At 41.2% G+C, this 50,179-nt stretch carries 40 protein-coding genes, 1 tRNA gene, 1 pseudogene and 1 riboswitch (1 of these 43 only partly in view); of the genes and pseudogenes, 30 read left to right on the top strand and 12 right to left on the bottom strand.

Annotation, left to right across the window (positions count from 1 at the left end):
* The 4 genes and pseudogenes from aceE to J2Y37_RS05800 all read left to right on the top strand — a co-directional run.
* Positions 1-722: pseudogene (gene aceE / locus J2Y37_RS05815) on the top strand (pyruvate dehydrogenase (acetyl-transferring), homodimeric type); the annotation flags it as partial.
* Between the two features lie 2 nt (positions 723-724).
* Positions 725-2,671: a 2-oxo acid dehydrogenase subunit E2 gene (locus J2Y37_RS05810; RefSeq protein WP_349032190.1), complete on the top strand. Its 1,947-nt coding sequence runs from the start codon at positions 725-727 to the stop codon at positions 2,669-2,671.
* Positions 2,672-2,804: 133 nt separating this feature from the next.
* Entirely contained in the window at positions 2,805-3,086 is a 282-nt protein-coding gene (locus J2Y37_RS05805) for a hypothetical protein (RefSeq protein WP_349032189.1), read from the top strand.
* 40 nt (positions 3,087-3,126) lie between these two features.
* A riboswitch (yybP-ykoY riboswitch) is annotated at positions 3,127-3,267 on the top strand.
* Between the two features lie 85 nt (positions 3,268-3,352).
* Positions 3,353-3,928 carry a TMEM165/GDT1 family protein gene (locus J2Y37_RS05800; protein WP_005194050.1) on the top strand — a complete coding sequence of 192 codons (576 nt, stop codon included), beginning with the start codon at positions 3,353-3,355 and terminating at the stop codon, positions 3,926-3,928.
* 57 nt (positions 3,929-3,985) lie between these two features.
* Here the strand turns inward: J2Y37_RS05800 and J2Y37_RS05795 are convergent, their stop codons facing one another.
* Positions 3,986-6,145: a TonB-dependent siderophore receptor gene (locus J2Y37_RS05795; RefSeq protein WP_349032188.1), complete on the bottom strand. Its 2,160-nt coding sequence runs from the start codon at positions 6,143-6,145 to the stop codon at positions 3,986-3,988.
* 287 nt (positions 6,146-6,432) lie between these two features.
* Between J2Y37_RS05795 and guaB the strand changes: the two genes are divergently transcribed.
* The 4 genes from guaB (at position 6,433) to recJ (ending at position 11,730) form a co-directional block, all read left to right on the top strand.
* Positions 6,433-7,896 carry an IMP dehydrogenase gene (gene guaB / locus J2Y37_RS05790; RefSeq protein WP_349032193.1) on the top strand — a complete coding sequence of 488 codons (1,464 nt, stop codon included), beginning with the start codon at positions 6,433-6,435 and terminating at the stop codon, positions 7,894-7,896.
* Positions 7,897-8,022: 126 nt separating this feature from the next.
* Positions 8,023-9,360 (top strand): phosphoglucosamine mutase, encoded by a 1,338-nt coding sequence (gene glmM / locus J2Y37_RS05785; RefSeq protein WP_349032187.1) that lies wholly within the window; start codon positions 8,023-8,025, stop codon positions 9,358-9,360.
* Positions 9,361-9,372: 12 nt separating this feature from the next.
* Entirely contained in the window at positions 9,373-10,029 is a 657-nt protein-coding gene (pdxH, locus tag J2Y37_RS05780; RefSeq protein WP_130160768.1) for a pyridoxamine 5'-phosphate oxidase, read from the top strand.
* Positions 10,030-11,730 carry a single-stranded-DNA-specific exonuclease RecJ gene (gene recJ / locus J2Y37_RS05775; protein WP_349032186.1) on the top strand — a complete coding sequence of 567 codons (1,701 nt, stop codon included), beginning with the start codon at positions 10,030-10,032 and terminating at the stop codon, positions 11,728-11,730.
* Between the two features lie 40 nt (positions 11,731-11,770).
* Here recJ and J2Y37_RS05770 read toward each other — a convergent pair whose 3' ends face one another.
* The gene (locus J2Y37_RS05770; protein WP_005194042.1) at positions 11,771-12,553 is read right to left on the bottom strand and encodes a putative porin; all 783 of its coding nucleotides are present in this window, start codon (positions 12,551-12,553) and stop codon (positions 11,771-11,773) included.
* A gap of 411 nt (positions 12,554-12,964) precedes the next feature.
* Between J2Y37_RS05770 and prfB the strand changes: the two genes are divergently transcribed.
* The 3 genes from prfB (at position 12,965) to J2Y37_RS05755 (ending at position 15,669) form a co-directional block, all read left to right on the top strand.
* Positions 12,965-14,060, top strand: a protein-coding gene (prfB, locus tag J2Y37_RS05765; protein WP_349032185.1) for a peptide chain release factor 2 whose coding sequence is annotated in 2 segments (ribosomal slippage) — positions 12,965-13,036 and positions 13,038-14,060 — 1,095 coding nt in all. Because the reading frame shifts where the segments join, the coding sequence is not laid out codon by codon here.
* Positions 14,061-14,244: 184 nt separating this feature from the next.
* Positions 14,245-14,547: a helix-turn-helix transcriptional regulator gene (locus J2Y37_RS05760; protein WP_034595781.1), complete on the top strand. Its 303-nt coding sequence runs from the start codon at positions 14,245-14,247 to the stop codon at positions 14,545-14,547.
* A gap of 57 nt (positions 14,548-14,604) precedes the next feature.
* Positions 14,605-15,669: an alkene reductase gene (locus J2Y37_RS05755; protein WP_349032184.1), complete on the top strand. Its 1,065-nt coding sequence runs from the start codon at positions 14,605-14,607 to the stop codon at positions 15,667-15,669.
* Between the two features lie 151 nt (positions 15,670-15,820).
* On the opposite strand, the gene J2Y37_RS05750 is transcribed toward J2Y37_RS05755, so the two are convergent.
* Positions 15,821-16,360 carry a GNAT family N-acetyltransferase gene (locus tag J2Y37_RS05750; protein ID WP_349032183.1) on the bottom strand — a complete coding sequence of 180 codons (540 nt, stop codon included), beginning with the start codon at positions 16,358-16,360 and terminating at the stop codon, positions 15,821-15,823.
* A gap of 279 nt (positions 16,361-16,639) precedes the next feature.
* On the opposite strand from J2Y37_RS05750, the gene J2Y37_RS05745 reads away from it, so the two are divergent.
* Positions 16,640-17,959, top strand: coding sequence for a 3-deoxy-D-manno-octulosonic acid transferase (locus tag J2Y37_RS05745; RefSeq protein ID WP_349032182.1), 1,320 nt, complete (start codon positions 16,640-16,642; stop codon positions 17,957-17,959).
* Positions 17,956-18,666 (top strand): 16S rRNA (uracil(1498)-N(3))-methyltransferase, encoded by a 711-nt coding sequence (locus tag J2Y37_RS05740; protein WP_005194035.1) that lies wholly within the window; start codon positions 17,956-17,958, stop codon positions 18,664-18,666. Before J2Y37_RS05745 ends, J2Y37_RS05740 begins: the two co-directional genes overlap by 4 nt.
* Here the strand turns inward: J2Y37_RS05740 and J2Y37_RS05735 are convergent.
* Positions 18,646-19,635 (bottom strand): mechanosensitive ion channel family protein, encoded by a 990-nt coding sequence (locus J2Y37_RS05735; RefSeq protein ID WP_004673405.1) that lies wholly within the window; start codon positions 19,633-19,635, stop codon positions 18,646-18,648. The two genes, J2Y37_RS05740 and J2Y37_RS05735, sit on opposite strands and share 21 nt — an antisense overlap.
* A gap of 450 nt (positions 19,636-20,085) precedes the next feature.
* Between J2Y37_RS05735 and acs the strand changes: the two genes are divergently transcribed.
* Positions 20,086-22,044, top strand: a complete 1,959-nt coding sequence (acs, locus tag J2Y37_RS05730; RefSeq protein WP_349032181.1) for an acetate--CoA ligase — start codon at positions 20,086-20,088, stop codon at positions 22,042-22,044.
* Between the two features lie 88 nt (positions 22,045-22,132).
* On the opposite strand, the gene sfnG is transcribed toward acs, so the two are convergent.
* Entirely contained in the window at positions 22,133-23,236 is a 1,104-nt protein-coding gene (sfnG, locus tag J2Y37_RS05725) for a dimethylsulfone monooxygenase SfnG (protein WP_349032180.1), read from the bottom strand.
* Between the two features lie 27 nt (positions 23,237-23,263).
* Complete coding sequence (msuE, locus tag J2Y37_RS05720) at positions 23,264-24,004, bottom strand: FMN reductase (RefSeq protein ID WP_349032179.1); 741 nt, start codon at positions 24,002-24,004, stop codon at positions 23,264-23,266.
* Between the two features lie 349 nt (positions 24,005-24,353).
* On the opposite strand from msuE, the gene J2Y37_RS05715 reads away from it, so the two are divergent.
* On the top strand, positions 24,354-25,004 hold the full coding sequence (locus J2Y37_RS05715; protein ID WP_005194029.1) for a response regulator transcription factor: 651 nt from the start codon (positions 24,354-24,356) through the stop codon (positions 25,002-25,004).
* Positions 25,005-25,127: 123 nt separating this feature from the next.
* Here J2Y37_RS05715 and omp33-36 read toward each other — a convergent pair whose 3' ends face one another.
* A complete protein-coding gene (gene omp33-36 / locus J2Y37_RS05710) occupies positions 25,128-26,054 on the bottom strand; it encodes a porin Omp33-36 (protein ID WP_349032178.1) in 927 nt (308 codons plus the stop codon).
* Between the two features lie 658 nt (positions 26,055-26,712).
* Between omp33-36 and blaOXA the strand changes: the two genes are divergently transcribed.
* From blaOXA to J2Y37_RS05695, 3 genes are all read left to right on the top strand, one after another.
* Entirely contained in the window at positions 26,713-27,552 is an 840-nt protein-coding gene (blaOXA, locus tag J2Y37_RS05705; protein WP_349032177.1) for a class D beta-lactamase, read from the top strand.
* Between the two features lie 328 nt (positions 27,553-27,880).
* Positions 27,881-29,602: a GGDEF domain-containing protein gene (locus J2Y37_RS05700; RefSeq protein WP_349032176.1), complete on the top strand. Its 1,722-nt coding sequence runs from the start codon at positions 27,881-27,883 to the stop codon at positions 29,600-29,602.
* 54 nt (positions 29,603-29,656) lie between these two features.
* Complete coding sequence (locus J2Y37_RS05695) at positions 29,657-31,408, top strand: P-loop NTPase fold protein (protein ID WP_349032175.1); 1,752 nt, start codon at positions 29,657-29,659, stop codon at positions 31,406-31,408.
* 28 nt (positions 31,409-31,436) lie between these two features.
* Here the strand turns inward: J2Y37_RS05695 and uvrA are convergent, their stop codons facing one another.
* A complete protein-coding gene (gene uvrA, locus J2Y37_RS05690; protein WP_349032174.1) occupies positions 31,437-34,268 on the bottom strand; it encodes an excinuclease ABC subunit UvrA in 2,832 nt (943 codons plus the stop codon).
* A 379-nt stretch (positions 34,269-34,647) separates the two neighbouring features.
* On the opposite strand from uvrA, the gene J2Y37_RS05685 reads away from it, so the two are divergent.
* From J2Y37_RS05685 to J2Y37_RS05675, 3 genes are all read left to right on the top strand, one after another.
* On the top strand, positions 34,648-35,238 hold the full coding sequence (locus J2Y37_RS05685; RefSeq protein WP_005194010.1) for a TetR/AcrR family transcriptional regulator: 591 nt from the start codon (positions 34,648-34,650) through the stop codon (positions 35,236-35,238).
* Between the two features lie 3 nt (positions 35,239-35,241).
* Positions 35,242-36,219, top strand: coding sequence for a zinc-binding dehydrogenase (locus tag J2Y37_RS05680; RefSeq protein ID WP_349032173.1), 978 nt, complete (start codon positions 35,242-35,244; stop codon positions 36,217-36,219).
* A 70-nt stretch (positions 36,220-36,289) separates the two neighbouring features.
* Entirely contained in the window at positions 36,290-36,643 is a 354-nt protein-coding gene (locus J2Y37_RS05675) for a DUF1304 domain-containing protein (protein WP_005194008.1), read from the top strand.
* A 144-nt stretch (positions 36,644-36,787) separates the two neighbouring features.
* Here J2Y37_RS05675 and tenA read toward each other — a convergent pair whose 3' ends face one another.
* Positions 36,788-37,462: a thiaminase II gene (gene tenA, locus J2Y37_RS05670; RefSeq protein WP_349032172.1), complete on the bottom strand. Its 675-nt coding sequence runs from the start codon at positions 37,460-37,462 to the stop codon at positions 36,788-36,790.
* Positions 37,463-37,637: 175 nt separating this feature from the next.
* Here tenA and J2Y37_RS05665 point away from each other — a divergent pair, with 175 nt between their 5' ends.
* The 3 genes from J2Y37_RS05665 (at position 37,638) to ssb (ending at position 40,839) form a co-directional block, all read left to right on the top strand.
* Positions 37,638-38,720, top strand: a complete 1,083-nt coding sequence (locus J2Y37_RS05665; RefSeq protein WP_349032171.1) for a DUF475 domain-containing protein — start codon at positions 37,638-37,640, stop codon at positions 38,718-38,720.
* A 136-nt stretch (positions 38,721-38,856) separates the two neighbouring features.
* Positions 38,857-40,221, top strand: coding sequence for an MFS transporter (locus J2Y37_RS05660; RefSeq protein WP_349032170.1), 1,365 nt, complete (start codon positions 38,857-38,859; stop codon positions 40,219-40,221).
* A 51-nt stretch (positions 40,222-40,272) separates the two neighbouring features.
* The gene (gene ssb / locus J2Y37_RS05655; protein WP_004673380.1) at positions 40,273-40,839 is read left to right on the top strand and encodes a single-stranded DNA-binding protein; all 567 of its coding nucleotides are present in this window, start codon (positions 40,273-40,275) and stop codon (positions 40,837-40,839) included.
* A gap of 97 nt (positions 40,840-40,936) precedes the next feature.
* On the opposite strand, the gene J2Y37_RS05650 is transcribed toward ssb, so the two are convergent.
* Together J2Y37_RS05650 and ycaC are read right to left on the bottom strand one after the other, a co-directional pair.
* Positions 40,937-41,860: a LysR substrate-binding domain-containing protein gene (locus J2Y37_RS05650; protein ID WP_005194004.1), complete on the bottom strand. Its 924-nt coding sequence runs from the start codon at positions 41,858-41,860 to the stop codon at positions 40,937-40,939.
* A 71-nt stretch (positions 41,861-41,931) separates the two neighbouring features.
* Complete coding sequence (ycaC, locus tag J2Y37_RS05645; RefSeq protein ID WP_004673372.1) at positions 41,932-42,558, bottom strand: isochorismate family cysteine hydrolase YcaC; 627 nt, start codon at positions 42,556-42,558, stop codon at positions 41,932-41,934.
* Between the two features lie 289 nt (positions 42,559-42,847).
* Between ycaC and J2Y37_RS05640 the strand changes: the two genes are divergently transcribed.
* The 3 genes from J2Y37_RS05640 to J2Y37_RS05630 all read left to right on the top strand — a co-directional run bounded on the left by J2Y37_RS05640 (position 42,848) and on the right by J2Y37_RS05630 (position 46,287).
* Positions 42,848-43,714 carry a pirin family protein gene (locus J2Y37_RS05640; RefSeq protein ID WP_349032169.1) on the top strand — a complete coding sequence of 289 codons (867 nt, stop codon included), beginning with the start codon at positions 42,848-42,850 and terminating at the stop codon, positions 43,712-43,714.
* Positions 43,715-44,144: 430 nt separating this feature from the next.
* Positions 44,145-45,443 carry an FAD-dependent oxidoreductase gene (locus J2Y37_RS05635; protein ID WP_349032168.1) on the top strand — a complete coding sequence of 433 codons (1,299 nt, stop codon included), beginning with the start codon at positions 44,145-44,147 and terminating at the stop codon, positions 45,441-45,443.
* A 1-nt stretch (position 45,444) separates the two neighbouring features.
* Positions 45,445-46,287, top strand: a complete 843-nt coding sequence (locus tag J2Y37_RS05630; RefSeq protein WP_349032167.1) for a class I SAM-dependent methyltransferase — start codon at positions 45,445-45,447, stop codon at positions 46,285-46,287.
* Between the two features lie 54 nt (positions 46,288-46,341).
* Here the strand turns inward: J2Y37_RS05630 and J2Y37_RS05625 are convergent.
* Positions 46,342-46,417: transfer RNA gene (locus J2Y37_RS05625), tRNA-Thr, on the bottom strand.
* A 298-nt stretch (positions 46,418-46,715) separates the two neighbouring features.
* Here J2Y37_RS05625 and J2Y37_RS05620 point away from each other — a divergent pair.
* From J2Y37_RS05620 to J2Y37_RS05610, 3 genes are all read left to right on the top strand, one after another.
* On the top strand, positions 46,716-47,447 hold the full coding sequence (locus J2Y37_RS05620) for a Fic family protein (protein ID WP_349032166.1): 732 nt from the start codon (positions 46,716-46,718) through the stop codon (positions 47,445-47,447).
* 84 nt (positions 47,448-47,531) lie between these two features.
* Positions 47,532-48,473, top strand: a complete 942-nt coding sequence (locus J2Y37_RS05615) for a hypothetical protein (protein ID WP_349032165.1) — start codon at positions 47,532-47,534, stop codon at positions 48,471-48,473.
* A gap of 90 nt (positions 48,474-48,563) precedes the next feature.
* Positions 48,564-50,179: the 5' portion of a type VI secretion system Vgr family protein gene (locus J2Y37_RS05610; RefSeq protein ID WP_349032164.1), read on the top strand. The gene runs 994 nt beyond the window's last position; the window shows 1,616 of its 2,610 coding nt (coding positions 1-1,616); its start codon is at positions 48,564-48,566; its stop codon lies off the right edge, out of view.

The following is a 50,179-nucleotide window of genomic DNA, read 5'->3' as shown; positions in this document are numbered from 1 at the left end:
TCGTTCATGACGGTATACAACGTATGTATGAAAACCTAGAGCCTGTGTTCTATTACCACACGGTAATGAACGAAAACTACGAGCATCCTGCAATGCCAGAAGGCGCTGAGGAAGGCATTAAACGTGGTATGTACTTGTTCGAAAATGATGAAAAAGCAACTGTCCAATTACTTGGTTCAGGTGTCATTCTTCGTGAAGTGATTAAAGCTGCTAAAATCTTACGTGATGAATACCAAATCCATTCAAACGTTTGGAGTGTAACAAGCTTCAATGAGTTGTCACGTGATGGTATGGCATGTGAAGAATACAACCGCTTACACCCGCTTGCTGAAGAAGTGAAAGAATCTTGGGTGTCTAAACAATTACGTGGTACAGAAGGTATCGTCGTTTCTGCTACAGACCATATGCGTGCGTACAGCGAACAAATTCGTGCATATCTTCCTGATGGTCGTCCATTTGTTGCATTAGGTACAGATGGTTATGGCCGTTCAGATACACGTGCGAACTTACGTAGTTTCTTTGGTGTTGATGCTGCGCATATCGTTGTTGCGACGTTGAAAAAATTAGCTGACGAAGGTGAAGTAGATGCCCGTTTAGTTAAAGATGCAATTTCTAACTTTGAGTTAGATACCGATCGTCCAGTGGCTTGGGCTCCACAAGCGCATCCAGAAGTTCAGGCAGTTGCTGAATACCATGAAGCGCAAACAGGTGAGGGGAAATAATCATGCAAATCCAAGCACCTGATATTGGCGTAGATAAGGCTCTTGTTGCAGAAATCTTGGTAAAAGTGGGTGATCACGTTGCAGTTGAGGATAGCCTTTTGGTTCTAGAATCAGACAAAGCAACGGTTGAAGTACCAAGTACCGCCGCAGGGGTCGTCAAAAGCATTTTGGTAAAACAAGGTGACGAAGTCACAGAAGGCGTTGCACTGATTGAGCTTGAGGAAGAATCTCAAGCTGCACAAGAGACGGCTACTGAAGCACCAAAGTCTGAAAGTCCGAAAGCGGAAGCGCAACCTGAGAAAACTGAAACTCAACCAGCACCTGTGGCGGCTCAAACAGCGACTGCGACGCAAGTGGTTGATGTGAAAGTGCCTGACATTGGTGTTGAAAAAGCATTGGTTGCAGAAATTTTGGTCAAAGTTGGTGATCAGATTGAAACTGAGCAAAGCATCGTAGTGGTTGAGTCAGACAAAGCCACAGTAGAAGTGCCAAGCTCGGTCGCAGGTGTGGTTGAATCGATTCAGATTAAAGAAGGTGACAGTGTTAAAGAAGGGGTTGTATTGATTCAAGTCAAAACAACAACCACTGAAACTGCGTCAGCGCCGCAAGCTGAACCTGCTGAAGCCGAAGTGCCTGCATCAACCAGTACCATAACAGGTGACGTTGAAATCACAGTGCCTGATCTTGGTGTAGATAAGGCAGTTGTTTCTGAAATTTTGGTCAATGTCGGTGATCATGTAGAAGCACAACAAAGTTTATGCGTGGTCGAGTCGGACAAAGCTTCGGTTGAAGTACCAAGTTCATCTGCTGGCATCGTGAAAGCCATTCATGTGACATTGAATCAAGATGTGCGCCAAGGGATGCCGTTGGCAACGGTTGAAGTCAGTGGTCAGACAATTGCGCCAGCCGCAGCAAAGATCCAGACCACTCCTTCGGCAGAGCCTAAAGCCGCGGAAAAACCGCAGCCTGCAGTGGCGGCATCAGCGCCTACTGCTGCAACACAAACAGATAAGTTAACTAAAGCACAAGAAGCAGACAATGCCAAGGTTTATGCTGGCCCAGCGGTGCGTAAGTTGGCACGTGAATTGGGTGTGGTACTTGGGCAAGTCAAAGCTTCGGGTGAGCATGGCCGTGTGATGAAAGACGATGTTTTTGCATATGTAAAAACTCGATTAACTACAGCGCCAACAAGTCCAACAACTCAAGCTGCACCAGCGGCTTTTGGTTTGCCAGCTTTACCTGATTTTAATGCCTTCGGTGGCGGTGAAGTTAAAGCGATGACGCGCTTGCAGCAAGTTTCTGTTCCGCAGTTGTCATTGAATAACTTTATTCCTCAAGTCACGCAGTTTGATTTAGCGGATATTACTGAGTTAGAAGCGTGGCGTGGTGAACTCAAAGATGGTTTCAAAAAGCAGGGTCTTAGCTTAACCATCTTGGCATTCATTGCCAAAGCGGTTGCACACTTGCTGAAAGAAGAGCCTTATTTTGCTGGACACTTGGCGGATGATCAAAAATCAGTACTATTACGTAATGAAATTCATATGGGCATTGCAGTTGCAACGCCAGATGGATTAACCGTTCCTGTATTGCGCAATCCTGACCAGAAGTCGATTAAGCAAATTGCCACTGAATTGGCTGAGCTGAGCCAAAAAGCGCGTGATCGTAAGTTGTCACCGAAAGATTTACAAGGTGCGAACTTTACTATTACCAGCTTAGGTTCAATTGGCGGTACGGCATTTACACCACTGGTCAACTGGCCTCAAGTTGCAATTTTGGGTATTTCACCTGCAACCATGCAGCCAGTCTGGAATGGCAAAGAATTTGATCCGCGCCTAATGTTGCCACTATCGTTATCTTATGATCATCGTGTGATCAATGGTGCGGATGCGGCACGTTTTAGTAATAAGCTCACCAAGTTGTTAAAAGATATTCGCAGTTTATTGCTGTAAATATTTTGAATGTAGAGAGCCTCGCTTATGCGGGGTTTTCTTTTTGGGAAATTTAAAATATCAGACTTTATTTGAGCGCTGTTTTATTTAGAATAAATCATCAGGATTCAATACGTTTAAACAGGAAGTAGAGATGCTCGCGATTTATAAAGTGATGTTACCGCTCGTGTTGATTGCTTTTGTGCTGATGGGGTTGTGGGTGAGTTACTTACACTTTCCATGGGAATGGATTCTTTATGCGGTAATGGGTTTGGAGGTGTTACTTGCGACCGTGGCGATGACAATGGAATATCAAGCGCAGCATGCTGGTAGCACCAGCGGTTGGGGAAGTATGGGTATTATTGGCGGCAATGTCGTTTTTGCATGCCTATTGGGGCTTTTCAGATGTGTACTGTGGTGGTATCAAAAAATCTAAATTTAGCGATTCTAAATCGACAATGGATTTGTTAGAATAAAATCACTTCATTGGGGAGTAGCCGCTCTTTACGCAAAGTAAAGAGGTGATGATCAACATAATTGTTCAACAGAACATGGTCATCATAGCAAAGAACCAAAAACAGCTTTTTAGCTGTGCTTTTGTTGGCAAGACCTTTGATTTATCACTCTGCAATCAATCTATTTGATTTTGGCTAGCAGGAGGGATAGGTCATCGGTATATTTTGCTAGCCAGAGCATTCAACAATGTATGAATTTCTCATCTCGACTTCTATCGTTGCCCTTGCAGAAATGGGCGATAAAACTCAACTTCTGGCTTTATTGCTTGCCGCACGTTTTCGGAAACCGATTCCGATTCTCATTGCTATATTATTGGCAACATTGATTAATCATGGTTTATCGGCTGTACTTGGGCAATGGATTACCACCGTCCTGAGTCCTGAGATCTTATTGTGGATCCTTGCACTGGGTTTCATTGGGATGGCAATTTGGATGTTGATTCCAGATGAGTTGGGTGATGAAACTGAAAATATCAATAAATGGCAAAAATTTGGTGTGTTTGGTGCAACATTTATCTTATTTTTCTTGGCAGAAATCGGCGATAAAACCCAAATTGCAACGGTCGCATTGGCAGCCCGTTTTGACAGTATTTTTTGGGTCACGCTCGGCACAACCTTAGGCATGATGATTGCCAATGCACCTGCGGTATTTATTGGTAATAAATTGGCTGAACGTTTGCCGATTGCTTTGATCCATAAGATTGGCGCAGCAATTTTCTTAATTATCGGTTTATCGGCTTTGGTGCAGCATTATTTCTTTTAAAGTTGTGATCCTGATAACGCACGCTGCTCTAGCGTGCGTTTTTTTATAATCAAAAGATCAATATTTAAACTTCACCGTAAAGTTAATCTGACGTGGATTGCCTAAAGTAATTAGATTCTCATTCAGCGCACCAGCATAATAATCTTTGTCAAACATATTGCGGATCGCCAATTGTGCACCCCAATGTTCGGCATCATAACCCGCTTCAGTATCAAATAATGTGTAGCTTGGGATATCCACAGATAAACCATTGACGCTTTTGTTCGTTTCACCTCGCAAGCCAGCACCCACATACCAGCCTATATCAGAATTCGGTTCAAAACGATAACGGGTAGAAAGACTGTAGCTGTGTTTGGGAATATTATCGATCCGCAATCCGATATTATTGGCTACGGTATCTTTGCTGGTTTCAGCGTCAGGTGTATACGTATAAGCGGCTGTGATTTTGAGCTGATCAAAGAGCTGAGCGGCGATTTCAGTTTCGACCCCACGTGTCATTTGTTCGCCACGTTGTACTTTAAAACCACTATTTATTGGGTCGGTAACAGAAACATTTTGGCGGCGTAAATCAAACCATGCAATGCTGCCTTGAATATGTTGGTCGGGACTTTGCAGTTTTAAACCGACTTCGATTTGTTTTCCTTTCTCTGGCTTAAAGGCATTGTCATAAAAATCCGTTCCTGTTGCGGGCAAGAAGGACGTTGCATAACTGACATAAGGTGCAACCAGATCGTTAATGCTGTACAGCAGAGAAGCATTACCTGTAAAGGCATTATCAGATTGTGTTGTCTCAGTGTTTTTGATCAAATTGGTATTGCTGGTTTCTGCCCAATCATGACGTCCAGCAAGATTTAAAACCAACTGATCATTGAGTTGGATTCGATCACGTAGGTATAAGCCAGTATATCTGAGACGATTGATATCATGATTGGTTGGCGTTTCAGGGCAAACCACGGTGGTATCATATTGCGGTTTATATAGATTCAAATTGCCGACTGTACAGCGATTATTAATGTAATCACTTTTTTCTTGCATGGCATCGACACCAACAGTCAATTCATGCGCCATATTGGCTAGTTTAAAGGTTTTCTGTAGCTGATTGTTGATCGCAAAGTTTAGATTATCCACGTCTTGGTAGCGCCCTTGGCGCTGAATCGTGGTGTAATCAATTTTTCCATCTTTATCTTTCGCCCAAAAGTTTTTACCTGTTGCTGCAAACACTGCTGGACCTAGCATTTCGGTTTTTTGTACGGCAAAATTTTGCTTGAATTGCCAATCATTTTCAAACTGATGAGCAAAATTATAACCGACACGGTAAACATCCGCATCGTAACCACCATGTGCAGGTTCACTGATAAATAATTTACTGTTCAATGAGCCATTCGGGTTCGGCAATAAAGTACCCATAACAGGCAAGCCTTGTTGGCGCATATATTCACGATGTTGATAACTGGCAATCACCGATAAATCCGTATTTTCACCTAAATCAAAATTATAAGAAGGTGAAATATAATAATTTTTAAAATAGACAAAATCAGTTGGATCGTTTTGATCCGCAACTCGGGCATTGATACGAAAAGCACCTTTATCGCTATTATTCGGGCTGTAGTTGAGATCAGATGTACCTTGTTTGAGTTGATTTGAGCCATAGGTCAATGTTCCGCGATAGAAACTTTCTGCTTGGGGGCGCTTGGTCACCATATTGACCATGCCACCCGGTTGTACCAAACCAAAATTGACCGATGCAGGACCTTTTAAAACTTGGACTTGATCCATACCTGAAATTTCGGTGGCAACGAAAGTGCTTTGTCCTTGGCGTAATCCATCAATAAACACCTGATCTGATGAGTTTTGCCCGCGAATAATAAAATCATCCCAGCCACGTCGTCCAAGTTGCCCTGATACCACACCCGCAACCCCATTGATGGCTTCGGCTAGCGTAGAGGCTTGTTTCTGTTCTAATTGTTCTTGGGTAATCACACTAACGGACTGAGCTGTTTTAAATAACGGGTCATTTGACTTTAACGCTGAGCTGGCTTTGGTGGCCACGTAACTTGATGTAGGCTCTTGTTCTGCCTGAATTTCGATTGTGGGCAGGATATTGGTTGATTCGCTACTTTGGGGAGTCGCAGTTGCTGCATGCGTTGTGGTCATCGCTGTAAAAACAGCAAGCGCTAAGAGGGTGGGTGAAGATGGGAGTCGTTGCGATGGTCGCATAAGTGAGTCAGCCTAGACAAGCAGAAGTTGGATTTGATAATGAGAATTATTGTATTTAAAAAAGAGCTTTTTTAAAATGTCCAAAACATTTATTTTTAAATTGAGTGAGCAGGCAATTTGTCTCTAAAAATGATCGGAAATGTGTGGTGGTGATCGGGGTGGCATGCAGAATTGTGGGCGAAATAGCAAAGATTTAATGGTGTAAAAATTATTTCATCATAGAAAATGAAAAATACAGCGAAATTTGTTTATAATAGCTCACGGAAATTACCAGTGAGATTGTTATGCTGACCATCGTTCAAGAAGCGTTAACCTTCGATGATGTCTTATTACTTCCTGCCTACTCAACTGTTCTCCCAAAAGATGTCTCTCTAAAGACACGATTAACTCGCGGAATTCAACTTAATATCCCTCTCGTTTCGGCTGCAATGGATACAGTGACTGAGTCACGTATGGCGATTGCGATGGCGCAAAATGGTGGTATTGGTATTTTGCATAAAAACATGGATATTGCAGCGCAAGCCGCTGAAGTACGCCGTGTGAAAAAATTTGAAGCGGGGATGGTGAAAGATCCAATCACTGTTACACCTGAAACCACTGTTCGTGAATTGATTGCGATTACGCAAGCCAATAACATTAGTGGCGTGCCAGTGGTGAAAGATGGCAAAGTGGTTGGGATCGTGACAGGGCGTGATACGCGTTTTGAAACCAATCTTGAGCAACCTGTAAGCAACATCATGACAGGTCAAGACCGCTTAGTAACGGTTCTTGAAAGCGAATCGAAAGAAAATATTCAAGCACTTCTTCAAAAACATCGTATTGAAAAAGTATTGGTGGTTGATGAAAACAATGCACTGAAAGGTTTAATCACGGTTACTGACTTCCGTAAAGCTGAGCTTTATCCAAATAGCTGTAAAGACGAACTCGGTCGTTTACGCGTGGGCGCTGCGGTTGGAACGGGTGCTGAAACACCTGCACGTGTAGAAGCGTTGGTTGAAGCTGGTGTGGATGTCATTGTCGTAGATACGGCACATGGCCACTCTGCTGGTGTGATTGAACGTGTGCGTTGGGTTAAACAAAACTTCCCACAAGTTCAAGTGATTGGCGGCAATATTGCCACTGGTGATGCAGCATTGGCATTACTTGATGCTGGTGCAGATGCTGTGAAAGTCGGTATTGGCCCAGGTTCAATTTGTACTACCCGTATAGTTGCAGGGATTGGCGTTCCTCAAATGTCTGCGATTGATAATGTTGCCAGTGCTTTAAAAGGTCAGATTCCTTTGATTGCTGATGGTGGTATTCGTTACTCAGGCGATATGGCGAAAGCGATTGCTGCGGGTGCAAGCACGATCATGGTAGGTTCACTCATGGCGGGTACTGAAGAAGCGCCGGGTGAGGTTGAATTTTTCCAAGGGCGCTACTATAAAGCCTATCGTGGTATGGGTTCATTAGGTGCGATGTCTGGTGCTTCAGGTTCGTCTGACCGTTATTTCCAAGATGCCAAAGCAGGTGTAGAAAAGCTTGTTCCTGAAGGTATTGAAGGTCGTGTACCTTATAAAGGTCCAATGAGTGCGATTGTGCATCAAATGATGGGTGGTTTACGTTCATCTATGGGCTATACAGGTTCAGCGGATATCGAAGCAATGGCGCAAAACGCGAAGTTTGTGAAGATCACCTCTGCGGGTATGCAAGAATCACATGTGCATGACGTGACGATTACCAAAGAAGCACCTAACTATCGTATTGGTTGATTTTTGGTAATTATTTAGATTGAAAAACCGTCAGTTCACTGACGGTTTTTTGGTTTTGGTGTAAAGTGAATAACATGAAAAAGATATGGTTACAATCCATATAAAAGATAAGAAAGTGAGTAAATAATGAGTTATTTTGGTACTGATGGAATTCGTGGCAAATTTGGACAAATGCCAATTACTCCTGAGTTTGCATTGAAATTAGGTTTTGCGGCTGGAAAAGTATTAAAACGCACCAGTCCGAAAAATAAGCCAATTGTTGTTTTGGGCAAAGATACACGCTTATCAGGTTATATTTTAGAGGCGGCTCTACAAGCAGGTCTTAATGCAGCAGGTGTATATGTACATCTATTAGGTCCATTACCGACGCCAGCCATTGCCCATTTAACCCGTGCACTACATGCTCATGCTGGGATTGTGATTTCAGCATCACATAATCCTTATTATGATAATGGCATTAAATTTTTCTCGAGTGAAGGCAAAAAGCTTCCCGATGCATTGCAAGAGCAAATTAACCAAGAATTAGAAAATGATCTTCAAATTGAGGACAATGCGAGTTTAGGCAAAAGCGTTCGGGTAAAAGATGCCAATGGACGCTATATCGAATTTTGTAAGTCGACTTTCCCGTACCATTTTGATTTGCGTAATTTAAAAATTGTGGTGGATTGTGCCAATGGCGCTGCTTATAGCGTAGGACCTTCAGTATTCCGTGAGTTGGGTGCTAAAGTGATCTCGATGTATAACGAACCAGATGGTCTAAATATCAATGAAAATTGTGGTTCTACTCATCCTGAACATTTACAGAAAGCAGTTGTTGAACATAACGCTGATCTAGGTATTGCTTTTGATGGTGATGCCGACCGCGTCGTGATGGTAGATAAAAATGGTCAGTTGATTGATGGTGATCATATTCTATATATCCTAGCGACACAGGCGAAAAATAAGCCGATAGGGGTGGTTGGAACAGTGATGAGCAACATGGCACTTGAGTTGGCATTGCAAAAAGCCAATGTCGGTTTTGTCCGTGCGAGTGTAGGTGATCGTTATGTTTTACAAGCGCTTGAAGAAAATGATTGGGTGATTGGCGGTGAGCCATCAGGTCATATTCTGACACTGGATAAGAGCACCACGGGTGATGCAATTATCGCAGCATTGCAAGTGTTAACAGTGATGGTCGAACAAGGCAAAGCTTTACATGAGTTGGTCGAAGGTTTTGATTTATTCCCACAAGTACTGGTCAATGTACGTTTACAGCAGATGATTGATCCATATTCGATTCCCGCTTTGGTTGCCGAGTTTGAAAAAGCTGAGCAACAATTGAAAGGACGTGGGCGACTTTTGATACGTAAATCAGGGACTGAGCCTGTGATTCGGGTGATGGTTGAGGGTGATCAACAACAAGAAGTTGAAACTTTAGCGCATCAATTGGCTGATGCAGTACGAGCCCAAGCCCAAGTTGCATAGTGGAGAGTCGGCATGAGTGATGTGATTAAAGACTTAAGTGAATTACGTTTAAGCTATGAACAAGGTGAGTTACACGAAGCACAAATTAGTGATCATCCTCATCTTCAGTTTTTAAACTGGTTTAATCATGCTCTGGCTGCACATTTACATGAGCCGTATACCATGTCTTTGGCAACGGCAAATGCCCAAGGGCGACCACATGTGCGTACCGTACTGTTGCGTGGTGCAACGGAAGCAGGCTATGACTTTTATACCAACTATGACAGTCAAAAAGGTGTAGACCTTGCTGAGAATCCTTTTGCCGAATTGTTATTTTATTGGCCGAGCTTAGAGCGTCAGGTACGGATTAGCGGACAGGTGATCAAGATTTCTGAACAAGAGTCAGCCGAGTATTATCACAAACGCCCACGTGATAGCCAGATTGCAGCCCATATCAGTACACCGCAAAGTGGACGAATTGCCAGCCGCGACGAGTTACAGCAACGTTTCCAAGACTTGCAGCAGCAGATCGGTGAGCAGGGTGAACTTGCCAAGCCAGAATTTTGGGGTGGCTATCGTTTAGTGGCTGACTATTATGAGTTCTGGCAGGGACGACCGAATCGGTTACATGATCGTTTGAGTTATGAAAAACAAAATGGACTTTGGATTATCCAACGTTTGATGCCATAAATGACCAAAATGCAGATTCAACAAAGGCCTTTTCTGACACGCCCTGAACAGTTTCAGGGCGTACCGTCGTTTATGGCTGAAATTTTAGCGAGACGAGGGGTTCAATCTGAACAAGAACTTGAGCTAAAGCTAAAGCATTTACTTTCACCCAATTTAAAAGGCTTAGATACTGCCGTTGAACTGATTGATCATGCGATTGATCAGCACAGAAAAATTGTCATTATCGGTGATTATGATGCCGATGGTGCAACCAGTACGGCGTTGATGGTTTTGGTATTAAGGGAAATGGGTGCAGACGTTGAGTATCTCGTGCCCGACCGTTTTAAATATGGTTACGGGCTTACCCCAAAGATTGCTGAGCTGGCACAACAAAGCTATCAGCCTGATTTACTGATTACAGTCGATAATGGTATTTCCAGTCATGCAGGGGTAGAAACAGCACAGGCATTGGGAATGCAAGTGATTATTACCGATCATCACTTGACCACAAAAGCGACGCCAAATGCAGAGGCGGTGGTCAACCCAAATCAATTGGGTTGTGATTTTCCGAGTAAAGCATTGGCCGGCGTGGGTGTTGCCTTTTATGTGTTGGCCAAACTAGCAAGTGCTCGTACTCAGCAGGGTAAAAGTAGCTGTAAAGTCACCCAATATTTAGATTTGGTCGCACTCGGCACTTATGCGGATGTGGCAACTTTGGATTATAACAATCGAATATTGATTGATACGGGTCTAAAGCGCATTCAGCAGCAGCAATGTCGTGCCGGAATTTTGGCTTTACTGGATATTGCCAAACGCGATGCCGCAACATTACGCGCGCAAGATTTAGGGTTTGTCATCGGACCACGAATTAATGCGGCTGGGCGTATGGAAAGTATGCGTATCGGTATTGAATGCTTGTTAGCACCAGATCTGGCAACCGCTTATCCGATCGCACAACAACTCAATCAACTGAATATCGAACGTCGTCAGGTTGAAACTGAAATGAAGCAACAAGCATTAACGGCTTTGCAACATATTCAGCTTGAAACCGAACATCTGCCAGCAGCTTTGGTGATGTTTGATGAGCAGTGGCATCAAGGTGTGATTGGTATCGTCGCTGGGCGGCTAAAAGAACAATTTTATCGCCCAAGTTTAGTATTCGCCCCTGATGAAGATGGTATTCATATCAAAGGATCTGCGCGTTCCATCGATGGGATTCATATCCGTGACATGATTGAACAAGTGGCGGAACAGCGCCCTGACTTGGTCAGTCATTTTGGTGGGCATGCAGCAGCAGCAGGCTTGACCCTGAAAAAGCAAGATTTTGATGAATTCAAAATAGTATTTACTCAGTCTATCGCTGAAATGGATGATGATTTATTTCAAGCGACATTGTGGACAGACGGTCAGTTAGTTGATTCAGCTTTACATTTGTCCACATTGGATTGGATCGAACAACTTGGACCGTGGGGGCAAAAGTTTCCGCTGCCTCAGTTTGAAGGTCGCTTTAAAGTGATTGACTATCGCTGGTTGAAAGACCAACATTTGAAATTAAAAGTTTCACTTGGGCAGCAATCTGTTGATGCAATTGCTTTTAATGCAGTTGATCGTTTTGAATTTAATCCGATGTTGGGCTATGTCGATTTGGTTTATACCCTAGAACGTAATATCTATAATGGAAATACTAGCTTGCAATTGCAAGTGGTACATTTAACACAATAAAAAATCGCCCTAAGGGCGATTTTTTATATCTTTGGTTAGATTAGAAGCGGTATTTTGCTGCAACACCAAATGTATTGTAGTCATTTTTGGCAACAGTTCTGTCTTTACCGAAACCAACACGTCCTTCTAAACTCATTTGTTGATTAAAGAATTTACGTGCATTTACGCCAAATTCACGTTGCTTTGATAGGTCATTGTCGTAGTAATCAGCACCGACACTGAGTGTTTTATCAATATAGTAGTCAGCTGCGAGATTAAACTCATCCAAATCACCGAATGCTGCGCCTGCCTCTAAGTTGATGTCATTTCCACCCACTTGAGTTACGTATTTAGCACGAATGGTTGGATCAACACCATCATCAAATTTGTTGTCATAGCCTTTCGCACCGACTGCAAGCAACAAACCTGGTGCTGGTAGATAACCGACTTCAGCACTGTAATAAGTGGTCTTGATATCTCGTGCATGATCCAGCTTTAACGTATTACGGCTTACATCACCGCTAAGATAAAAATCAGAGTTAGGAACAAAGTATTCGACACCAACACCGTAAGTATTGTCGTCAGTCGCGCCTTTATCTTTCCAAGACGCTTCAGCACTTACATTACTTGCTCGATCTAAAAATGCTGCTTCGGCAAGTGGTGCATTACGGGTTTGTACAGGATTGAAGTAATATTTACCGTTAATCGCGAAGTCACTGCCTGAACTACCTTTATCAGGGTCGATATAACCTACCGATGCGCCAACTTCAGCTTGATAAGCATGAGCAGTCCCTGTTACTGCAAGTGCAGATAAAAGTGCTGATGCAATTGCTAATTTTTTCATGGTTATGCCCCTTTGAGATAATGAACCAAATGAAATTTCGATTACATGTTTTGTTACAACTTCCAGTCTAGGCTAAAAAAACGATGCGTCAATCCTAAGTCGGTAAACAAATGGTACGAATGTAAGTGAAGTGTAATTTAGTTTGTTTAATATATTGATTTTAATTGATAAATATTAATGTTTTGATTTATTAAAACTTAGGGTAGATTGTGTGTTTTAGTATTTTTCGTGTAATTCATAAACACTATTGTCGCTAAATGTGTCGTTTAAGAATAATAAAATCAATAAGGAAAAAAGGATTATTTTGAAATCAGCAATAAGGAAATCTGTTCGAATCACAGAGGCTGTGTAGTGTAAAACACTTATGTTAAAATGATCGATTGAGTGAAAAAACATTGTGAGACGAGACGCGTGGAAATTAATCCGTATTTAAACCAATTGAAAGATTTATCTGATCGTAGCCAAACACTACGGGGGTATCTTTGACTACGATCTAAAGGCTGAGCGTTTAGAAGAAGTTTTAAGAGAGTTAGAAGACCCTGAGATTTGGAATGATCAAAGCCGCGCGCAAGCCATCGCTAAAGAAAAGGGCAGTTTAGAAAATACGCTTGGGGTGTTTGACCGTTTGGCGGAACAGCTTGATGATGCCAAAGCCATGCTTGACCTCGCTGTTGAGGCGGATGATGAAAGCTTATTGCTTGATGTGCAAAGTGAATTAGACAGTGCTGAAACAGCATTGGCCAATCTTGAATTCCGTCGAATGTTTAGTCATCCAATGGATCCAAATCCATGCTTCCTCGAAATTCAGTCAGGCTCTGGCGGTACTGAAGCGCAAGATTGGGCATCGATGCTGTTACGTATGTATCTGCGTTGGATCGAGCGTCACGGTTTTAAAGCTGAATTGATGGAAGTGTCTGACGGTGATGTGGCAGGGATTAAATCTGCAACCATCCGTGTTGATGGTGAGTTTGCCTATGGTTGGCTACGGACAGAAACGGGTGTTCATCGTTTAGTACGTAAATCACCATTTGATAGTAACAATAACCGTCATACATCTTTCTCTGCTGTGTTTATCTCTCCTGAGATCGATGACAATATTGAAATTGATATCAATCCATCCGATGTCCGCACGGATACTTATCGTGCTTCGGGTGCAGGTGGTCAGCATATTAACAAAACGGATTCTGCGGTGCGTTTAACGCATGCGCCAACAGGGATCGTAGTTGCTTGTCAGAACCAGCGTTCACAACATGCGAACCGCGACCATGCTTGGAAACAGTTACGTGCCAAACTCTATGAATTAGAGATGAGTAAACGTAATGAAGCTGCGCAAGCCTTAGAAGATTCAAAGTCAGATATTGGTTGGGGCAGTCAAATTCGTTCTTATGTGTTAGATGATTCACGCATTAAAGACTTGCGTACAGGTGTGGAAAACTCAAACACCAAAGCGGTTCTCGATGGTGATCTAGATAGATTTATCGAAGCAAGTTTAAAGCAGGGTCTATAAATCTCTTTCCTAACAAAGAGACTTTGGAAAATTAATTTAAACGGCAAGTTCGTTTAGCACAAAAAGTTAATCGGAAAAATATGATATTAATATCGAAAAAAATAGATATTAATATTTGAAAATTTCGATATACTGATTCTAGGTGCTGAACGAAGCTTCGCTTGTTGAGAAACGTGGTGAGTCTATGGATATTGATGTTATAAGCAAGGCTCTAGCCAATCCATTACGACGACAAATTTTGCAATGGTTGAAAGAGCCTGAGCGATTTTTACCCGTTGAACAATGTGGTGGTAGTTTTGAACGTGGCGTATGTGCAGGGCACATCGAACGTTTAGGCAAAGTTGCGCAATCGACGATGTCGAATCATTTGTCTGTATTACAGCAGGCAGGTTTGATACAGGTTGAAAAATATGGACAGTGGTCATATTTCACGCGTAATGAAGCTTTGATTCAGCAATACATCGAACATTTGAAACAAACACTCTAAAAACGTATTTAGAAGGTCAACCTTTAATACGTTGATAAAAGTGAAGTTGAGGCGATCATGGCTGAACTAAATTCTGCATTACGAGTAGGTGACTTTACGATTAAAAACCGTTTGGTATTAGCACCATTAACAAGAGCACGTAGTGGTGCGGAGCGTATTCCAAACGATTTAATGGTGGAGTATTACCAACAACGTGCCAATGCAGGCTTAATCATTACTGAAGCAACAGTAATTAGCCCTAAAGCAGCAGGTTATGCCAACACACCAGGCTTATGGTCGCAAGCGCAAGCTCAGGCTTGGCATAAAATTGTAGATGCTGTGCATGCGCAGGGTTCAAAAATTGTGGTTCAGCTCTGGCATGTTGGGCGTATTTCACATCCAGATTTATTGGATGGCGATATCCCAGTTGCGCCAAGTGCGATTCAACCTGCGGGTGAAGTGAGTTTATTTCGTCCTAAACGTCCATTTGTGACGCCTCGTGCTTTATCTCATGAAGAAATTCAAGAGATTGTTGCACAATATAAAAATGCCGCCGAACTTGCCAAAGCAGCTGGCTTTGATGGGGTTGAACTACATGCGGCTAACGGCTATTTGATCGACCAATTCTTGCAAAGTGGTACCAATCAACGTGATGATGAATACGGTGGTTCAATTGAAAACCGCGCACGTTTATTGTTGCAGGTGGTGGATGCTTTTATCGAAGTATGGGGTGCTGGCCGAGTCGGCATACATCTTGCGCCGCGCGGTGATTCACATGATATGACGGATGAAAATCCGTTAGCAACGTTCGGTTATGTGGTTGAGCAACTGGATCAACGTAATGTTGCCTTTATTTTCACTCGTGAATATGAAGCTGAAGACAGTTTAATGCCCGCTTTGCGTTTAAAGTTTAACGGTGTTTGGATTGCCAATGAAAAATTAACGCCTGCATCGGCGAAACGTATTTTGGCTACAGGGCAAGCAGATGCAGTCTCATTTGGGTTGGCTTATATTGCAAATCCTGATTTATTAGACCGCTTAGAGCATAATCTACCCTTGAATCAGGTGAATTTTCAAACGTTATATGCTGCTGATGCAGAGGGTTATACCGACTATCCTGCATTTGAAAAGTTAGAAGCTTAAGTTGCTTTAAAGATTACTCGTGTCATTGATTAAAATGGCATGAGTCTTTTTATTTTTCTCGTTGTGCGGTGGAATTCCAAGATATCAATGCAAAAATTCTGATGATATTGATTGAGATAAATAGAATTGAACTGCATTATAAATGCAAGTATTAGTTATTTATATCAACTCGTTTGGCATTTGACAGTGGAGAGAGAAAACATTCCATTTTTTGATTTTTTTCCCCTGTACTAAGCGCTAAAGATTCCCACTCGGGTATAAATACGAAACAGTGTTTAGAGTAAAAACTTACTGCTCGCAAATTATGTGGGGACACGCTCAATACAATCCTATAATGTCCTTTAGAAATTGCTAACTCTTTAATGGCAGAAATCAGAAGGTCTGCAATACCACAGCCACGAAACTCAGATTTGACCCACATCGCAACTACATTAAATTCAAGTGCAGAGTTTTGTGTTCCACCAATAATACCAACAGCCCGAGTTCCTTCAATTGCTAAAATATATTGGTATTGTGTTTTGTGTGACGCACGATCACGCCATTGCGACTCGCTATATTTTTCAGCAGTGGCATAAGTGGCAGAGAAAACATCGGGGCTATCTAGGAGAGACTCTAGGCGAACAGCTTTCAGGGTTTTCCAGTCTTCTTCGACAGTAAGACGAACCACTAATTCATGTAAGTTTTGACTCATTTTATACTCTTAACCTATGGTAAATTCGTTTAGATCCATCGTGATTTGATGAAATACCAAACGGATTGATTTGTAAATCCAAGGTTCAAGATTTTACAAATCAATGAGCCATAAATGAATAATTTGCTAATGTATTAAACAGCTTAATTTAAAAGATAATTTGAAGAGCAGAGAAAAAATCTACATTTGCTCACTATACGCATCAAAAAAGTTCAACTGTTAAAACTTCATAAATTTCCGCATAATGAGCTGAAATCAAATTGTGAATCATGGTCTCGAATGGCGCAGGCAAAATCAGCACAGCAAACCCCATTTTGGTATAACTTTTTATTGGCTTGTCTCAAGCCGTTATATCGTTGGAAAATAAAACAACGTGCTGAAAGTGATGCGCTATTTCAACAAGAATGTATTGAGCGTTTTGGTCCCTTTCAACCGCCTAAAAATCTGCATGCAATGTGGTTTCATGTAGTCTCGGTGGGTGAAACCAATGCAGCGCAGCCGTTAATCGAACATTATTTAAAATTAGGTCATCCTGTTCTAGTGACCAATACCACCAAGACAGGTCAAGCCCGCGCAAAGTCCCTGTTTCTAAAAGCACCTTATCTGGATTTATTTCAAGCCGTCTATTTGCCTGTTGACCAAAAATCGTTGCTCAAGCAATTTTTTGCCCTGTATCAACCGAAAATTTTAGCGCTAGTCGAAACAGAAATCTGGCCAAATTTAATTGCAGCCGCACAGCAGCACCAGATTGCTTGTATTTTGCTCAATGCTCGACTGTCAGAAAAATCAGCCAAAGGCTATGCTAAAGTCCGTCGCTTAACCCAGCCGATGTTGCAGCAACTGACATGGATGTTGTCTCAAGATTCCGCCACCTTAGCGCGTTATGTTGATTTAGGTTTAGATCAAACCAAGAGTCAAGTGGTGGGAAATATCAAATTCGATATTACCGCACCAACTGATTTTATTGAGCAAGCCGAACAATTAAAACAAGATTGGCAATTGGCAGGTCGGCAAATTATCACTTTAGCCAGTACTCATGCGCCTGAAGAAGAGAGCCTACTGAAGCAGCTTCAACCAGATTTAAATTCAAACCCAAATTTACTCTGTATCGTTGTGCCACGTCATCCTGAGCGTTTTGATGAAGTCTATAAAGTTTGCCAAAATCTAAATTTAAATACGCAGCGTCGCAGTTTAGGACAGCGTATCGAGGCTAATACCCAAGTTTTTCTAGCCGATAGTATGGGTGAAATGTGGTTGTGGTATGCCATGAGTCAGGCGAGTTTTGTTGGTGGTTCACTGAATGAACCCGGTGGCGGGCACAATATTCTAGAGCCGATGGTGTTGAATGTGCCCACTGTCATAGGCCCTCGGTATTTTAATTTCCAAAGCATTGTCGATGAATTCGTTATAGCACGAGGAATTTTGGTCGGGGAAAATGCTGAACAGGTGACAGCGCAGCTTCTCGGCTGTTTGGATGATTCAAAGCAACGTCAGCAACTCATCGAACAGGCTCAAGTGGTATTGCAACGCAATCAAGGTTCGTTGCAACAGCATATTCAACTGCTCGATCACTATTTGAAAGCAACAGATGCATCATGAACATCGTTTTACTTGAACCCTCTCAAACTGCTTGCGCAGAGCAATGGTTGATTGAAAATCCACGTCAATTGCAACATTTAAAACAGTATGTTCAACCGAATGTTGGCGATCATCTAAAAGTTGGCATTCGCCATGGTCAGCGTTATCTCACTGAAGTTTTGAATATTTCAGAGCAACGGATTGTGTTGAAACCGATTCAGATGGAGGCAGTGCCTGAAAAACTTCCTGTGCATTTGATTCTTGCGTTACCACGACCGAAAGTATTACGTCGCATCATCATGGATGCGGTCACACTGGGTGTAGAGCGGATCAGCTTGATTCATAGTTATCGGGTGGATAAGAGTTATTGGCAAAGCCCATTTTTGCAACAACTCAATGACTATGTCACTTTGGGGCTAGAGCAGGCAGGCGATACGGTTGAGCCTGAAATTCAGATGTATAAACGCTTTAAACCTTTTGTAGAGGATGTGCTGCCAAGTTTGATTAGCGCCGAAAAACCTGCCTATGTAGCGCATCCTTATGCAGACCAGTCGATGCCGCATGCCATTCAACAGGCATGTACTGTGATCGTTGGACCAGAAGGTGGCTTTATACCGTATGAGATTGAGCTGCTCAAAAAAAATGGTTGCCAAGCGATGCGCTTGAGCAACCGTATTTTACGTACAGAAACCGCTATTTCTTATATTTTAGGTCGTTTGATTGTCTGAAGGCTTCATGTTTGTTGGAAGTTGAGCGACTTGGTTTGACTGAACCTTAAACTCTTGGATCGGATAAGGAATATTAATTCCTTGGGCACTAAATGCTTGTTTAACCTGTGCTTGTATCATACTTGAAGAGGACAGAATATCGGTTTCTGTGGTATCAATCCACCAACGAACAGTAAGGTTGACTGAGAAGTCTGCCAGTGCAGTCACATTGACCGAAAACTTTGGTTGACTCAGGACGCTGCGTTCATTGTTAAGAATATCCAACACGATTTGCTTGGCTTTTTGTTCATCATCATCATAGCCAATCCCCACAACAAATTCACAGCGTCGTTGCTGATAAGCTGTATTTACGGTGATTGCACTGGTATACACCGTCGCGTTAGGGATCACGATCCGACGACCATCATAAGAGCGTAAAAAAGTGGCTCGAATTTGAATATCTTCAACGGTGCCTTCCATCCCATTGACAATAATGGCATCACCGATGCGGAACGGTTCTCCTAATAAGATCAGTATGCCAGATAGTAAGTTCTGGAAAATATCTTTGAAAGCAAAACCAATCGCAACCGAGCCAATCCCTAGTGCGCCAATCAATTGACCTGGAGTAAAGCCCGGAATCGCGATCACAAGTGCGATCAGGAAGCCGAAAAATAAGATAAAAGTACTGCCGACACGATGTAGCACAAGGACTAAGTTTTGCCGCGTGTAAGAGCGATTACTGAGGGTTTTGTTGATAAAGAATTTAAAAAATTTAGTCAGTAGCCAAAACAAAACAAAGACAAAAATGGCCAAGCAGATATAAGGAACGCGTTCCCAAAAAACCAGCACCATTTTATCAATAGCACTATATGCCTCATGGTATTTTTCAGTATGCGCCAATACGGTTTCTGAGGTTTTTGTGCCTGCTTGTTGGATCAGTGTACCTGTATCTTTAGCGACACTCGTCAAGTTAATTTGTTCGTTTGCCAAGGGGACGTCTCTATTTCGTTTGGAGGTTGATCAAGAAAGCCATCATGATGAATGTATGACCAACATGGATGAAAAATTTACTAACAGCTTTATCGGTTTATTTTATAACGAAACCATCGTAATCGTTTATGATTATTGTTGGAAAAAATGTTGCTGAATAGACGATCATCATGGTCGGTATTTATGATGATTCGCGCGCTTAAGCGTGGGTCAATGATCAAAATAACGATCAATTTTGAGAATAAAAACCATCGACAAGTCGTTCATATTTAAATTATTTTAAATAAATTTTCAAACTAGATTGGGTGTATAAGAACAATACTCCTACGACCAAAGCCGCATTGTTTACTCGTGTATATGCTCGCCATACTGCAAGAAAGCACAAGCATACCCAAGAAATAGATGTGTACATCTAGGGTATGAGATAAAAGACCAAGGAAGTAATAAGTTATGAAAGAAATCTACCCAGTGCCTGAAAAATTTAAAGAAACGGCAAGAATTTCGGAAACAGACTATTTCAATCGCTATCAATATTCTATTGAACAGCCTGATGCATTTTGGGCAGAAGAAGCACAAAATATTGATTGGATGAAACCATTTACCCAAGTCAAAAATACCAGTTTTGACCCAGATCATTTTAAAATTGAATGGTTTGCTGATGGGGAGCTGAATGTCTCTGCTAACTGTCTGGATCGTCATTTAAAAGACAATCCATTAAAGCCTGCCATTATATGGGAAGGTGATCATCCATCACGTCATAAAATCATTTCATTCGCTGAATTGCACGATGAAGTTTGTCGTTTTGCCAATGTTCTCAAGAAACATGGGATAGTTAAAGGTGACCGCGTCGTTTTATATATGCCAATGGTGCCTGAAGCGGCGATTGCCATGTTGGCATGTGCGCGTATCGGGGCTGTACATTGTGTGGTCTTTGGTGGCTTCTCACCGGACTCTTTGGCCAGCCGTATTGATGATAGCCAAGCGAAATTAGTGATTACTGCCGATGCTGGGATGCGTGGTGGCAAGATTATTCCGTTAAAAGAAAACGTGGATGCTGCTTTAGAAATTGAAGGTACCGATAGTGTTGAACATGTGATTGTGGTGCATCGTACGGGCAATCCGATTCAGTTCAATGAAGCACGTGATTTGTGGTATCACCTCGAAATCATGGAAGTGAATGAACACTGCCCACCTGAGTCAATGAAAGCGGAAGATCCACTATTTATTCTGTATACCTCTGGCTCTACAGGTAAGCCGAAGGGCGTATTACATACTACTGGTGGTTATCTGGTGTATGTAAATACCACGTTTAGAGAAGTATTTGATCTTAAAGAAGATGATGTGTACTGGTGTACGGCCGATGTGGGTTGGATTACAGGGCATAGTTATTTACTGTATGGACCGTTGTGTAATGGCACGACAACGGTCATGTTTGAAGGCATTCCACAATACCCTACATGGGCACGTATCGGCCATGTGATTGATAAGCATAATGTCACCATTCTTTATACCGCACCAACCGCGATTCGCGCCATGATGCGTGAGGGTGATGCTTATGTTCGTGAAAGTGATCGTAGTAGCCTTCGTTTATTAGGCTCAGTGGGTGAACCCATTAATCCAGAAGCATGGAATTGGTACAACGAAGTGGTCGGTGAAGGCCGTTGCCCGATTGTGGATACATGGTGGCAAACAGAAACAGGCGGTATTTTGATTTCACCATTACCAGGTGCCACTGCATTGAAACCAGGTTCAGCAACTCGACCAATGTTTGGGGTTCAGCCTGCTTTGGTGGATGGTGAAGGCAATGAACTTGAAGGTGCCAATGAAGGTAACCTTGTCATTAAAGATTCTTGGCCAGGTCAAATGCGCACCATTTGGGGTGATCCTGAACGCTTTATTGAAGCGTATTTCTCGACCTTCAAAAATAGCTATTTCACAGGTGATGGCGCACGTCGTGATGCAGATGGCTATTACTGGATCACAGGCCGTGTCGATGACGTACTCAATGTCTCTGGACATCGTCTAGGGACTGCTGAAATTGAAAGTGCACTGGTGGCCCATGAAGCAGTTGCTGAAGCGGCTGTGGTTGGTATGCCACATGACATTAAAGGACAAGGCATTTGTACCTTTGTGACCTTACAAGCGGATGTTTCTGAGTCTGAAGAGCTACGTAAAGAGTTGGTCAATTGGGTACGTAAAGTCCTTGGTCCAGTGGCAACGCCAGATGCTTTGCATTGGGCACCAGCTTTACCAAAAACACGATCAGGTAAAATCATGCGCCGTATCTTGAGAAAGATTGCAGCGAATGAACTGGATAGCTTGGGCGATACTTCAACCCTTGCTGAACCAGCGGTAGTTGATGCCTTAATTGCAACAGTGTATCCAACAGCAAGCAGTGTTGAAGGATAAATAGAAAAAGCCCCCAAGCCGAGTCTTGGGGGTAGTTTTTTGCGCCACAACCTTTTATTTTTCTTCTTATTCAAAATACCATTTAAGTTTAAGCCGATTTAGCGGTTAGTTGATTTCGTTGTTCTTGTTCCAACTGTCGCACCAAAGGCAGTACTTTCTCTCCAAAATATTCAACTTCTTCAATAAAATGCAGGAAACCTGAAAGAATAAGATCCACGCCTACCTGTTTTAACGCCACAATGCGTTCAGCGATTTGTTGCGGTGTGCCGATTAAATTGGTTTTAAAGCCATCGTTATATTGCACTAAATCATCGAAAGTTGATTTTGCCCAATTGCCTTCAGCTTCTGGTGCAGCAGCACCTGCTTCACGGGTTGCGTCTCCAAAGGCATTGACTGCCGCTACATTTGCCTTAGCGATGATTTCATTCAGCACAGCATGTGCTTCTTGCTCTGTATCGCGGGCAATGATAAATGCATTCACTCCGATCTTCACTTGTCGATGGGCAAGCTTGGCTTTGTGATGAACGTCATCGACCTGTTTTTTGATTTCTTCAATGCTATTGCCATTGGTAAAATACCAGTCTGAGACGCGTGCGGCCATATCTCGCGCAGCACGTGAACTCCCTCCTTGGAACACTTCAATAGAGGGTTTCTGCAAAGGTTTTGGTTTTAGGGTGTAGTTTTTGAATTGATAATATTTCCCTTCAAAGCTGTAATCGTCCGTGCTCCAAATGCCTTTGAGTGTACGAATAAATTCCTCAGAGCGGACATAACGTTCATCATGTTCAGGCCACGGCTCGCCTATTGCATCGAACTCGCCACGAAACCATCCACTGACGACATTAATCGCAACACGACCTTGGGTGAGATAGTCAATAGTCGCTAGTTGTTTCGCAGCAAGTACAGGCTTCCAAGGGCCGGGTAAGATAGCAGCAATCACTTTAAGTTTTTCGGTCTTGGCTAATAGCGCATGACTAAAGCTGACTGATTCATGTTGATTTTCTGCACCGTAGCCTGCGGTGAAACGGATTTGGGTCAGCGCGTATTCAAAGCCACTTTTCTCTGCAGCTTGTGCTAGACGGATATTATAGTCATAGCTCCAATCGGTACGTTGTTCGATATTGCTCACCACAAGTCCACCACTGACATTAGGGACCCAATAAGCGAATTTAATTGCTGAAGTTGTTGTCATTTTTCTACCCTCTAGACATTTTTGATTTTATGCGACGTGGGTTAAATTCTTTGCTGGTTTGGGGTGCAAGCGAGATTCGGCTGCATCTAAGTCTGGAACGGCCGCAGATGGTAAAACCTCTGCTTGTTCAATCTGTTTGTTAATCCCTAGGTTTTGATTGGCCTGTTCGGTTTTGGCTTTGATCACCGCAGCGCGTTGTCCTTTGGCTGGCGCCCATTCTAGAATCGGTAAAGCGCGTGCAACGGCTAAGGTCACGCGATCAGATAATTGTTCACTTTTGACGGTATATTCTGGTGTGAAATCACGATCAGTTGCATAGACCCCGATGGGTAAGGTTTGCGCTTGGAAGAAGCTAAACAACGGGCGCAATTGATGCTCTAGTACCAATGCATGACGGTCGCTGCCACCTGATGCAGCCAATAAAACAGGAACATCGACCAATGCTGTTTGTTCGACAAAATCGAAGAAGTGTTTGAATAATCCTGTGAACGAAGCACGATAAACAGGTGTGCCAACAATCAAGGCGTCGGCTGCTTCTACCGCAGCCAAGTCATCTTGTACTCGTTGGGGTAATTGATTTCGATAAATTGCACCACCTAATAACGGCCCAATTTCACTGAGTTTCACAAAATGTACTTTGATATGAATGGCTTCTGCAAGCTCATCTAGAATAGCTTGGACTAAGCTCTCTGTCTTTGATGGGCTATTTAACCCCCCAGAAACAGCAACGATATTGAGGGGAGTAGAAACAGTATTACGATTGGACATAGTGATAGCCTAAATAAAAGTTCATTAGCAATGGCTTTTATTTATCTATATCGCTGCACCACAGTAAAATAAGCAAATACTGCAAGCTTATCTGATTTAAAGATATATCGCCCAATCGTGCAAAATTGGAAATTTAATGCGGTTTAATTCTATGTTTCTATTCAAAATTTTGAATGTTAAATTTGACTTGATCTGATTTATACGAATATCTGATTTATTTTACTGGAAAAGGAAATAAAAGATGTCAGAGTGCTTGACCAATGGTTTATTTAAAAATAGGCTTAGATAGGTTAATTTTAATAAACACCGTACAGTGACGTACTAAAACAGCAGATTGCTTATAGCGCTTATGAATATTTTAATTGTAGATGATCACCCTCTCTTTAGACATGCTTTAATTCAAGCGGTTCGTTACAGTTTGCCACAAGCGCAGATCCAAGAAACGGCTGATGTAAACGAATTCTATAAGCGGTTAGAACAGGGTGCAGAACCAGATTTAGTGTTACTGGATTTAAATCTACCTGGTGCTTCGGGTTTCTCGGCTCTGGTTTATGTGCGGGCGCAATATCCTGCCATTCCGATCATTGTGGTATCAGCGCATGAAGAGGCTTCAATTATTCAGCGTGCCATCGCACATGGTGCTATGGGCTATATTCCGAAGTCATCACATCCAAGCCATATTGGTGAAGCAATTAAACATGTGTTAGAAGGGGAAATCTGGTTACCGCCAAGTTTACCGAAACATGCGGGTTTTGATCCAAGAGCCGCCGATGAGACCGCTTTGGCAGAACGTCTGCAATCACTAACACCGCAACAATTTCGTGTGCTTATGATGGTTGCTGAGGGGTTGTTGAACAAGCAAATCGCCTATGAGTTAGAGGTTTCAGAAGCCACCATTAAAGCGCATGTGACTGCAATTTTTCGTAAATTAGGGGTACAAAACCGTACTCAAGCCGTATTAGCCATTGGTGCATTAAATATTGAAGACAAAAAGATGTAATTCAATATAAAGATAAAGGGGAGATACTTTATTTCTCTTTGATCTTTAAAAATAAAAAACCAGTTCAAATGAACTGGTTTTTTACGATGTATCGTCTGCTCTATATAGAGCATAGATTCAATCTTAGAAACGGAACTTCGCGTTTACGCCAACAGTTTGCGTATCTAAGTCAGCATTTACTGCATTTGCATTAACGTAGCTTGCACCAACAGCAACCGCTGGAGTGATGAAGTAGTTTACGTTTGTACCCCAAGCTGAATCACGAACTTTGTTAAAGCTAGATTCTGCGTAAGAAGCACCAACGCTTAACTTCGGCGTTAGGTAAAGGTCAGTTTTTAATTCGAAAGCAGTGTCATCACCATACACAAGACCAGCTTCAAAGCCTACAGCCATGTTAGTACCGTCGATGTTACCTACATATTTAGTACGTGCAGTGATTGCATCTTGGTCTTGACCAATAGTTTGTGCTTCAGCTACTGATTTAGCAATACCACGTGAAAGTACGCTGTTTGCATCCAAAGCGAATTGGTCAGCAATGCTAGTATAACCTACAGCAACTAAGAAATTAGGTGAAAGCATTGCACCCACTTCTAATGCATAACGATCGCCATTGTCTTTTTTGCCATCGATTTTAGTTTTAGAGTGGCTATATGCAGCACTTGTATAAACTGGTAGGTAAGGTGTAGGGATGTAAGCTTCACCTTTAGCACCAAGAGATTCGTTCTTTGTAGTTACGATTTCATCACCGCTTTCTTTCGCAAAGCTATAAGCAACAGAAACGTTAGATGCATGGTTTAAGAACGCAGCTTCAGCTAAAGGACCTTTAGAAGTGTCTACATTTTTGAAGAAGTAACTTACTTGTCCAGCACCAGTAAAGTCTTTGTCATTTTGCTTAGTATCTAGAAATTCAGATTGACCTTGAACTTCAACTTGATAAGCGTTAGCACCGGTCATGGCTAATAATAAAGCAGTGGCTAAACCGAGTTTTTTCATAATAATTTCCAGCTTTAACAGTGATTGAGTTAAGTTGGGGTCATTGTATTGTAACAAAGTATGATGTCAATGTCATAAATCCAAGCCTCCGACGAAGGGTGAAACACTGACCACATTTTGTTTAAAAAACAAACAAAAGCAAAGTTTGTTGTCAACGCTCAATAAAAGTTATAATTAACAAATAGATATAATTGTTTAATGCTAGGGAGAAAGATCATTTTTAAGTGCTGTATGAGATTTGTTTGATTGGTTAATTCGATTGCTTCAATCGTTTTTTACATTCAACTTGTGCTGGCTTGTGTCATAATTTTGCCATTAAAAGTGTGGTTTAAACATATTTTTTTAATAATTTTGCGATGAAATATACAAAAAATAGCGAGCAATTTTTGTAGAAATCATGATCAATTTAAAAACTGAGAAAGAAATGATTTAAAGATTAAATCTAATTTTTCGATTAAATTTTTAAATGTAATTTGTTTAATCGGTTTTACATTGTGAGGTATAGTTCACATAATGTGAAACAAGAGATAGGTAATTTGCATTTTACGATCTCGGAACATTTTCTTTGTGTATTTGTAGTTTACTAGCTCAGCTTTCCCCAAGGTTGAGCTTTTTTTTGTCTGTTCATTTCCTATTATAGATGAGATAACAATACAGAGCGAATAATACAAAAGGTTTATAGTAATCAAATCTATACTCGACTTCTGCTTTTCTTATGCCAAAAATACTAAAACATCTTAGCCTTTGCACATCTGTAATGATTGGACTGACGTTACTAGGTTGCCAAAATTTGCACGCCCCAACTCAAAGCGCCGTGTCAAAAAAACACGATCAAACCGAGATCGCTTCTTTATTCCAACATGCTCAAACTGTCGGCGTATTTGTTACATATGATGGGCAAACACTTCAAGCATATGGCAATGCGTTGAGTCGATCGAATACGGCTTATATTCCAGCCTCAACCTTCAAGATGTTAAATGCTCTGATTGGGATACAGCATCACAAAAGTTCGCCCAACGAAGTGTTTAAATGGGATGGCAAAAAGCGTGCTTTTGCGAGCTGGGAAAAAGATTTAACTTTAGCCGAGGCGATGCAGGCATCAGCAGTGCCTGTTTATCAGGAATTGGCTCGGCGTATCGGGTTAGAGTTGATGGCGAACGAAGTAAAACGCGTTGGCTTTGGCAATACTGAGATCGGAACGCAAGTCGATGATTTTTGGTTGGTTGGCCCGCTTAAGATTACCCCCGTTGACGAAGTGAAATTTGCTTATGCTCTGGCAAATAAGCAGCTTGCATTTGACCAATCTGTGCAAGAACAAGTGAAACAGATGGTCTCCGTTGATGAAGTTCATGGAACTAAGATTTATGCCAAAAGTGGTTGGGGTATGGATGTAACGCCGCAAGTAGGTTGGTGGACAGGCTGGATTGAACAACCGAATGGACAGGTGATTGCATTTTCTTTAAATCTGGAAATAAATAAGCCTGAGCACGGTGACGCGCGTAAAGCGATTGTTTATCAAGCATTACAACAATTGAAATTGTTACAGAAGCAATAAATATTTTCTTAAAAAAAGCCCAACTTTAACGAAAAAGTTGGGCTTGGAAATAGGATGTTTATACTTGGGGGAGAAAACATCCTAGAGGGTTAAAAGTACATATTCTGGTATTGCTTGGCTTGATTAAATTATGTGCGGATGATCTTAATTTGTAAAATTGATAATTTTTATCTTTAGAATCTATTTATCCAATAGTCTTACTGCTAGGTGAATTGATCAATGATATTGAGGAAATTGAAAAGTTGCTGTGGTTGAGAGAACACAGGTAAAATTATTGATTGTTTAAAAATTAATCTGGATGGCTTTTTGAGAAAGACAAGGTGGGTTTATGGGGCGTAACTTAAGACGTGTTAAATTACGTTCAGAACAAATCAGCCTTCGACTTTTTGTCTGTATGGCGATCATTATCTTATCAATTCTATATATTTCTATTCCTTTAATTCTGAATAGTTTTCAAGAATATAATAAAACAAATCAGGTTTTGACTGAAATCACCAGCTTACGTGCATTAGTCCAAACTGCAAATAAGATTTCTAGAGAGCGCGGACCTGCAAATAAGGTTATGTCGAGTACATTAGAGGAAATAGAAAAAAATAAACAGGAATTGGCTGAGTTTAGATTGGTCGTTGATCAGCAGATTAATGAAACAGTATCGACTTTAAATCAAGCGGGTTTCAAATCAGTCGCAGCACAGCTCCAAACTGATTTGAAATTAAAATTAGAGCAGGCGCGTAAAATCGTCGATGCTTATGCGGAAATACCACAGTCTCAACGCACATCGCAGCAACTTGATCATGCCATTTTAACCATGTTCAGTGTTTGGGATAACAGCCGTGAGCTTCTCAATGAGTTGATGGCGCAGTCGAAAAGTAAAGACAGTAAGATGTCGAATTATTTTATTTCTATTTTGATTCTAACGGATATGCGTGATCAGGCAGGACGAGTTGCGTCTAATGTTATGGCACCGATTACTTTTTCTGAAAAAATTTCTGATATAAACCGTGCTAGGACTTTGCAAACAGAGCATCAGGCTAAATATCTGTGGTCCTTGGTCGATATAATTCAACCGCAATATATGAAAACTTCTGATTACATCCGATTACACCTACGTGTAAGAACGGAGTTCTTAGAGCAAGGATTACCTATCATCCGTAGATTGTTAGATGAAAGTCAAAATAATCAAGCGTATTTTTTAACAGGGACGCAACTGACAGAACAAATTGTTGATAAATACACCACGGTCATGGATCTACAAAAGTATATTTTAGATTACAGTGTCCATATCGCAACGCAACAGAATAAAAAGGCCAAACAACAGTATTTTTTTACTCTAGCGATTTCAAGCTTATCACTGTTGATTGCTTTTTTTACGATGATCTATACCAAGAGAAAGGTGTTTAGTCCTTTGATTAAAGCACGAGAGATGATTTTGGGTTTATCGGATACGATGCATGAACCACCTTCTCGTCAGAAATCAAAACATGAGTTTTATACCTTGTTTGAAGCGATTAATAAATTAAAAGTAATGCTTAAACAGCGTGATTTGATGGAGTCGCAACTCAAGCAAATTGCAAATACCGACACGCTTACGGGTGTATCAAATCGATTGGCATTAGAAGAATATATTAATGATTTGACTGCTAAGCCGAATGCGCTATCTCAGACATGTGTGTTTGCAATCGATATTGATCATTTTAAGTATGTAAATGATCAATACGGGCATCTGGTTGGCGATGAGGTGATCTCAATGGTTGCTAATCAACTCAAGCAACATGTGCGTGCTTCTGATCTTATCGTGCGTTATGGCGGTGATGAGTTCTTGGTCGTGATCGAGAGTATTCAAATGGAGGCAGCGAAAGCGATTGCGGAAAATATTCGCTTAGGGATCGCTACGCAAAGTATCGCTGTTACAAGTCTTGGCAAGTCAATTCAGGTTTCTGTCAGTATCGGGGTGGCTATTGGTGCAGAGAGTTGGTTAAAGCTGTTAGAAAAAGCAGATCAATCGTTGTTAAAAGCCAAAGCCAAAGGCAAGAATGTAGTGGAGGGTTGATTAGTTCAAATATTTAATTATTATAAAATTTCTATAAATAAGTTGTTGCCAAAAATGAATATTCAAGAACAAGAAAAAAGATTAAAAGAATGTCTAGAACACAATATAAAAAATGAGAAAGTGGGAACAGCGATTGCTATTACTGGACCTTGGGGCGTTGGTAAGACATTTTTTTGGAATAAGTTTCTAAAGGATGTTACGCAGAAAGAAAAAGAAGATAAGGAAAGTTTTTATTACGAAGCAAGTAGAGTTGGTTGTGAAAGTATTTTTGCTTGTCGCAAATATTCTTATATTTCTCTTTTTGGAATAGAAAATTTAAGTGATTTAAAAAATACGATTTGTACAAAGTTAAGCCTTAATCCTCATGCAAGATCAGATAGTAATAGATTTGAATTTTTCCAACTTTTTAAAAATATAGTTGCTCAATTTAGGGATATGAAAGTATCTCAGTATGGTGTTAGTGCTTCCGCAAGAATCTTAGAGTCTTTACTTTTCTTGCAAGTCAGAGATGCAATTATTTGCTTTGATGATTTTGAGCGGATGTCTGATAAACTGAATATTAACGATGTCATGGGTTTAGCAAACCACTTAAAATTAGAAAGAAATTGTCAGGTTATTTTGATTTTAGATGAAGATAAAGCTGAGGGTAACAATAAGAAAAAGTATGCGGACTATAAAGAAAAGTTAATTGATGAAACAATTATCATCAACTCTGTTGAGCCCTTGATTCGGGAAAATGCTAAAAACATTCATGATCAACTTGTTAATTTGATGATCGAGTTTGCCGACAAATTGGAGATTCATAATTTCAGATTTTTCCAAAAAGTGATTAAATTATTCCAATACTTTTTGAGTGAATTACCTGATGAAGTTGCTTATTCAACTAAAGAGATTATCTTAATAAGAATTTTACAAGGTTACTTAATTCATGATTTCCAACAGTTAGAATATAGATGGGATGATTGCCAATATTATATAGAACAGAAACGAGAGAATTGGTCGGATAGGAAAAAACAAACTTATGAAAGTTTGCAAAAGGTATCTTATTCATTCAATCGTGAGGATGAGTGGTTAATCGAATTTAAAAAATGGTTTGAACAAAGAGATAGAGTCGATTTTTCTGAGTTAAAAAAGCTTGCTCAGTCTGATCTGATTTCAGATGAAAATAATCAGAAAAAGGCTAATTTTAATAAGTTATTTGATAATTTTTGGGGACTATCTATAGATGAGAGTTTCTCAGAGAAATTATTTATTGCTTCAGAGCAAGTCATAGGATTAGAGGGATTACATAATTTAAGCTTTGCCTTGGACATTTTAGAACAATTGGGAGAAGCCCAAAAAGTAACGTTACTTGAACGGAAAATAAAGGAATGGATAGAATTAAAATTAGAAGAAAATAGGAATGCTTTTGATAAAATGGATATGTTTGGTAATGTAAAACATGTATTCAAAGATTTTATATTAATTTATAAAAAACAAAATGAATTTAAGGGTTTACCTAAATTAATTGATGTAATCCACCAATATATTGATACCCAAAGTTATAGCTCAGAGCACGTTCAAGCTTTGGAAAATGCGACAAAGAGTGAATGGGAGCAAGTGTTATTTGCACAAATACCACATGATGACCGTTTTCAGCGTATAAATAGTAGTCAAGTTGTTGAGAAAATGATTAAGCAATCTATGAAATCGGAACTAAATTCAAAAATTAGAAAAATGATTGCTGAAGTTTATGAAGCCAAAGGACAAGAATCAGCTTTCCATAAAAGATACATGGATTATTTGATTTCACGGTTAGATGATTAAAAAAGGGCTCATTCGAGCCCTCTAGTAATTACTTCAACATCGTTTTTAAGAACTTACCTGTATGTGACATTTCAACCTCAGCCACTTGTTCAGGTGTGCCTTCAGCGATGATTTGACCACCACCAGAACCACCTTCAGGCCCTAAATCAATCACCCAGTCGGCAGTTTTGATCACATCCAAATTATGCTCAATCACCACAATGGTATTTCCCTTGTTGCGTAGCTCATACAAGATGTCGAGTAGCTTGGCGATATCATGGAAATGCAAACCTGTAGTTGGTTCATCCAAGATATATAAAGTTTTACCTGTATCTCGTTTTGCCAACTCACGCGCCAGTTTAACCCGTTGTGCTTCACCACCTGAAAGCGTGGTTGCAGCTTGACCTAAACGGATATAACCCAGACCAACTTGCATTAAGGTATCTAAGCGACGGTGAATCACAGGAATCGCACTAAAGAATTCTGCTGCATCTTCAACCGTCATTTCCAAAACATCAGAAATGTTCTTGCCTTTATAACCGACTTCTAAAGTCTCACGGTTATAACGTTTGCCATGACAAGCATCACACGGTACATACATATCAGGTAAGAAATGCATCGCCACCTTGATCATGCCATCGCCCTCACAGGCCTCACAGCGTCCACCTTTGACGTTAAACGAGAAACGACCTGCACTATAACCACGTGCTTTGGCTTCAGGCGTTTGTGCAAATAATTCACGAATTGGAGTGAATAAACCTGTATATGTTGCAGGGTTCGAACGTGGGGTACGTCCAATCGGGCTTTGATCAATATCCACTACTTTATCGAGATGCTGTAAACCATCAATCGAATCAAATTTTTCGGCAGTCAGTGTGGTTGCGCCATTCAGCTGAGTTGCAGCCAACGGCAATAAGGTACGGTTAATTAAGGTCGATTTACCTGAACCTGAAACGCCAGTGACACAGGTCATGATGCCCAATGGAATGGTGAGATCGACATTTTGTAAGTTATGACCACTTGCCCCAGAGAGTTTGATAAATTCGTCTGGGCGTGGTGACAGGGTACGTTGCTTAGGTATCTCGATTTTCAGTTTGCCTGAAAGATACTGACCTGTAAGCGAGTCTTTATTGTTGGCAATTTCATCATAGCTGCCTTCACCGATAATGACGCCGCCATGTATTCCCGCACCTGGTCCAATATCAATAATATGGTCGGCAGCACGAATGGCATCTTCATCATGTTCAACTACTAGCACGGTATTGCCCAAGTCACGTAAGCGAACGAGAGTTTGTAACAAGCGATCATTATCGCGCTGATGTAGACCAATCGATGGTTCATCTAACACATACATGACGCCCATCAAGCCTGCACCAATTTGCGAAGCGAGACGAATACGTTGTGCTTCACCACCCGAGAGGGTTTCTGCTGAACGTGCCAAACTCAAATAATTCAAACCAACACTGACCAAGAAATGTAAACGCTCACGAATCTCTTTAAAGATCTTATCGGCGATTTCACCTTTAGCACCTTCAAGACTGAGGTCTTGATAATAATTCTCGGCATCTCCAATTGACATTTGGGTGATTTGGGCAATGGTTTTATCTTTGACACGCACGTGACGAGAGATTTCATTGAGACGAGAACCATCACAAGCATCACAGGCTGCATTGGATAAATATTGTGCCAAATCATCACGCACATAATTCGATTCAGTTTCACGATAACGACGCTCTAAATGCGGCAAAACTCCTTCAAAGGCTTGAACACGGTTGTGTTTACGACCACGCTCATCGATATAACTGAGGTCGATTTTCTCTTTGCCTGTGCCTTGTAAGAATTTCTTTTGTGTATCTTTATCCAGCGTATTCCACGGTTCATCTAAGCCAATGCCAAAATGATCTGCGACTTTTTGCAACATGGTGTAGTAATACGGACGCTGTCTATCCCAACCTCGGATCGCCCCTTGGCTAATCGCGAGTTCAGGATTTGGAATCAGTTTATCTGCGCTGAAATGACTACGTGTGCCTAAGCCATCACAGACAGGGCAGGCACCAAATGGATTGTTAAATGAGAATAAACGTGGTTCAAGTTCTGCCACAGCACGATCGCATTTAGGGCATGAATGTTTGGCTGAAAAAACACGTTCAGGGTGTTCTCCATTCATCCACGATAAAACGGCAATGTCACTGCCTAAGCGCAACGCCGTTTCAAATGATTCGGCGATACGATTGCCTAAGTCATCACGGACTTTAAAACGATCCACCACCACTTCAATAGTATGTTTTTTCTTTTTATCCAGTTCAGGTGGGCTATCAATATCAATAATTTCGCCGTCGACACGTGCACGTACAAAACCTTGACCTTGTAATTGTTCAAACAGTTGAGTGTATTCACCTTTACGTTCACGTACCACAGGCGCAAGCAACATCAGTGCGGTGCCTTCTTCTAGCGCTTTGACCGCATCGACCATTTCTGAAACGGTTTGTGCCACCATCGGGAGGTCATGTTCAGGACAATACGGTGTGCCTACACGTGCGTACAGCAAACGCAAATAGTCATAGATTTCAGTAATCGTGCCGACAGTTGAGCGAGGATTGTGGCTTGTGGATTTTTGCTCAATCGCAATTGCAGGCGATAAACCTTCAATGGAATCAACCTCAGGTTTTTCCATTTGCGAAAGGAATTGGCGTGCATAGGCTGAAAGCGATTCAACATAGCGACGTTGGCCTTCAGCATATAATGTATCAAATGCGAGCGATGATTTCCCTGAACCTGAAAGCCCTGTGATCACCACAAACTTGTCACGTGGAATATCGAGTGACACATTCTTTAAATTATGGGTACGTGCACCTCGAATACGAATATGACTTTGGCTCATTAAAACATCTCAATAATATGCAAATAGAAAATCAAACGACGTTGAACATTGATGCCATGCATCATCAATTATTCTATTTAAATGCAATGCTGGAAGATTCAGTACATCTAAATTTAAAATAATTTCTGAGCAGCATCTTACTGTTGAACAGGTCTTATATGATAGCGCCTTAAAATTGTTCAAGTGGTATAAAAATATTTAAAACGACAAATTGTGACGGTTAGACCACATTTATAACCACTGTCTCACGCTAACCGAGTTGTATTTTTATCATTCATTGCCACAGATATCTACAGCTAAGGTGTAGGCGAAGAAAAATACATAACTTTACTAGATGACTGGTCTAATATTAATTTATAGTATGGACATGAAACGATCAATGAAGAGTGAAGCAACTCGACAACACATTTTAGATACCAGTTTTGAATTGGTATTACGTAAAGGTTTTGTCGGCGTTGGCTTACAAGAAATTTTAAAAGCCTGTGATGTGCCGAAAGGTTCGTTCTACCATTATTTTGCTTCAAAGGAAGCCTTTGGTTGTGCTTTGTTAGAACAATATATGGCTGACTATAAAGTACGAATGGAACAACTTTGGCAGCAGAGCGAATCAAGTGCTTATGCACGGTTGATGGCTTTGTGGCAGGCGTGGATTGACGATCCTATTTATGGCAGTTGGGCAGAGAATTGTTTGATTGTGAAACTCGCGGCAGAGGTTTCTGATCTATCAGAAGACATGCGACAGATTTTGAACTTAGGTGTGCATCGGCTGACGCAACAGCTGGCTTTATTGCTGCAAGAAGGGCAACAGCAAGGTTCGATTCCGACACATCTTGACCCATTTAAAACAGCTCAAGTGATGTACCAACTATGGTTAGGTGCTGCATTGATGACCAAATTGGCACAGGACAAAGCACCATTACATTTGGCCTTAGAAACCACGCAACAGCTGTTACAACCGATACAGGAATAAATTATGCAAAGTATTATCCATCATCAATTTGGCGAACCCGTAGACGTTTTAGCGTTAGGTGATATGCCTCAACCTGAACCCAAAGCGGGTGAAGTACGTATCAAGACTATCATGTCTCCGATGCATAATCATGATGTTTGGACCGTGCGTGGTAGTTATGGCTATAAGCCGACCTTACCTGCTATTGGCGGGAGCGAAGCGGTGGGTATTGTCGATGCAGTCGGTGAAGGCGTTGATCAAAGTAAACTCGGTCAACGTGTAGCAGTCGCTGGTGTCCATGGGAGTTGGGCTGACTATTTTATTGCCCCTGCACACAGTATCATTGCTTTAAACGATGCGATTGATGATGAAACAGCAGCACAATTGATCGGGATGCCGATTAGTGCCTTGATGTTATTAGATTTCGTGAATGTTCAAGCAGGACAATGGTTGATTCAAAATACAGCCAATGGCGCAGTCGGTAAAACAGTTGCCATGATTGCACGGGCACGTGGTTTACAAGTCATTAACCTAGTACGCCGTACTGATGCAATTGCTGAGATGCAGGCTTTAGGTATCCAACATGTGGTTGCAACTGATCAGGAGGATTGGAAGCAACAAGTCAAAGCCATTCATGCGGATCAAGCTCTGATTGCTGGGGTAGATTCAATCGGTGGAACGGCCAGTGGTGAGATGCTGAATTTGCTAAGTGAAAATAGTCTATTGGTTTCATTTGGCAGTATGACGGGCGAAACCATGCAGATTTCATCGGGTGATTTGATATTCAAACAAGCGACGGTGAAAGGTTTTTGGGCAAGTGTGGTCAATAAAGAAATGCCAGCAGAACGTAAAAAAGCGTTGTTTGTTGAGCTGTTAACGCTTGCGACACAAAAGAAACTGACTTTACCTGTTGAGGGTGTTTTTAGTTTTGATGACATTAAAACGGCTGCACTGAAGGCGACTCAGGGCGCTCGTCAGGGTAAAGTATTGTTAAAACCATAATTGGAAAAAATAGCAGATCAGCCGCGCGGTTGGTCTGTTTAAGTTCAGACACAATAAAAAGGAAAAAAGTATGATCGGACAACTGCTCGTAGGATTGATTGCTTTATTGCATGTTTATATTTTAGTGCTTGAAATGTTTTTGTGGGATAAACCCGCGGGTTTAAAAGCATTTGGTAATAGTTTAGAAAAGGCTCAACTGACCAAGGTCTTGGCACAAAATCAGGGTCTTTATAATGGTTTTCTTGCCGCAGGTTTATTGTGGTCGTTGTGTGCACCTGAAAGCTACGCATTGCCTTTAGCGAATTTCTTTTTAGGCTGTGTGTTGGTGGCTGGTATTTATGGTGGGCTGACCGCCAGTAAAAAGATTATTTATATTCAAGCTGTGCCGGCATTGATTGCTTTAATTGCGGTTAACTTTTTTTAATGGATAAAGGTATTCACTCGATCTCGTTTGTGTTTTAATGCAATCAGTTTGAGATGAGCCTCATACAGTATATCGGACGATACGATATACGACTAAGCCCCTTAATTGGGGCTTTTTTACAACGATATAAATGATTTTAATCGGTTAAATGTTGTCTAAACCGAACCATTGACGTTGTTGATAAGCACTGTCCCAAAACAACCACTCCAGTTTTGCACCCATGGTATAAGCCGCGTGCATTTTCGCTAAAGTATCTTCATCACAGCGCGCCGCTACTTTATCCACGGTCGCGATCACATTGCGTACCGCTGTATTAAATTCTTCACCTGCATATGTATCAATCCAAGCTTGGTACGGGTTATTCGCAACCGATTGGTTCACGATGTCTTTCCCCACTTCTGCATAAATCCAGAAACAAGGCAGTAGCGCTGCCAAAATCACGGGATAGCTTTCTGACCAAGCCGTCGCTGTCAGGAAAGAGGTGTAATGATGGCAAGCCAATGTCAACGGCGTGTTTTCAAACTCGGTTTTAGTGACGTCAAATTCCTGCATAAAATCATTGTGCAAACTGCGCTCCACAATAATCGCAATTTTGGCAGCCTCAGAAAACTGAATCACATCATCGGCATCGAATGCTTTTGCTGCCGCAACCGCAAGCGCACGACCATAAGCCAATAAATAATGTGCATCTTGAATCACATAATGACAAAAAACCGTACGATCCAAGGTTCCCGCAGCAAGTTCTTGGTTAAAGGGCAAGGCTAAAATTTGTTGATATAAATCATGGTTGCGTTGCCAAAGTGTCTGGGAAAAAGTCATCAATTGAACCTGTTAAAAAATGATAAAAATGCATCTTGTTAAAACTATAACAGAACTCCGTTTTGATCGCGTGTGATCTCAAAATAAGTCCAACAATCTGCACTATCTTTCGGCAAAAACTCGCCTACAATAGACACATTTTTATGACCCAACAATTTCGAATAAAAGGCTGCTCATGAAGCATTTCCGTTTTTCAATATTCTTTACGATTGTGTGCTTGGCACTGTCCGCTTATTGGGGCTATACGCATGGCCCTGAGGCGGGTGTGTCAACCATGCTCAAAGCCTTAACCATTACTGTTATTTTAGCAATTATGGAAGTTTCGCTCTCGTTTGATAATGCCGTGGTGAATGCCTCGGTGTTACGCAACTGGAATCACTTCTGGAAGATGCTGTTCTTAACCGTCGGTATTTTAGTTGCTGTATTTGGCATGCGCTTGATCTTCCCAATCTTGATCGTGGCTGTAACCGCAGATATGGGCATGATGGAAGTGGTGAAATTGGCACTGAATGATCCAATGGCATACTCCGCACGCCTCATGGAACATCATCCTGAGATTGCTGCCTTTGGTGGCACATTCTTGTTAATGGTGTTTTTAAACTTTTTCTTTGATGATGAAAAAGAAACTCATTGGTTCCGTTGGATTGAATCTAAACTCGCGCATTTGGCCAGTGTCCCTGCGATGTCCGTGTTTATCGCATTGGTGGCGATGTTAATCATGGCTGCGCATGTCGATGAAGCGAAGCGTTTGGTTGTGACCATGGCGGGTATTTGGGGCATTGTGGTTTACATTGGCGTGAAAGTCTTAAGTCATTTACTGGGTGGAGAACCTGAAGTGGATGACAATGGAAATGCTGTAACCCAAGGTGCTGATGGTGCCTCGAAAGGTGTGGTAAAAGCAGGGATTGGTGGTTTCTTGTATTTAGAAGTGCTCGATGCATCTTTCAGTTTCGATGGTGTCATTGGTGCGTTTGCGATTACCAGTGATGTAGTGATCATCATGCTGGGGCTGGCGATTGGTGCGATCTTCGTACGTTCGATGACGATTTATTTGGTCGAGAAAGGGACCTTAGAGGCTTATATTTTCCTAGAACATGGCGCGCACTATGCGATTGGTGCTTTGGCATTTATTATGATTACCAGTGGTACGGGTGTGCATGTACCAGAAGTGGTGACAGGTTTGATTGGTGTGGCATTTATTGTTTGGGCGGTGATCGCTTCTATTCAATATAACAAGCGACAGCAACAATTGTCTTAAGCTTGAATTCAGTTTACTGAATTAGAATGATATGAAGGGGCGGAAACGTCCCTTTTTAATTTTTAGGTTGTGTTTTTATTTAACGCTTTGTTAGCGGATGGCTTATAATCCGCTGAGCCAGTTTTAGTGTCTTGAAATGATGAATGCTTTAGAACGCCGTTCAACCTTTGCCTTAAGTAGCATTTTTGCCTTACGCATGTTGGGCTTGTTCATGATTATTCCTGTGTTTGCGGTTGCAGGACAATCATATCAATATGCAACACCAGCATTGATCGGTTTGGCGGTCGGCGTGTATGGACTGACCCAAGCACTGTTACAGATTCCATTTAGTTTGCTGGCTGATCGGTTTAATCGTAAGCCCTTGGTCATTCTTGGCTTATTGTTATTTGCACTCGGTGGTGCGATTGCGGCCATGTCAGAAACTATTTATGGGGTGATTATTGGACGTGCGATTGCAGGTGCTGGCGCGGTTTCTGCGGTGGTCATGGCTTTGCTGGCAGATGTGACGCGTGAAGAGCAACGCACTAAAGCCATGGCGATTATGGGCATGAGTATCGGTCTGTCATTTGTGGTCGCCTTTAGCCTAGGTCCTTGGTTGACTCATCTCGTGGGAATCTCAGGGCTATTTTGGGTTACCACACTGATGGGCCTGATTGCGATCGTGATGTTGTCGTTGGTTCCCAAAGTCACTCGTCATCATCGCAACTTTCAACAAGGTTATTTGCCACAACTTAAACAAGTCATTCAGATGGCTGATTTGAATCGACTGCATGTTTCTGTTTTTTCTTTACATTTACTTCTCACCGCGATGTTTTTGTATGTGCCGTCGCAGTTAATCGAATATGCTCAAATTCCTTTGGCACAGCATGGTTGGGTGTATTTGCCGCTCTTGCTGATTAGTCTGTTTTTTGCTTTTCCAAGCATTATCATTGCTGAAAAATATCGCAAAATGCGCGGCATTTTCTTGTCTGCAATCGCAGGGATTATTCTCGGACTCTTTATTTTGATTTTTGGTTATGAATCAAAATATCTGCTATTGGCAGGTTTGGGTATTTTCTTTATTGCCTTTAATGTGATGGAAGCGCTATTGCCATCGTGGTTGTCTAAATCGGCACCGCTGCAATCTAAAGCGACTGCGATGGGGGTGAATGCCAGTGCCCAATTTTTAGGTGCATTCTGTGGTGGTATGCTGGGCGGTCAATTGATCATGTTACAGAATACTGCACTGGGTTGGAGTGTGCTGACAGTCATTGCTATACTGTGGTTGTTGATTAGTTTTCGTCTAGCTCAGCCGCGTTATTTGTCTTCAGTGGTGTTTACATTACCTGAAATTAAACAATTGGATGAGTGGACTTCTAAACTATTGGCAATTCGTGGTATTGAAGAAGTTGTGGTGATGCCTGATCAGCAAGTTGCTTATATTAAAGTCGATAAACAGTGCTTAGATGCTGCCGCGCGACATGATTTAACGCAGCTGTTGGGGAAAGAGCTAGCCATTTAAGCATAACTCTTATAAAGTAAAACACAGAAATACATAGGATGATGACAGCTAATGCGTGGTGTGAATAAAGTAATTTTAGTCGGTACTTTGGGTAAAGATCCTGAAACAAAAACTTTTCCAAATGGTGGCTCGCTCACACAGTTTTCGATTGCAACCAGTGAATCGTGGACAGATAAAAGTACGGGCGAACGTAAAGAACAGACTGAGTGGCATCGTATTGTATTGCATAACCGTTTAGGTGAAATCGCGCAGCAATATTTGCGCAAAGGCTCAAAAGTGTACATCGAAGGTTCATTGCGTACCCGCCAATGGACAGACCAAAATGGTCAAGAGCGTTACACCACAGAAATTCGTGGCGATCAAATGCAAATGTTGGACTCACGTCAGCAAAGTAGTGAACAGAGCGGTGGCGATTTCAACCAACCACGTTTTAATAACAATAATAATCAAGGCGGTGGTTACCAAAATACAGGTTATAACAACAATAACCAAGGTGGTCAGGGTCAAGGCAATTATGCGGGCAATCCACAAGCGGGTAATGGTTTTAATACACCAAAATCTGCACCACAACCTGCTGCGACAGCACCTGCTGATTTAGATGATGATTTACCGTTCTAAATCGCAAGCTTAGAAATATTAAAAAGGCATAAAACTGAGTTTTATGCCTTTTATGTTTTAGTTATGGCGTAGAAGCAATAATTTCCTATTTTTTAAACTATAGGCTATAACCGCTGTCTGTTTCTGCCAGTTGACGAAGTCCATCGATTAACGTGTCGATAAGCTTTTCAACCACCAAGCGTTGTCCTTTTCGAGAGGCATATACCAACTGAACCGTTCCTCTATTGGATTTCCATTCAGGGAGAATATGAATCAGTTTACCCTTCTCAATATCGGCTTGTACGGTTAAATAAGGTAGATCTGCAATGCCGATGCCATCACTTACCGCATAATATACGCCAGCTAAATCATTGCTTTTTACTCGGGGTGAGTAAGGTACATCAACCGTTTCATCACGATTCACGCTGCATAAGTGCCAAACATATTGATTTTTCTGAATGCCCAAAGCCACACTCGGATAATCTTGTAACTCTGAATAATGTTGGATCTGTTTGCCTTGTAATAATTCGGGTGCAGCAACCAGACAATGCTCAGTTCGGATCACATCACGAACAATTAGGCTTGAATCTTCAGTGGGTTCAAAATTGGTTCGGATCGCGATATCGATATCATCATGTAATACGTCGACACGGCGGCTGGTGAGTTCTAAGGAGATTTCAACTTTGGGATGGTTTTTTAAAAATTGATTCAATAACTTGCGTACTTGAAAATGCATCATTAAAGGCGGACAGCTAATTTTGACCAAACCTTGAGGTTCACTTTTTTGCTTGAGTAATACATTTTCAGCACATTCAACTTGAGCAATCACCTTGCAACACTCTTCATAAAACTCTTGTCCGAGTTCGGTGACTTTAAAATGCCGTGTAGTTCTTTGAATCAGACTGACATTGAACTTATTTTCTAGATCAATAATACGTCGACTCAGTTTGGATTTGCTAATATTTTCCGCTTCACTGGCTGCACTAAAGCCGCCATGTTTTACCACGAGATAGAAATAGTAAAAGTCATCAAATGAGTTCATCACGGCAAATGAAATCCTATAAAGGTTAAAGATTAGAATAGCATTGACTATTCTAATCTTTATTGAACATTTTATTTTTGTGAGGTGTTTTGATTGTAACTGTTGATCAGGTTGCGATAGTCAGGGATATGATTTGAGAACAACGCACCTAGACCTTCGATATCATTACGCCAGTCACGATGCAATTCACACGCCATGCCAAACCAAGTCATCATTTGTGCGCCTGCGCTAGACATACGATCCCAAGCAGCGTCGCGGGTTAAGGCATTAAACGTCCCAGATGCATCAGTAATCACAAACACATCAAATTCTTCTGCAAGTGCTGAAAGCGTAGGAAAAGCGACACATACTTCGGTGACGACACCTGCAATAATCAATTGCTTTTTACCTGTCGCTTTGACGGCTTTTACAAAGTCTTCATTGTCCCATGCATTAATTTGACCTGGACGAGCGATGTAAGGTGCGTCTGGGAATATTTCTTTGAGTTCTGGAACCAACGGACCATTTGGACCATTTTCAAAGCTTGTAGTTAAAATGGTAGGTAAATTAAAATATTTCGCGGCATTTGCCAGTGCCAATACATTATTCTTAAATTTATCCGGATCAATATCACGAACTAGAGACAGTAAACCTGTTTGATGATCGACCAGTAGTACAGCCGCATTGTCTTTGTCTAGGCGAATATAGTCTTGACTCATTAGTGGTATTCCTCATGTTTTTGTAAAATGAATAAGAGCGTAGATGATCTCTTTTTCGTATTGCTCAAAATGATGCTAGCTAAATTTATAAGTTGAATGAAGTCTAAGAAATGAGATTATGAATATCAAAAATAGGATGATTGATGATTCTAGCTACTCATGTGGTTTTTATTAATCTGATTGTCCCATATATAGAATAATGTGTTGTCAATCTATGTCTATAAGCCGTCCTCGCTGAAGCGTACAATCTATATTAATAACAGAACTTCTACCTTACAGGAGAAACCAAATGAAAAAAATTCTCGGTGTGTATCAAAATAAGCAGATGCACTGGGTCGGCGATGGTTTTCCCGTCTATAACTTATTTTCCTACGACCGTTTAGGACAAAGTATTAGTCCATTTTTACTCTTGGATTATGCTGCGCCATATCGGTTTGATCCAACCACAGCACAACATGGTGTGGGTTCACATCCACATCGCGGTTTTGAGACAGTCACTATTGCCTACCAAGGTGAGGTGACACATAAAGATTCTGCGGGTGGTGGTGGAACCATTCAAGCGGGTGATGTGCAATGGATGACAGCTGGTGCAGGGATCTTGCATCAAGAGTTTCATTCTCCTGAGTTTGCTCGGCAGGGTGGTTTATTTGAAATGGTACAACTTTGGGTAAATTTGCCAGCGCATTCAAAAATGACACCAGCAAAATACCAAGCCATTGAAGCCAGCCAAATCCAAAGTATTGCGCTTGATGATGTCGGAAGTGAATTACGCGTCATTGCTGGTCAATATCAGGATACGGCAGGTGCAGCAAGCACATTTAGCCCTGTTAATGTATGGGATGGAACTTTAGTTGAAGGTCAAGCACATACCTTTTATGTGACGGAAGGGCATAGCGCATTGTTTGTGTTGCTTTCAGGAGAGGTGGTATTCAATGAAACTCAAACGATTGAAGCACCAAGTTTGGTGGTTTTAAGTCGTGATGAGATTGATTTTAATATCAAGGCCCAACAAAACAGCAAATTCCTGATTTTGACAGGTCAGCCACTGAATGAGCCCATTGAAGGTTATGGCCCATTTGTGATGAATAGCCAAGCCGAAATAATGGAAGCGATTAATGATTTTAATCGTGGTAAATTTGGAGGAATAGCGAGTTAATTGATTTATTAATCAGTGATCTATAAGAAAGCCCGAAACTCCATTAGAGTCTCGGGCTTTCGGTGTAAAGGGTTCTCTATTGATTTTTTTAATATTATGTCACTTATAATTATTCAGCTTGTTATGTGACTTAGTTCTCGTTATTGTTTAATCAGAATAGCGCGATTTTTGTCCTTTGCAAAGCCCTTCAAGTACAAAAAATGGATAAATAAAGACGGATCTGTATAATTATTGCTGTTTTTATATAATAAATTTAACAATTTCATGTGTTTATGGTTAAAATTTTAATTGTGATAAAGTGTAACAACAGATATTAACCACATTTCGACAAAACTCTGACTTTAATGCTGAATCTGGTATTTTTTAATACCGTATTTAGGTTAAGGATCAGTCATAATCAATAAAAATCATCAACTGATGGGACATAATTTTGGATATTGCAATTATAGGCAGTGGAATGGCAGGGCTTGCTGCAGCCAGAATCCTACATGATGCAGGACATAAAGTGACGATATTCGAAGCACTTGCTGGTCGAGGCATGGATAGTCATAGTATCGATTTTGATGGTGGGATCATTGACGCACCTTTACGTGTGATGAACCCAAAGCTTTGGAAAAATACGCTGAGCTTGGCGAGCTACTTGGGCATTGAAACATTCCCAGTACGTACTTTTATGGCGTGCAGTTGGTTATTTGAAGACAGAACTGAAACATGGTTGACCACGTCGCGTAGCCGCATTGGTAATTTTCCGATCATTAATAACCGTAAAGGCATCCAACAATATGGTTGGCGACTGGTTAAAGGCATGTTGCAACTCAAAACTGCGGTGCATCAATTTTTTAAATCAGACAATCAAGACATCACCTTAGCTGAATTTATGAATCAATATCATATTGAGGAAGTATTTTGGCATGGTACGGTGATGCCTGTTTTATACACCATCTGCACTTGTCATCCCAAAACCATTGGTGAGTGGCCTGCGAAACCATTATTAGAATTTATTCGCCAACTCACTGAAGGTGAAGCTTTGTTACGGATGAAGGGCGGTACACCTGCTTTGGTCAGCCGCTTAATTGAAGGGATTGAAATTCACAGTGGTTCACCTGTGCAAAAAGTAGAACAACAAGGCGAACAAATCTTGGTTGAAAATGAGCAAGGTGAAAGACAGCTTTTTGATCGTGTAGTGATTGCAACGCCAACCCCTGTCATCGAAAATTTCCTGAAGCAACCTCAATTTGCCGATGACATTGCCTTGCTACAAAAGTTCAGATTTGAGCAAGGTGATCTCGTCATTCATACCGATCCAATCGTGATGCCAGAGCGCCGTAAAGATTGGGCAGTGTTAAGTTATATGATGGATCGTAAGTTTACTCGTCAGCAATTTACGGTATGGATCAATGCGATTGAGCCAAGTTTAGTTGGTAAAAATGCAGTGTTCCAAACATGGTGTCCTGTGATTGATATTGATCCAAAGAAAATTATTTCCAAGGTGAAGCTGACGCGTGCTGTGGTTGACTCAGAAACCGTCGCACTGAATAAGCAGATTCAACAACGTCATTTAGATATCGACCGTAAAATCTTTTATTGTGGTTCATGGTCATGTGATGGTTTGCCAATCTTAGAATCAGCGGTCACCTCTGCGATGAAAATTGCTGAGATTATTGGTGCTCCAGCTCCCTTTGTTGGGCTTAAACCTAAAGTTACGGTCGCGCCTGAACTCGGTTATTAAGATGACCAACCACAAACAAGCGCTGTTCGAGAAAATCCTAGGGCATAAGTATGCGATTGATGCAAAACGCCTTGGTGATGACTCGCCGCTTGCTTGGAGTAATTTAGGGTATTGGCAAGCCCCACAGTCGGATTTACAGCAACATGATTATCCGCAGGCTTGCCAGACTTTAGCTGATCAAGTAGCAATCTCAGTCCAACTCAAAAAATCAGATCGTGTTTTAGATCTAGGTTGTGGGCAAGGGGCGAGTTTGTTGCATTGGCTTAATGAATATGATGTGGAACAACTTAGTGCAGTTGAATTACAAACAACATGTATAGAACGAATTCAAAAAAACTTGCCGCAGGTTGAAAGCTATTGCCAATCTTTTTTGAATTTAAAACAATTGAATTTTTTAAATTCATTTGATGCGGTGATTTGTATCGATGCAGCCTATCACAGTAATTTGAATTCATTTCTCAATTCAGCCACCTCAGTTTTAAATTCAAAAGGTCGAATCGCGTTTCATTATTTGATGTGGTCTGATGCTTGGCAGCATTGTCGTTATCTACAAAAACAACAATATCGTTATCTGCTAAAAAGTGCCGATGTGCAGTGGCAGCATTTGATGAATGAGCAACAACTCGTACAGACCTTAGCACAGCATGGTTTGGGTGATATTGTTATTCAGGATTTTTCAGTGCCTGTTTTAGCTGGATTTGCTGAATATATTGAAACAATCACGATAGAGAAAAAGTTGTTTGATCTTGCCCAATTCAAAATAGGCATGACGGCCAAGTTATGTCGAAAACTCTATCAAGATGGTTTAGTACGTTATATTCAGATCAGCGCTGTTAAAAATTAGCGCATAAAAAAAGGCTTAAACCCGATGATGAGTTTAAGCCTTTTTTGAATTTGATGGTGCCGGCACACGGATTCGAACTGTGGACCTACTGATTACAAGTCAGTTGCTCTACCAACTGAGCTATGCCGGCAACGTGGCGTGAATTTTACCGAATTTGGGTAAAAAGACAAGCGAAAAAATGAACAAATGAATCTTGGCGGGAGAGAGGGATTCATAGTTTTAGCTTAAGTTAATGATAAATTTTACATTAATAATATCGTCTTTCAGCTAGTCCCCCAATCGTCCCCCAGTTGAATGAAATTGATCATGCATTCGCTGAAGTGTACTTTTTACTTTAGCATAGAAAATACAGCATCATCTTGTATGATTTTATTGGTATAGTCTTTAATGTATGATCATTTGATACTTACGTACGTACAGAGATAAGCATGTTTGAGATCATTGATGATTTAAAAGCTAAATTAGATCAGCATCGACCTCTTTCGCCTGCGATTGTCAAAAATCTACATGAAGATTTGATCTTACGCTGGACTTACCATTCCAATGCGATTGAAGGTAATACTTTAACTCTATTGGAGACTAAAGTTGTTCTAGAAGGGATTACGGTAGGTGGTAAGGCATTAAGAGAGCATTTTGAAGCGATCAATCATCGTGATGCAATTTTGTATGTCGAAGGTATTATAAAAAAAGAAGAGCCATTTTCAGAATGGCAAATTCGGAATATCCATCAACTGATTTTGAAAAACATTGATGATGAGAATGCTGGTCGATATCGCAAGCAAAACGTATTAATTTCGGGTGCTACAACAAATCCACCAGATCATACTTTGCTGGGTGACAAAATGGCACAGTTTATTGATTGGTATACTACGGAAGCTCATAAGTTACATCCTGTTGAACGAGCTGCAAAAGTTCATGCTGACTTTGTGGGGATTCATCCTTTTGTTGATGGGAATGGTCGTACATCTCGATTATTGATGAATCTTGAGTTGATTAAAGCAGGTTATCCACCGAGTGTGATCACTGTAGAAAATCGTTTAGCTTATTATGAAGCACTGGATCAATGGATGGCACATGGTAATACCGCACCATTCATTAATTTGGTCGCTGCGGTTGTGCTCGAGGGATTTAAGCCTTATCAGATGGTTTTGGAAATTTAATTTTGTATAGTAAAGTTTGCGATGACATACATTCTTTTGATAAAAAAGCATATTAATCCACATACACAATTTCTATAAATCATTATGGCTAAAAAACATGTTCTTCATCCAATTCAAACCCTGAAAGATTGGGAGGGAGAGGCTTGGGATGTGTATGAAGAAAGAAAAATGCCAATGGGTTTTTCTTTATATTTAGGCTGGTTGTACGGCGCACCCCGAACAGGCTCTAAATCTATCATTATGACGAAAGAACTTGTCGCATATTTAAAAATGGCTACATATCGCCAAGCGATACAAGAGCTTGGGCTATCGAGTACATTGATTTCTAGAATGCGACGAATATTAGAGCTGCAAAAAAAAGTGGTTCGACGTGACCGAACTTGGATCATTCAGCATCAAGATGAGATCCTTAATTATAGTTACTCCATGCTGCAAGAAAAATATGGGCTTTCTAAGGGCGCTGTAAAATATTATTCCAACTATCTTGTTAATCAACTGGGTATTACCCAAAAACATAAAAGAATTTTTGAACGCTACTATGAAATAGAAAAAATATATCAAGTACATAAAGTTGAAATATCTAAATGTCGAAACTTCAAAGAATTAAAAAATATTCTGCAAACAGATGATTACGTTGCAAGAAGATTTCATGAATTGGCATGTAGTGAGTTGAACGTTCCTCCAATGAGTGAGATTCACTTAAAAAATTTGGATGAAACATGGCGATGGCGTTATCAGCAGCGTGACACAATTCTTAGTCCAACGATGACCATTCGACAAATTGCGGAACAGCTTAAAACCACAAATGATGAAATCTATAATGCTCGAAAAGCACTACGTCGCCGCTTAGATATTAAAGAAAGGATTGGACCAGTTAAAATAAACATAGAAGACTGGGTCTTACAACATGCAGAAGACTTGGAAATACTCAAGATGGGGGAGTTGAAGCACAAATACCAAATTAGCAAATCACAGATTAGCCATCGACGGATGCTCCTGAAAAAGTTGAAACAACAAAAGACATAAATCGTCACAACAAATAGACGGCACGGTCTGAGCAGAAACACACTTTTTCCTGTAAAATGCGCTCACGTTTAAAAAAACTCATAAGAAGCAATGTTCAAAACTATTTATGCTGCATTAGAACAACTCGGCTTAACAGCACAAAAACGTGCAATTCATATTCAATTTTCGAATCCTGCTTTAGCCAATCAGGTGTTTTTGCAGCGTATTGAAGGTACGCATAGTCTGAATGACGGGATTACTGCCGACCTTATATGCTTATCTACGAACGCGACCATTCCATTAAAACAATTCATTGGTTGCCAAGTGTCTGTTGATTCCGTTACAGACACAGGAACTTTATTTAGAACCACAGGCATTATCACTGAAGCCGTCCAAGGTCAAAGTGATGGTTCACTGACTTTATATAAACTCAAACTACAAGATGCAACTGCACTGTGGCATAAACGATGTAATAGCCGCGTGTTTATGAATAAAACGGTTGTGGATATCGTGCAAATACTGTTCAAGGAATGGCAGTCCAAAAGTCCATTATTCGCATCTAGTCTCACACTTGACCTCAGTGGACTCACTCAAGATTACGATGTCCGCCCCTTTGTGATGCAGTCCAATGAACTTGATATTGCTTTTATTCAAAGATTACTAGCCTCTGAAGGAATTAGCACTTTAATCGATGAAGCCCAACTGACGGTTCCCAACAGCAACAGTCCAATCCAAGCACAAAAATTCCGCTTGATCGATGATAATAGTCAATACCAAGCTTTAAATCGAAGAACGATTCGTTATCACCGCAGCAGTGCCACAGAGCAATTTGACAGCATGACCAGTCTGATTGCCGAACGCAGTCTACAACCCACAGCCGTGCATATCCAACGTTGGCAAGCTGATGCCCTCGAACAAGAAGATGGGGCAGGCAGTGTACAAACAAAACACCGCCATAGTGAGCAATATGATACAGCTTCTCTTGGCTTGGAAGATGCATGGAGTTTCTCTCCAGCATGGATGCAAGACTTAAATGGTGAAGATGGTGCAACTGCATCAGGCAACAACCAAATTGAAAAGATCAATCAAAACCTCGGTCACTACCACGATGCCCAAGCTAAACAGTTTATTGCCAACACTACTGTACGTGATACACAAGTGGGCTACTGGTTTAAACTGAACGAACACCCTGAAATTGACCAACACAGCGGATCGGACCAAGAGTTTTTGATCATCAGAAAAGATTGGTTTAATCAGAACAACTTACCGAAAGATTTAGACCAACAAATCAGCCAATTAGTTGAACAAAGCCAATGGCAGTATTCAAACAATAGTGAAGAACGTCAAGCCAACCAACTGACGCTACAACGTCGCAGCATCAAAACCGTACCCGAATACCAACCCCTACAACACCGCCCAGCAGCCCATCCACAACGCGCCAAAGTGGTTGGACCCTCAGGCGAAGAAATCCATGTCGATGAATGGGGCAGAATTAAAGTTCGCTTCCTGTTCACCCGAAATGAGGATCACCAACATGATGGCGGTGCAGGCAGTAACGACAACGATACGGACTCAGCATGGGTGGATGTACTGACCCCATGGGCAGGCGAAGGTTACGGAGCACGATTCCACCCACGCATTGGTGAAATTGTTATCATCAACTTCTTTGATGGCAACATCGATCGACCATATGTCACAGGACGACTGCACGAAGCACAACGCAGCCC

It is taken from the genome of Acinetobacter sp. 3657 (genome assembly GCF_031456775.1).
GTDB lineage: Bacteria > Pseudomonadota > Gammaproteobacteria > Pseudomonadales > Moraxellaceae > Acinetobacter.
This window is presented reverse-complemented; position numbering and strand designations above follow the sequence as displayed.

Coding starts and splice junctions, on each gene's coding strand:
- J2Y37_RS05810 (WP_349032190.1), top strand. CDS start 725: ATGCAAATCCAAGCACCTGATATTGGCGTAGATAAGGCTCTTGTTGCA.
- J2Y37_RS05805 (WP_349032189.1), top strand. CDS start 2,805: ATGCTCGCGATTTATAAAGTGATGTTACCGCTCGTGTTGATTGCTTTT.
- J2Y37_RS05800 (WP_005194050.1), top strand. CDS start 3,353: ATGTATGAATTTCTCATCTCGACTTCTATCGTTGCCCTTGCAGAAATG.
- J2Y37_RS05795 (WP_349032188.1), bottom strand. CDS start 6,145: ATGCGACCATCGCAACGACTCCCATCTTCACCCACCCTCTTAGCGCTT.
- glmM (WP_349032187.1), top strand. CDS start 8,023: ATGAGTTATTTTGGTACTGATGGAATTCGTGGCAAATTTGGACAAATG.
- pdxH (WP_130160768.1), top strand. CDS start 9,373: ATGAGTGATGTGATTAAAGACTTAAGTGAATTACGTTTAAGCTATGAA.
- recJ (WP_349032186.1), top strand. CDS start 10,030: ATGACCAAAATGCAGATTCAACAAAGGCCTTTTCTGACACGCCCTGAA.
- J2Y37_RS05770 (WP_005194042.1), bottom strand. CDS start 12,553: ATGAAAAAATTAGCAATTGCATCAGCACTTTTATCTGCACTTGCAGTA.
- J2Y37_RS05760 (WP_034595781.1), top strand. CDS start 14,245: ATGGATATTGATGTTATAAGCAAGGCTCTAGCCAATCCATTACGACGA.
- J2Y37_RS05755 (WP_349032184.1), top strand. CDS start 14,605: ATGGCTGAACTAAATTCTGCATTACGAGTAGGTGACTTTACGATTAAA.
- J2Y37_RS05750 (WP_349032183.1), bottom strand. CDS start 16,360: ATGAGTCAAAACTTACATGAATTAGTGGTTCGTCTTACTGTCGAAGAA.
- J2Y37_RS05745 (WP_349032182.1), top strand. CDS start 16,640: ATGGCGCAGGCAAAATCAGCACAGCAAACCCCATTTTGGTATAACTTT.
- J2Y37_RS05740 (WP_005194035.1), top strand. CDS start 17,956: ATGAACATCGTTTTACTTGAACCCTCTCAAACTGCTTGCGCAGAGCAA.
- acs (WP_349032181.1), top strand. CDS start 20,086: ATGAAAGAAATCTACCCAGTGCCTGAAAAATTTAAAGAAACGGCAAGA.
- sfnG (WP_349032180.1), bottom strand. CDS start 23,236: ATGACAACAACTTCAGCAATTAAATTCGCTTATTGGGTCCCTAATGTC.
- msuE (WP_349032179.1), bottom strand. CDS start 24,004: ATGTCCAATCGTAATACTGTTTCTACTCCCCTCAATATCGTTGCTGTT.
- J2Y37_RS05715 (WP_005194029.1), top strand. CDS start 24,354: ATGAATATTTTAATTGTAGATGATCACCCTCTCTTTAGACATGCTTTA.
- blaOXA (WP_349032177.1), top strand. CDS start 26,713: ATGCCAAAAATACTAAAACATCTTAGCCTTTGCACATCTGTAATGATT.
- J2Y37_RS05700 (WP_349032176.1), top strand. CDS start 27,881: ATGGGGCGTAACTTAAGACGTGTTAAATTACGTTCAGAACAAATCAGC.
- J2Y37_RS05695 (WP_349032175.1), top strand. CDS start 29,657: ATGAATATTCAAGAACAAGAAAAAAGATTAAAAGAATGTCTAGAACAC.
- uvrA (WP_349032174.1), bottom strand. CDS start 34,268: ATGAGCCAAAGTCATATTCGTATTCGAGGTGCACGTACCCATAATTTA.
- J2Y37_RS05685 (WP_005194010.1), top strand. CDS start 34,648: ATGAAGAGTGAAGCAACTCGACAACACATTTTAGATACCAGTTTTGAA.
- J2Y37_RS05680 (WP_349032173.1), top strand. CDS start 35,242: ATGCAAAGTATTATCCATCATCAATTTGGCGAACCCGTAGACGTTTTA.
- J2Y37_RS05675 (WP_005194008.1), top strand. CDS start 36,290: ATGATCGGACAACTGCTCGTAGGATTGATTGCTTTATTGCATGTTTAT.
- tenA (WP_349032172.1), bottom strand. CDS start 37,462: ATGACTTTTTCCCAGACACTTTGGCAACGCAACCATGATTTATATCAA.
- J2Y37_RS05665 (WP_349032171.1), top strand. CDS start 37,638: ATGAAGCATTTCCGTTTTTCAATATTCTTTACGATTGTGTGCTTGGCA.
- J2Y37_RS05660 (WP_349032170.1), top strand. CDS start 38,857: ATGATGAATGCTTTAGAACGCCGTTCAACCTTTGCCTTAAGTAGCATT.
- ssb (WP_004673380.1), top strand. CDS start 40,273: ATGCGTGGTGTGAATAAAGTAATTTTAGTCGGTACTTTGGGTAAAGAT.
- J2Y37_RS05650 (WP_005194004.1), bottom strand. CDS start 41,860: ATGAACTCATTTGATGACTTTTACTATTTCTATCTCGTGGTAAAACAT.
- ycaC (WP_004673372.1), bottom strand. CDS start 42,558: ATGAGTCAAGACTATATTCGCCTAGACAAAGACAATGCGGCTGTACTA.
- J2Y37_RS05640 (WP_349032169.1), top strand. CDS start 42,848: ATGAAAAAAATTCTCGGTGTGTATCAAAATAAGCAGATGCACTGGGTC.
- J2Y37_RS05630 (WP_349032167.1), top strand. CDS start 45,445: ATGACCAACCACAAACAAGCGCTGTTCGAGAAAATCCTAGGGCATAAG.
- J2Y37_RS05620 (WP_349032166.1), top strand. CDS start 46,716: ATGTTTGAGATCATTGATGATTTAAAAGCTAAATTAGATCAGCATCGA.
- J2Y37_RS05615 (WP_349032165.1), top strand. CDS start 47,532: ATGGCTAAAAAACATGTTCTTCATCCAATTCAAACCCTGAAAGATTGG.